At 72.1% G+C, this 54114-nt stretch carries 62 protein-coding genes and 1 other RNA gene (2 of these 63 running past the window's edge); 30 read left to right on the top strand and 33 right to left on the bottom strand.

Annotated features, from left to right (window positions below):
- A protein-coding gene (locus ABFT23_RS17980; protein ID WP_347897652.1) for a response regulator transcription factor crosses the window boundary here: on the bottom strand, window positions 1-225 show its start. It extends 513 nt beyond the left edge of the window; 225 of the gene's 738 nt are visible here — the first part of the coding sequence; the start codon lies at window positions 223-225; its stop codon lies beyond the left edge, outside the window.
- 619 nt (window positions 226-844) lie between these two features.
- On the opposite strand from ABFT23_RS17980, the gene ABFT23_RS17975 reads away from it, so the two are divergent.
- Both ABFT23_RS17975 and ABFT23_RS17970 read left to right on the top strand, forming a co-directional pair.
- On the top strand, window positions 845-1087 hold the full coding sequence (locus tag ABFT23_RS17975) for a DUF6458 family protein (protein ID WP_347897650.1): 243 nt from the start codon (window positions 845-847) through the stop codon (window positions 1085-1087).
- A 222-nt stretch (window positions 1088-1309) separates the two neighbouring features.
- On the top strand, window positions 1310-2200 hold the full coding sequence (locus ABFT23_RS17970; protein ID WP_347897648.1) for a serine/threonine-protein kinase: 891 nt from the start codon (window positions 1310-1312) through the stop codon (window positions 2198-2200).
- A gap of 4 nt (window positions 2201-2204) precedes the next feature.
- On the opposite strand, the gene ABFT23_RS17965 is transcribed toward ABFT23_RS17970, so the two are convergent.
- Complete coding sequence (locus tag ABFT23_RS17965) at window positions 2205-2789, bottom strand: RNA polymerase sigma factor (RefSeq protein ID WP_347897646.1); 585 nt, start codon at window positions 2787-2789, stop codon at window positions 2205-2207.
- Window positions 2790-2924: 135 nt separating this feature from the next.
- Between ABFT23_RS17965 and ABFT23_RS17960 the strand changes: the two genes are divergently transcribed.
- Together ABFT23_RS17960 and ABFT23_RS17955 are read left to right on the top strand one after the other, a co-directional pair.
- The gene (locus ABFT23_RS17960) at window positions 2925-3806 is read left to right on the top strand and encodes a hypothetical protein (protein WP_347897645.1); all 882 of its coding nucleotides are present in this window, start codon (window positions 2925-2927) and stop codon (window positions 3804-3806) included.
- Between the two features lie 48 nt (window positions 3807-3854).
- Window positions 3855-4031 carry a hypothetical protein gene (locus ABFT23_RS17955; RefSeq protein WP_347897643.1) on the top strand — a complete coding sequence of 59 codons (177 nt, stop codon included), beginning with the start codon at window positions 3855-3857 and terminating at the stop codon, window positions 4029-4031.
- A gap of 24 nt (window positions 4032-4055) precedes the next feature.
- Here ABFT23_RS17955 and ABFT23_RS17950 read toward each other — a convergent pair whose 3' ends face one another.
- The gene (locus ABFT23_RS17950) at window positions 4056-4931 is read right to left on the bottom strand and encodes an NmrA family NAD(P)-binding protein (protein WP_347897641.1); all 876 of its coding nucleotides are present in this window, start codon (window positions 4929-4931) and stop codon (window positions 4056-4058) included.
- Window positions 4932-5018: 87 nt separating this feature from the next.
- On the opposite strand from ABFT23_RS17950, the gene ABFT23_RS17945 reads away from it, so the two are divergent.
- On the top strand, window positions 5019-5759 hold the full coding sequence (locus ABFT23_RS17945; protein ID WP_347897639.1) for a TetR/AcrR family transcriptional regulator: 741 nt from the start codon (window positions 5019-5021) through the stop codon (window positions 5757-5759).
- A gap of 145 nt (window positions 5760-5904) precedes the next feature.
- Here the strand turns inward: ABFT23_RS17945 and ABFT23_RS17940 are convergent, their stop codons facing one another.
- From ABFT23_RS17940 to ABFT23_RS17920, 5 genes are all read right to left on the bottom strand, one after another.
- Entirely contained in the window at window positions 5905-6111 is a 207-nt protein-coding gene (locus ABFT23_RS17940; RefSeq protein WP_347897637.1) for a hypothetical protein, read from the bottom strand.
- Between the two features lie 37 nt (window positions 6112-6148).
- Complete coding sequence (locus ABFT23_RS17935; protein ID WP_347897635.1) at window positions 6149-6418, bottom strand: hypothetical protein; 270 nt, start codon at window positions 6416-6418, stop codon at window positions 6149-6151.
- Window positions 6419-6558: 140 nt separating this feature from the next.
- Window positions 6559-6846, bottom strand: coding sequence for a DUF1905 domain-containing protein (locus ABFT23_RS17930; protein WP_347897633.1), 288 nt, complete (start codon window positions 6844-6846; stop codon window positions 6559-6561).
- Window positions 6847-6930: 84 nt separating this feature from the next.
- Window positions 6931-7218 (bottom strand): hypothetical protein, encoded by a 288-nt coding sequence (locus ABFT23_RS17925; protein WP_347897631.1) that lies wholly within the window; start codon window positions 7216-7218, stop codon window positions 6931-6933.
- A gap of 132 nt (window positions 7219-7350) precedes the next feature.
- Entirely contained in the window at window positions 7351-8121 is a 771-nt protein-coding gene (locus ABFT23_RS17920) for a hypothetical protein (protein WP_347897629.1), read from the bottom strand.
- A gap of 194 nt (window positions 8122-8315) precedes the next feature.
- On the opposite strand from ABFT23_RS17920, the gene ABFT23_RS17915 reads away from it, so the two are divergent.
- Window positions 8316-8528: a hypothetical protein gene (locus tag ABFT23_RS17915; RefSeq protein WP_347897627.1), complete on the top strand. Its 213-nt coding sequence runs from the start codon at window positions 8316-8318 to the stop codon at window positions 8526-8528.
- 109 nt (window positions 8529-8637) lie between these two features.
- Here ABFT23_RS17915 and ABFT23_RS17910 read toward each other — a convergent pair whose 3' ends face one another.
- Together ABFT23_RS17910 and ABFT23_RS17905 are read right to left on the bottom strand one after the other, a co-directional pair.
- The gene (locus ABFT23_RS17910; protein ID WP_347897625.1) at window positions 8638-9225 is read right to left on the bottom strand and encodes a dihydrofolate reductase family protein; all 588 of its coding nucleotides are present in this window, start codon (window positions 9223-9225) and stop codon (window positions 8638-8640) included.
- Between the two features lie 91 nt (window positions 9226-9316).
- Entirely contained in the window at window positions 9317-9664 is a 348-nt protein-coding gene (locus ABFT23_RS17905; protein WP_347897624.1) for a VOC family protein, read from the bottom strand.
- Window positions 9665-9914: 250 nt separating this feature from the next.
- On the opposite strand from ABFT23_RS17905, the gene ABFT23_RS17900 reads away from it, so the two are divergent.
- Window positions 9915-10358 carry a ferritin-like domain-containing protein gene (locus ABFT23_RS17900; RefSeq protein WP_347897622.1) on the top strand — a complete coding sequence of 148 codons (444 nt, stop codon included), beginning with the start codon at window positions 9915-9917 and terminating at the stop codon, window positions 10356-10358.
- Here the strand turns inward: ABFT23_RS17900 and ABFT23_RS17895 are convergent.
- A complete protein-coding gene (locus ABFT23_RS17895; protein WP_347897620.1) occupies window positions 10355-11665 on the bottom strand; it encodes an MFS transporter in 1311 nt (436 codons plus the stop codon). The genes ABFT23_RS17900 and ABFT23_RS17895 overlap by 4 nt on opposite strands.
- 94 nt (window positions 11666-11759) lie before the next feature.
- Between ABFT23_RS17895 and ABFT23_RS17890 the strand changes: the two genes are divergently transcribed.
- From ABFT23_RS17890 to ABFT23_RS17865, 6 genes are all read left to right on the top strand, one after another.
- On the top strand, window positions 11760-12323 hold the full coding sequence (locus ABFT23_RS17890; RefSeq protein ID WP_347897618.1) for a TetR/AcrR family transcriptional regulator: 564 nt from the start codon (window positions 11760-11762) through the stop codon (window positions 12321-12323).
- Between the two features lie 986 nt (window positions 12324-13309).
- The gene (locus tag ABFT23_RS17885) at window positions 13310-14326 is read left to right on the top strand and encodes a class I SAM-dependent methyltransferase (protein WP_347897616.1); all 1017 of its coding nucleotides are present in this window, start codon (window positions 13310-13312) and stop codon (window positions 14324-14326) included.
- A 217-nt stretch (window positions 14327-14543) separates the two neighbouring features.
- Window positions 14544-14753: a hypothetical protein gene (locus ABFT23_RS17880; RefSeq protein ID WP_347897614.1), complete on the top strand. Its 210-nt coding sequence runs from the start codon at window positions 14544-14546 to the stop codon at window positions 14751-14753.
- 241 nt (window positions 14754-14994) lie between these two features.
- Window positions 14995-15564 (top strand): RNA polymerase sigma factor, encoded by a 570-nt coding sequence (locus ABFT23_RS17875; protein WP_347897613.1) that lies wholly within the window; start codon window positions 14995-14997, stop codon window positions 15562-15564.
- The gene (locus tag ABFT23_RS17870; protein WP_347897611.1) at window positions 15561-16115 is read left to right on the top strand and encodes a hypothetical protein; all 555 of its coding nucleotides are present in this window, start codon (window positions 15561-15563) and stop codon (window positions 16113-16115) included. The genes ABFT23_RS17875 and ABFT23_RS17870 overlap by 4 nt, the downstream gene beginning before the upstream one ends.
- A 544-nt stretch (window positions 16116-16659) precedes the next feature.
- A complete protein-coding gene (locus tag ABFT23_RS17865; RefSeq protein WP_347897609.1) occupies window positions 16660-17004 on the top strand; it encodes a DUF2283 domain-containing protein in 345 nt (114 codons plus the stop codon).
- Window positions 17005-17355: 351 nt separating this feature from the next.
- Here the strand turns inward: ABFT23_RS17865 and rnpB are convergent.
- From rnpB to map, 6 genes are all read right to left on the bottom strand, one after another.
- An RNA gene (gene rnpB, locus ABFT23_RS17860) (RNase P RNA component class A) lies at window positions 17356-17757 on the bottom strand.
- A gap of 58 nt (window positions 17758-17815) precedes the next feature.
- The gene (locus ABFT23_RS17855; protein ID WP_347897607.1) at window positions 17816-19072 is read right to left on the bottom strand and encodes a YibE/F family protein; all 1257 of its coding nucleotides are present in this window, start codon (window positions 19070-19072) and stop codon (window positions 17816-17818) included.
- Between the two features lie 55 nt (window positions 19073-19127).
- Window positions 19128-19973: a transglutaminase family protein gene (locus ABFT23_RS17850; protein ID WP_347897605.1), complete on the bottom strand. Its 846-nt coding sequence runs from the start codon at window positions 19971-19973 to the stop codon at window positions 19128-19130.
- A 2-nt stretch (window positions 19974-19975) separates the two neighbouring features.
- Window positions 19976-20908 (bottom strand): alpha-E domain-containing protein, encoded by a 933-nt coding sequence (locus ABFT23_RS17845; protein WP_347897603.1) that lies wholly within the window; start codon window positions 20906-20908, stop codon window positions 19976-19978.
- Window positions 20902-22554 carry a circularly permuted type 2 ATP-grasp protein gene (locus ABFT23_RS17840; RefSeq protein WP_347897602.1) on the bottom strand — a complete coding sequence of 551 codons (1653 nt, stop codon included), beginning with the start codon at window positions 22552-22554 and terminating at the stop codon, window positions 20902-20904. The genes ABFT23_RS17845 and ABFT23_RS17840 overlap by 7 nt, the downstream gene beginning before the upstream one ends.
- Before the next feature lie 50 nt (window positions 22555-22604).
- Window positions 22605-23453 carry a type I methionyl aminopeptidase gene (map, locus tag ABFT23_RS17835; protein WP_347897600.1) on the bottom strand — a complete coding sequence of 283 codons (849 nt, stop codon included), beginning with the start codon at window positions 23451-23453 and terminating at the stop codon, window positions 22605-22607.
- A gap of 35 nt (window positions 23454-23488) precedes the next feature.
- On the opposite strand from map, the gene ABFT23_RS17830 reads away from it, so the two are divergent.
- The gene (locus ABFT23_RS17830; RefSeq protein WP_347897598.1) at window positions 23489-23683 is read left to right on the top strand and encodes a hypothetical protein; all 195 of its coding nucleotides are present in this window, start codon (window positions 23489-23491) and stop codon (window positions 23681-23683) included.
- 1 nt (window position 23684) lies between these two features.
- Window positions 23685-23975, top strand: a complete 291-nt coding sequence (locus ABFT23_RS17825; protein ID WP_347897596.1) for a hypothetical protein — start codon at window positions 23685-23687, stop codon at window positions 23973-23975.
- Window positions 23976-23991: 16 nt separating this feature from the next.
- Here the strand turns inward: ABFT23_RS17825 and ABFT23_RS17820 are convergent, their stop codons facing one another.
- The 3 genes from ABFT23_RS17820 to ABFT23_RS17810 form a co-directional block, all read right to left on the bottom strand.
- The gene (locus ABFT23_RS17820) at window positions 23992-25170 is read right to left on the bottom strand and encodes a PQQ-dependent sugar dehydrogenase (protein WP_347897594.1); all 1179 of its coding nucleotides are present in this window, start codon (window positions 25168-25170) and stop codon (window positions 23992-23994) included.
- A 66-nt stretch (window positions 25171-25236) separates the two neighbouring features.
- Entirely contained in the window at window positions 25237-25851 is a 615-nt protein-coding gene (locus ABFT23_RS17815) for a response regulator transcription factor (RefSeq protein ID WP_347897593.1), read from the bottom strand.
- Complete coding sequence (locus ABFT23_RS17810; protein WP_347897592.1) at window positions 25848-26942, bottom strand: sensor histidine kinase; 1095 nt, start codon at window positions 26940-26942, stop codon at window positions 25848-25850. Before ABFT23_RS17810 ends, ABFT23_RS17815 begins: the two co-directional genes overlap by 4 nt.
- A gap of 76 nt (window positions 26943-27018) precedes the next feature.
- On the opposite strand from ABFT23_RS17810, the gene ABFT23_RS17805 reads away from it, so the two are divergent.
- Window positions 27019-27666, top strand: a complete 648-nt coding sequence (locus ABFT23_RS17805) for a dihydrofolate reductase family protein (protein WP_347897591.1) — start codon at window positions 27019-27021, stop codon at window positions 27664-27666.
- Window positions 27667-27684: 18 nt separating this feature from the next.
- On the opposite strand, the gene ABFT23_RS17800 is transcribed toward ABFT23_RS17805, so the two are convergent.
- The 3 genes from ABFT23_RS17800 to ABFT23_RS17790 all read right to left on the bottom strand — a co-directional run bounded on the left by ABFT23_RS17800 (window position 27685) and on the right by ABFT23_RS17790 (window position 30961).
- A complete protein-coding gene (locus ABFT23_RS17800; RefSeq protein WP_347897589.1) occupies window positions 27685-28470 on the bottom strand; it encodes an ABC transporter permease in 786 nt (261 codons plus the stop codon).
- A complete protein-coding gene (locus tag ABFT23_RS17795; protein WP_347897587.1) occupies window positions 28467-29411 on the bottom strand; it encodes an ABC transporter ATP-binding protein in 945 nt (314 codons plus the stop codon). The genes ABFT23_RS17800 and ABFT23_RS17795 overlap by 4 nt, the downstream gene beginning before the upstream one ends.
- Before the next feature lie 68 nt (window positions 29412-29479).
- Window positions 29480-30961, bottom strand: a complete 1482-nt coding sequence (locus tag ABFT23_RS17790; RefSeq protein WP_347897585.1) for a S10 family peptidase — start codon at window positions 30959-30961, stop codon at window positions 29480-29482.
- 112 nt (window positions 30962-31073) lie between these two features.
- On the opposite strand from ABFT23_RS17790, the gene ABFT23_RS17785 reads away from it, so the two are divergent.
- The gene (locus ABFT23_RS17785; protein WP_347897583.1) at window positions 31074-31517 is read left to right on the top strand and encodes a GreA/GreB family elongation factor; all 444 of its coding nucleotides are present in this window, start codon (window positions 31074-31076) and stop codon (window positions 31515-31517) included.
- A 175-nt stretch (window positions 31518-31692) separates the two neighbouring features.
- Here the strand turns inward: ABFT23_RS17785 and panB are convergent, their stop codons facing one another.
- On the bottom strand, window positions 31693-32568 hold the full coding sequence (gene panB / locus ABFT23_RS17780) for a 3-methyl-2-oxobutanoate hydroxymethyltransferase (protein WP_347897581.1): 876 nt from the start codon (window positions 32566-32568) through the stop codon (window positions 31693-31695).
- 163 nt (window positions 32569-32731) lie between these two features.
- On the opposite strand from panB, the gene ABFT23_RS17775 reads away from it, so the two are divergent.
- Window positions 32732-33439 carry a hypothetical protein gene (locus tag ABFT23_RS17775; RefSeq protein ID WP_347897579.1) on the top strand — a complete coding sequence of 236 codons (708 nt, stop codon included), beginning with the start codon at window positions 32732-32734 and terminating at the stop codon, window positions 33437-33439.
- On the opposite strand, the gene ABFT23_RS17770 is transcribed toward ABFT23_RS17775, so the two are convergent.
- The 3 genes from ABFT23_RS17770 to ABFT23_RS17760 form a co-directional block, all read right to left on the bottom strand.
- Window positions 33433-34575, bottom strand: coding sequence for an MFS transporter (locus tag ABFT23_RS17770; protein WP_347897577.1), 1143 nt, complete (start codon window positions 34573-34575; stop codon window positions 33433-33435). The genes ABFT23_RS17775 and ABFT23_RS17770 overlap by 7 nt on opposite strands.
- A gap of 119 nt (window positions 34576-34694) precedes the next feature.
- Window positions 34695-35105, bottom strand: coding sequence for a VOC family protein (locus ABFT23_RS17765; protein ID WP_347897575.1), 411 nt, complete (start codon window positions 35103-35105; stop codon window positions 34695-34697).
- 33 nt (window positions 35106-35138) lie between these two features.
- Window positions 35139-35627 carry a VOC family protein gene (locus ABFT23_RS17760; protein ID WP_347897573.1) on the bottom strand — a complete coding sequence of 163 codons (489 nt, stop codon included), beginning with the start codon at window positions 35625-35627 and terminating at the stop codon, window positions 35139-35141.
- Window positions 35628-35734: 107 nt separating this feature from the next.
- On the opposite strand from ABFT23_RS17760, the gene ABFT23_RS17755 reads away from it, so the two are divergent.
- The 3 genes from ABFT23_RS17755 to ABFT23_RS17745 all read left to right on the top strand — a co-directional run bounded on the left by ABFT23_RS17755 (window position 35735) and on the right by ABFT23_RS17745 (window position 38712).
- A complete protein-coding gene (locus tag ABFT23_RS17755) occupies window positions 35735-37780 on the top strand; it encodes an NAD(+) synthase (protein WP_347897571.1) in 2046 nt (681 codons plus the stop codon).
- Between the two features lie 121 nt (window positions 37781-37901).
- On the top strand, window positions 37902-38282 hold the full coding sequence (locus ABFT23_RS17750; RefSeq protein WP_347897569.1) for a hypothetical protein: 381 nt from the start codon (window positions 37902-37904) through the stop codon (window positions 38280-38282).
- A gap of 46 nt (window positions 38283-38328) precedes the next feature.
- Window positions 38329-38712 (top strand): hypothetical protein, encoded by a 384-nt coding sequence (locus ABFT23_RS17745; protein WP_347897568.1) that lies wholly within the window; start codon window positions 38329-38331, stop codon window positions 38710-38712.
- Between the two features lie 80 nt (window positions 38713-38792).
- Here the strand turns inward: ABFT23_RS17745 and ABFT23_RS17740 are convergent, their stop codons facing one another.
- Both ABFT23_RS17740 and ABFT23_RS17735 read right to left on the bottom strand, forming a co-directional pair.
- Window positions 38793-40097: a sensor histidine kinase gene (locus tag ABFT23_RS17740; RefSeq protein ID WP_347897566.1), complete on the bottom strand. Its 1305-nt coding sequence runs from the start codon at window positions 40095-40097 to the stop codon at window positions 38793-38795.
- 10 nt (window positions 40098-40107) lie between these two features.
- Complete coding sequence (locus ABFT23_RS17735; protein WP_347897564.1) at window positions 40108-40797, bottom strand: response regulator transcription factor; 690 nt, start codon at window positions 40795-40797, stop codon at window positions 40108-40110.
- A gap of 103 nt (window positions 40798-40900) precedes the next feature.
- Between ABFT23_RS17735 and ABFT23_RS17730 the strand changes: the two genes are divergently transcribed.
- The 5 genes from ABFT23_RS17730 (at window position 40901) to ABFT23_RS17710 (ending at window position 47055) form a co-directional block, all read left to right on the top strand.
- A complete protein-coding gene (locus tag ABFT23_RS17730) occupies window positions 40901-41341 on the top strand; it encodes a hypothetical protein (RefSeq protein WP_347897563.1) in 441 nt (146 codons plus the stop codon).
- Between the two features lie 83 nt (window positions 41342-41424).
- Window positions 41425-42762, top strand: a complete 1338-nt coding sequence (locus ABFT23_RS17725; protein ID WP_347897561.1) for a glutamine synthetase family protein — start codon at window positions 41425-41427, stop codon at window positions 42760-42762.
- 11 nt (window positions 42763-42773) lie between these two features.
- Window positions 42774-43499, top strand: coding sequence for a type 1 glutamine amidotransferase (locus tag ABFT23_RS17720; RefSeq protein WP_347897560.1), 726 nt, complete (start codon window positions 42774-42776; stop codon window positions 43497-43499).
- Entirely contained in the window at window positions 43499-46486 is a 2988-nt protein-coding gene (locus ABFT23_RS17715; RefSeq protein ID WP_347897558.1) for a bifunctional [glutamine synthetase] adenylyltransferase/[glutamine synthetase]-adenylyl-L-tyrosine phosphorylase, read from the top strand. The genes ABFT23_RS17720 and ABFT23_RS17715 overlap by 1 nt, the downstream gene beginning before the upstream one ends.
- 209 nt (window positions 46487-46695) lie before the next feature.
- On the top strand, window positions 46696-47055 hold the full coding sequence (locus ABFT23_RS17710) for an Hpt domain-containing protein (RefSeq protein WP_347897556.1): 360 nt from the start codon (window positions 46696-46698) through the stop codon (window positions 47053-47055).
- Between the two features lie 12 nt (window positions 47056-47067).
- Here ABFT23_RS17710 and ABFT23_RS17705 read toward each other — a convergent pair whose 3' ends face one another.
- The 3 genes from ABFT23_RS17705 to ABFT23_RS17695 all read right to left on the bottom strand — a co-directional run bounded on the left by ABFT23_RS17705 (window position 47068) and on the right by ABFT23_RS17695 (window position 50136).
- Window positions 47068-47829 (bottom strand): response regulator transcription factor, encoded by a 762-nt coding sequence (locus ABFT23_RS17705; protein ID WP_347897554.1) that lies wholly within the window; start codon window positions 47827-47829, stop codon window positions 47068-47070.
- 116 nt (window positions 47830-47945) lie between these two features.
- Entirely contained in the window at window positions 47946-49286 is a 1341-nt protein-coding gene (locus ABFT23_RS17700; RefSeq protein ID WP_347897552.1) for an LLM class flavin-dependent oxidoreductase, read from the bottom strand.
- An 88-nt stretch (window positions 49287-49374) separates the two neighbouring features.
- Window positions 49375-50136, bottom strand: a complete 762-nt coding sequence (locus tag ABFT23_RS17695; protein ID WP_347897550.1) for an SDR family NAD(P)-dependent oxidoreductase — start codon at window positions 50134-50136, stop codon at window positions 49375-49377.
- 97 nt (window positions 50137-50233) lie between these two features.
- Here ABFT23_RS17695 and ABFT23_RS17690 point away from each other — a divergent pair, with 97 nt between their 5' ends.
- Complete coding sequence (locus ABFT23_RS17690) at window positions 50234-51082, top strand: LysR family transcriptional regulator (protein WP_347897548.1); 849 nt, start codon at window positions 50234-50236, stop codon at window positions 51080-51082.
- Here the strand turns inward: ABFT23_RS17690 and ABFT23_RS17685 are convergent.
- The gene (locus ABFT23_RS17685) at window positions 51060-51722 is read right to left on the bottom strand and encodes an inositol monophosphatase family protein (protein WP_347897546.1); all 663 of its coding nucleotides are present in this window, start codon (window positions 51720-51722) and stop codon (window positions 51060-51062) included. The genes ABFT23_RS17690 and ABFT23_RS17685 overlap by 23 nt on opposite strands.
- Window positions 51723-51810: 88 nt before the next feature.
- Between ABFT23_RS17685 and ABFT23_RS17680 the strand changes: the two genes are divergently transcribed.
- From ABFT23_RS17680 to ABFT23_RS17670, 3 genes are all read left to right on the top strand, one after another.
- Window positions 51811-52440 (top strand): DUF6518 family protein, encoded by a 630-nt coding sequence (locus tag ABFT23_RS17680; protein WP_347897544.1) that lies wholly within the window; start codon window positions 51811-51813, stop codon window positions 52438-52440.
- Between the two features lie 122 nt (window positions 52441-52562).
- On the top strand, window positions 52563-53468 hold the full coding sequence (locus ABFT23_RS17675) for a hypothetical protein (protein ID WP_347897542.1): 906 nt from the start codon (window positions 52563-52565) through the stop codon (window positions 53466-53468).
- A gap of 44 nt (window positions 53469-53512) precedes the next feature.
- Window positions 53513-54114, top strand: the 5' end (the start) of a protein-coding gene (locus ABFT23_RS17670) for a sensor histidine kinase (RefSeq protein ID WP_347897540.1). The gene runs 775 nt beyond the window's last position; only the first 602 of its 1377 coding nucleotides appear in the window; the start codon lies at window positions 53513-53515; its stop codon lies beyond the right edge, outside the window.

Below are 54114 nucleotides of genomic sequence, written 5' to 3'. Positions count from 1 at the left end.
GTCGGCCCAGGTGTAGGGGATGCAGCGCGCACCGGACCGGCCCGCCCCGGTGACCACGGCCCGGTCGGCCGGGCTCATGCCGACCGGCTCGAAGAGCAGGACGTCGACCGGTGACGTCGCCATCTCGTCGACGCCGTGTCCGACGAAGTCGACCCGAGAGGCGAGTGGCGCCAGGATCGCGGCCAGGCCGGCCCGGGCGAGCTCCGAGTCGTCGAGCAGCGCCACGCGCGGTGCTCGAGCCGTCTCGGCGACCGGACCGCGCTGTCGGGGTGCGTCGGGTGGAGTGGATGAGACCACGACGGGCCTGCCTCCCTGGCCGGGACATACCGGTCGAGCCCATGGTGACCTACGCCGGCCCGATACCCCTACAGGTGACCCCGCGGGTTGGCCCGCGTCCCCGGTGGGCCAGGGTCCACAGGCCGTGCCGGACCTCGACGACGCGAGGTTGTCGGTGGCGACCCCTACGGTGGCAGATGCTGCCTACGCCGTCCGTGCGACGACGTCGGCACTACTCGCCGACGGTCTCGGCGAGACATGAGAGGGAGCAGGTCCTGGCCACGGTCCCGGGCCAGGACCTGCAGTCCTCGATCACCCCAGTACACGGAGTGGAAGCACCACCCGGGTCGTGGTGAGTCACTCGAAGACGTCACCACTGTGGGGTCTCGGCGTCGTCGTCGCCTCACCCCGGGGAGCGGCGCCTCGCCGGCCGGAGGTCAGTTCGCCCAAGGGGGTGGTCTTCGGCCGGTGGTGTAACGCCGGCCGGGTCTCGTCACATGACTCGATGGAGGACAGACCTCCGGCGCCTCGCGCCGTTACCGGCCTGCGGGTCGTGAGAGGAGTTGTCATGGGATACGGATTCGGAGCGTTCCTGGTCGTCGTGGGGCTGGTCCTGGCCCTGGCGGTCACGGACAGCGTGAACGGGATCGACCTGACGATGGTGGGGTGGATCATGGCCGCCGTGGGTGCGGTCCTGATCGTCATCACCGCCGTCACGTGGAACAGCGGGCGACGCTCGCGTGCCGTGCAGACGGTCACCCACCCGGACGGGTCGCAGACGGTGCGCGAGAACAGGACCGACAACGTCTGACCGGCAGCGGTCCGGCCGCCCGGCCGGTACCGCTGGCAAGCACCTACCCCCACGCACCTGGAGGCAACCCATGAACACACGCACCATCGCGATCATCGCGCTCGTCCTCGTCGTCATCGTCCTGGCGATTCTGCTCCTCTGAGTGGCCGGGAGACGGGGAGCACCGATGGTCGGCACGAACGACACCGCGCCCCGGTGCGAGTCGAGGGCGGGGGTGCTCCGGTGAGCACCGCGCACCCCCGCCTGTTCGGCGGTCGCTACGAGGTCGTCGCGACGCTCGGCCGCGGTGGGATGGCGTGCGTCTACCGAGCCCACGACCGGGTGCTGGAGCGGGACGTGGCCCTCAAGGTCGTGAGCGAGGCGACCGACGACGTCCGCGACCAGTTCGTCACCGAGGCCCGGCTGCTGGCGCGCCTGTCGCACGAGGCGATCGTGACGCCGTTCGACGCCGGCCTCGACGACACCCCGCCCTGGCTCGTCCTCGAGCTCGTCGAGGGACAACCGCTGTCCCGTGTCCTGGCCGCCGGCCCCGTCGGGCACGGGGTGCTGGCCGGTCTGTCGGCCCAGGTCGCGGCGGGCCTGGCCCACGCGCACGCCGCCGGCGTGGTGCACCAGGACGTCAAACCCAGCAACGTCATGGTCGCCGCGTCGGGGCGGGCCCGGTTGACCGACTTCGGGGTCGCCCGGCTCGTGGTCGACGACGAGCCGGTCGGCGACGACGAGCGCGTCGTCGGCACCGCTGCCTTCATGGCCCCCGAGCAGCTGCGGGGCGAGAAGGTGACCGGCGCCGCCGACGTCTACGCCCTCGGGCTGCTGCTGCTCGAGGCCCTGACCGGGACCCCGAGCTTCCCGGACAGCTCTATGGACGCCCGGCTCGTCAGGCTGCACCACGGCCCGCTCATCCCGGCGTCGCTGCCGCGCGGCTGGCCGGCGCTGCTGGCCGCGATGACCGCGCTGGCTCCGGGGAGCCGACCGAGCGCGGAGGGCGTCGCGTGCCGGCTGCGCGACCTCGCCCGAGACCACGCGGCGCACGACATGACCGAGCGCACCCAGACCATGCCCGTCGTCCGACGGGTGGTCTCGCCGGTCGACGGGCTCGGCGACGAGGCCTGACGGCCTAGGTCGCGCCGAGGGGATCGGCGGCCTCGGGCGCGCGGGCGTCGTCGAGCACCGCGCGCAGGCGCCCGAGCGCACGGTGGCGCGCGACGCGGACGGCGGTAGGCCTCATGCCGAGCGCCTTGGCGGTCGCGCCCACGTCGAGCCCGGCCACGTCGATGCACGCCACGACCTCGGCCTCCCGGGGGCTGAGGTGGCTCAGCAGCTCGGCGATCGCCTCGTCGTGCACGAGTCCGGTGTCGGACGGGTCCTCGGCGCGCTCGGTGAGGACGTCCAGCGTCGTCGTGTCGGTGGGCTGCGTCTGCCGACGGGCACCGGTGCGGTGCGCGTTCGAGGCGTGGTGACGAGCGATGGTGAAGAGCCAGCCGCCGAAGTCCTCGTCGGACCCGTCGAAGTCGGCCATCTTGGTGGCGGCCGTCAGCCAGGCCTCCGCGACGACGTCCTCGGGTGACGACGCCCAGTCGGACCTCGGCAACGCGCGGACCAGGCTGGTGATGCGCGCACTGTGGAGCAGGTAGAGCCCGTGCCAGCCGGACTCGTCCCCGCTGCGTGCGGCCGAGACGAGGTCGTCGGTTCTACGGGTCACCGTCGTGGCTTCCGGTCGGTCTCATCGGTCCGAGCGACGATGACGGGCGGGGGGCGTGGTCGTGCACTGCAGCGTAACGATGTCGACGGCTCGTGACATGTTGTGCACGTGGGGGAGTTTCGATCACGCTCCGAGGTGTCGCGCCTGATCCGCGCGACGCCGGCACCGACCGAGCCCGATCCCGAGCTCGTCGCACGCCTGGCCGCGCTCGCCGCGGCCTCGACCCCGACCGCTGCGGTCCGGCACCGCCGGCGCGCTGGCGCGGCCCTGGCCGGTCTCGCCCTGTCGGCCGTGGCCGTGGGTGGCGGTCTGGGGGTCGCCTACGCAGCGGGCGTCGTCGACCCGCCCTGGACGCCGTCGCCACCGGTTCCGGTCGAGTCGCCGTCCACGACGCCGGCGGTACCCACGCCGTCCACGCCGGGCGCCACGGACGCCGTCCCGGGGCCTGCGGCCGGGGGCGCCGCCGAGCCGAACACCAGGCCCCCGCGTGCCCAGCCCTCCCGTCCGGGCCGGGCCGACGACACGCACGCGGGACCGGAGCACGGCGAGGGTTCGGGACCCGAGCACGGCGAGGGCCCCGGGCCGAAGCACGACGAGGGTCCCGGGCCGAAGCACGGCGAGGGTCCCGGGCCGAAGCACGGCCAGGGCCCGGGCTCGGAGGACGGCCAGGGCCCGGGCTCGGGGGACGGCCAGGGCCCGGGCTCGGAGGACGGCCAGGGCCCGGGGTCCAACAACGGCCACGGTCCGGGGTCCAACAACGGCCACGGTCCGGGGTCCAACAACGGCCACGGTCCGGGGTCCGACAACGGCCACGGTCCGGGGTCCAACAACGGCCAGGGCCCGGGGTCCAACAACGGCCACGGTCCGGGGTCCAACAACGGCCAGGGCCCGGGGTCCGACAACGGCCACGGTCCGGGGTCCGACAACGGCCACGGTCCGGGGTCCAACAACGGCCACGGTCCGGGGTCCAACAACGGCCAGGGCCCGGGGTCGAGCAACGGCCACGGGGCCGGCTGAGCGACGGCCACAGGGAGCGCACACGCTCGGTGTGGGTACCGTGCGCGTATGGCATCCGACCCGCGCGAGTCCGACCAGCCGTCCGAGGGCGGCGATCCGGCGGCCCCGGAGACCACCGCGGAGCACGACGACGCGCTGGCCGACGAGATGTCGGAGGAGTCCTTCCCCGGCAGTGACCCGCCGTCGACCTGGGCCGGGCACGACACCCCGCCGCGAGAGCGGTGACTGCCGGCCGGCGCCCCTCCGGGGTCAGCCGGGGATGATCGGCGTCGTGACGATGTCGGCGATGGCGGCCCGGGTGCGGTGAGCCGGGCGGCCGAGGACCCGCTCCAGGGTCGGGTCGGTGACGGCGAACTCGCCTTCGCGGGCTGCGCGGAACATGCCCAGGGTGAACTCGGCCGCGGCCGGTGGCATGCCTCGCGCGACGGCGGACGCCGTCCACTCGTCGTCGGGGACGACGACCCGCTCGACGGCTCGGCCGAGAGCTGCGCTCGCGGCCTCGGCGACGTCGGCCAGGTCGAGGAGGTCGGGTGCGGTCAGCGGCGCCGTGACGCCGTCGAGGCGCGCGCCGTCGACCAGCGCGGCGGCGGCCACCTCCGCGAGGTCGTCGTGGTGGGTCCAGGAGAACGGCCCGTCCTCGGGCAGCTCGAGACGCCCGGCGGCGACGGCGGCGCCGAGGTAGTGCTCGAGCGTGCTGACGTAGAACCCGTTGCGCAGCGCTGTGAACGGCAGGTCGAGCCGCTGCAGGTGGTCCTCGGTCGCGGCGTGGGTGCGCTGCGGCAGGAACGACGAGGTCGGCGATGCTGCCTGGTGGCTCGTGTAGAGCACGCGCTCGGCGCCGGCCGCCCTCGCTGCGTCGATCGCGGCGAGGTTGGCTGCGACCGCGCCGTCGCCGCGGATGGCGGCCGAGACCACCAGCACCCGGCTCGCGCCCTCGAACGCGTGCCCGAGCGAGGTCGGGTCGAGGAAGTCTCCGGCCCGGACCCGGACGCCCCGGTCGGCGAGGTCTCGTGCCGCTGCCGGGTCGCGCACACTGACCCCGACGGTCTGCGCGGGGACGCGCTCCAGCACCTTCTGCACGATGCGCGAGCCGAGCCGTCCGGTTGCTCCGGTGATGACGAGCATGTGGTCCTCCTGGCTTGTTTCCGACGGTAACGCCATGACGGTATCCCTGATACTGCACTGATAGCAATCGACCGTTAGCATCGATCCATGACTGCTGACACCGACGCCGGCGGCACCCGCGAACGGATCGTCGACGCCGCCGCTCGCCTGCTGCGTGACGAGGGAGCCCGCGCCGTGACCACCAGGGCCGTGGCGCAGGCGGCCTCGGTCCAGGCGCCGACGATCTACCGCCTCTTCGGCGACAAGGACGGTCTGGTCGAGGCGGTCGCCGAGCACGTGATGGCGACCTACGTCTCCAGCAAGCAGAGGGCGGCGATGGACGCCGCCGACGCCGACCCGGTGACCGACCTGCGCGAGGGCTGGCGCCTGCACGTGGAGTTCGGCCTCGCCAACCCCGACCTCTACGCCCTGCTCACCAGCCGCGGTCGCGCCCAGCCGTCGGCGGCCACGCGGGCCGGCATCGAGGTGTTGCGCGCCCGGGTCCGCCGCCTCGCGGCTGCCGGGCTGCTCCGCGTCGACGAGGACCGCGCGCTCGGCCTGATCCACGCCGCCGGCACCGGCACGGTGCTCGCGCTGCTCGAGACCCCGCCCGCCGACCGCGACCTCGGTCTCGTCGAGGCGGCGTACGACGCCGTCGCCGCCGCGATCCTCGTGGGTCAGCCCGCCCGTCCCGAGAGCAACCCGCTGACGAGTGCCGTCGTGACCGCTGCCGCCGTCCTGCCCGAGCTGCCGGGGTTGAGCGAGGCGGAGCGAACTCTCATGGCCGAATGGCTCACCCGGTCCTTGGCGCACCTGCGAGACCCGGCCCGAGCCGGTCGCGGGACCTGACCGAGGCTAGCCAGGCGGGGGACAGGCGTCGCTACTGGGGCCAGCGGCCGGTCATGAGGAACGTGTCGACGCGTCGCCTGAACGTGGCCATGTCCTCGGCCTCGTCGTCCGCGGCCGGCACCTGGCCAGCGAGGAACCCCCGCACCTAGTAGCGGGTCGCCTCGGGGACGCCGTCCGGCAGCTCGTCCAGGCTGACCCTGAAGCTCACCTGCCGGGTCTCGCACCACGCAGGCAGGCGACCCCAGGACGTGTTCCCGGCCGCCGGGTACAGGAGGTCCCGAGCGCCGGGGTGGTGCACGCGGGGGAACCAGAGGTCGTCGTCCAGGTCGTCGCTCCGCTGGCCCAGTCGCACGGCTCGAGGGTAGGTGGGCGACCGGGCGGCCGCTCGGTCACGGTCGGTAGGCAGGGTCGTCGCCGTCGGCGTTCTTCACGCTCTGCCACGGTCGGTGGATCGTGTAGCGCGGGCCGCCGTTGCCCGGGTCGAGCACGCAGTCGTACCAAAGCAGATGACGCTCCTTCTTGACCAGCGTCTGCTGGAAGAAGCCCGGGGGAGTGAGCTCACAGGCGCTCGACTCCGAGTCCAGCGTGAGGAGCAGCTGGAGGACGCTGAAGAGCCCGACGCACGACAGGACGGCGATGACGACCGGGATCGGACGCACGCGTGTTCGCAACGCGCTCGAGCCGGCCCGGGTTCCCACCGGCGCACAGTGCCACATCGGCATCGTCGGCGGGACGGAACCGGCACGGTCCTCGACCGGCGCACCGCACTGGGCCTGGGAGGCAGCCCTGGTCGGCGTCGTCAGCTGCGGCGCGCCGTCAGGTGGACCGTCACCTCGTCACCGTCGGTCTTCCCGATCGCGCGTCGGATGGCAGCCGCGACAGGCAGCTTGTGGGTTCCGTCGCCGAGGGCCATGAACGAGCTCTCGAACGGTTCGCCGTCGATGGTGCCCGCGACCTTCACCAGGCCGCGGGTCCCGAAGATGCTGGCGGAGTCCTCCAGCTGCACGCACGTCCAGGTGTCGCCGACGCGCACCCGACCGAGCACCGCTGTGAACCAGATGTCGAGGGGTCCCGCTGTGGTGCCCATGCTTCCTCCGACGGGTGGGTGGCAGGCGTACGTCGAGGTGGACCCGGGGCGGTCCCGGTTGTCATCGCCCGTCGCGGAACGTCGTCAGGCTTGCCCGACCGGTCTGCGCCGGCCGAGGCGGTAGCCGAGGCACGTCGCCAGCACGACGAGACCCGAGCCGACGATCACCCATCCGATGAGTCGCGTGCGGGCCACGACCACCGCGGGACTGTCTCCCCAGGTCATCTGCCAGTCTGAGCCCTCGTCGAGAGGGGTGTAGGCGAACCAGCCCATCTCGGTCGGCTCGACGGAGGCGGTCCACGCCGCGACGGTGCCGCCGACGACGAGGGCGACCCCCAGGATCCACCAGAGATGACGAGCGCGCGAGGCCACGCGATCAGTATGGCCTGCACGGCAGCCGTGTCGGGTCAGAACGGGAGGCCTGTCCGGAGCACCGGACGTCTCGTCGCGCGAGCGCGGCGACGAGACGTCCGGCCCGTGGTAGGTCAGCGCGTGTGCGTCTGCTCAGTTGGCGGTGACGGTGCCGGTGAAGAGGCACACGTTGCCGGCGCCGTAGACGCCGTTGCCGCCGGCGAGCGTGCCGTTCTTGACGGCCGCGCCGGTCCATCCGCGCAACGTGGCGCCGTCGGTGCCGAAGGCGGTGAAGTCGCTGTCGTCCTCGGAGTCCATGGAGGCGTTGTTGGCGCTGGCGCTGTCCGCCTCGAGGATCGCGTCGGTCTCCGGGGTGCTGGTGTTGAGGAAGTCGGCAGCGGCGGGGCCCCCGTCGAGGGTGTCGTCGCGGGAGTCGAAGATCGCGCCGTTGGTCGAGGACTTGATGTAGACCTCGGAGTAGGTGGTCGGTCCGCTCGTGTCGGTGAAGCACTTGGCGTAGACCGTGAGGGTGCCCTTGCGGAACAGCACGACCGAGGGCGCGGCGGTCCGCGCGTCGGCTTCCGTCGGGCCGGACGTCGCGACGACCCGTTGCCGGGGGATGACGGTGTCGGTGGCCGCGCCGGGCTGCAGGTCGGCCCGGGTCACCGTGCCGTCCTTGATGTCGGCACCCGTGGTCGTGCCGTCCTTGATGTCGGCGCCCGTGATCGTGCCGTTCTTGACGTCCGCGCCCGTGAGGGCGTTGTTCTTGACGTCGAGGCTGGTGATCGTGCCGTTCTTGATGTCCTTGCTGGTGATGAGCTTGGCGGCGACCGAGGCTCCTCCGCTGGTGACGACGAGGCCCGCGACAAGGGCTGCGGCAGCTGCCGCGGTGAGGGGCGTGGCGGCGCGACGAGACGAGTTCATGGTGGCTCCCGGTGCTTGGCTGGTGCGGTGATCAGGTGCTCGTCAACCTAGGTCTCGCCCACACGCGATGGCATGGCCCGGATGAGCCATGTCGACAGGGTCTCGGTGTGGTCGGACCGTGGTCAGGTCGCGCCGGACCGGGTGTGTTCCGCGGTTCCCGCGTCCGGTCGCTGCGCACGCCCGATGATCGGCACATGTCGCCCAGCCATGACGTCGGACGCCCCCCTGTCAGGGCGGTGATCGTCGTGGTCGCCACGGTGGTGCTGGCCGGCGTCGCCTCCTCGCCGATGGTCGAGGTCGAGGTCGAGGTCGAGGTCGAGGTCGAGCATCTTCTCGCCGCCGACCACATCCGGGTCACGGACTTCCCTCTGTTCGTCGGGACGGCCGACAGCTCGTGTGACGAGTAGCGCGCACGGCGCTCTGCGGCTGGGCGGGCGTGCCCGGGGCGCGGTGTGGTCGGCGTGTCGGTCCTCTGGCCGCGTTGGGCGCTCCTCGGTGACGCGACGCCGTGCGGGCTCAGCCGTGCGTCACGCGGTAGCTGAGGACGACGGCTTCGGAGTCGTCGTACCGGCGTACGCCTGCGAGCTGCAGGTCGGTGGTCGGCACGCCGTCGAAGACGGGGGTGTCGCCGGCGATCAGCTTCGGCCCGATCATCAGGTGCAGCTCGTCGACGAGTCCGTGGGCGAGCAGGTCGGACCACATGGTGCGGCTGCCGAAGATGACCGTGTCGCCGTCGCCGGCACGTAGTTGCGCCACGACCCGGTGGGCCTGATCGCGGGCGACGATCGTGGTCTGCTCGCGCCACGGGCCGGCGTCGGCCGCGGTGAGCGAGTCGGAGACGACGATGACCGGGAGTCCTTCGCGCATGCGAGCAGCGATGCGTTGCTCGGCTGGTGAGGCGTCCGGGTTGTCGGGTACCTGGGGCCAGTAGCCGACCATCTGGCGGTAGGTGGTGGCGCCGTAGAGAACACGTGCGGCCCGGGAGATCTGTTCGGAGTTGTGCTCGTTGAAGCTCTCGTCGAGCGGCATCACCGAGATGTCGCCGCCGCTGCCTTCGGCGTAGCCGTCGACACTGACGGCGGTCGAGACGATGACCTGGCCCATGGGCGCTCCTGGGAAGAGATGTGTGGTTGCGTGGTCGTGCGGCTCTTGCGGGGGTGCTGACATGTCGGCGCGGTGGAGATTCGTCGGTCGTTCAGGGCTGGACGAGGGTGATGGAGTTCCCGTCGGGATCGAGCACCCGGGCCACCGCGGTGACGACCTCGCCATCGTCGACCTGCAGGTCGACACCGCGCCGTTGCACGGCCTCGGCTGCTGCGGAGAGGTCGTCGAACGTCAGGGTGACCAGGCCTCCGCCGGCGCGGGTGGCGTCGACCACCACCTGCAGCACGCCACCGCCGAGGTCCCACTGTGCGAGGCCGGGCATGGGCGAGTCCGAGGCAGGCGCGCCCAGGAGGCGCTCGTAGAAGTCACCAGCGGTGTCGAGGTCCCGCACCGGAACGGCAGCCAGCACGGCGGCCACGGACAGCTTGTCGTCAACCATGGGGATGTCGACCGGCTCGGCACGGGGAACTCATCGCGCGCCGTCCGGTCCGACGACGAAAGCGACCACGACGGCGACGGTGGTGATGGACGGGTACCGTCGGCCGCCTGAGATGCGGGTGTGGTCGCTCTGGGGACGCGGTGCCGGGGAGTGAGGCCGAGGTCGCTGACGGAAGGCGACCGAGCGGGTGAGCCTCATCGGTGACGACGCGATGGATGGTGCACAGACACCACGATCGAAGGAGCACGGAATGACGGACGACGCCAATGCGGCCAAGGAACTGGTCGAGACGCTGGTCGACGGGGAAAGGGGTTTCGCCGACTCGGCCGAGAAGCTCCGCGACAGCGACCACCCCGAGTGGGCCACGGTCCTGCACCGGCTCTCCGAGCAACGCAAGGACTTCCACCGCGAGATCGTCGCCCTCGGCCACGAGTACGGCGACGACGTCGACGACAGCGGAACGCTGGCCGCGAAGGTGCACCGCGGCTGGCTCTCCCTCAAGGACGCCCTCACCGGCGACAGCCCCGACGGGGTGCTGAAGGCGGTCCTGACCGGGGAGGACCACGCCGTCTCGGAGTACGACGACGCACTGGAGAAGGACCTGAGCGACGGCTTCCGCGAGGTCGTCACCCGCCAGCGCGCCGCTGTCGTCAGCGCACGCGACGAGGTGAAGGCGCTGCAGGCCGCCGGCTAGGACCGCGCATCCCTGCCGAGCGACGTCCCGCTCGCCCACGACACCCCGGGTCCGATGGACCCGGGGTGTCGTGGTGTCTGCTGCGTCGCAGGCTCTCGTGGGCGGAGAACGCCGACGCTGTCGAGCTGGTCACCGGGTCGCCGTCGCGTGCCCTCGGTGATCATGGCGGTGACCACGAGCGCGACGACGGCGATCCCGTAGACGACGATGGTCGCCTTCAACCCGAACTGCTCGGTGGCCAGCCCGGCCACCAGGGCCGGGACGCTGAAGGCGAGGTAGCTGACGATGTACATGGTCGCGAACACCTCTCCTCGCCGGTTCGCCGGAGCCGCCTCGCCCAGCTCGGACACGACCGAGCGGAACGATGCGCCGAACCCGTAGCCAGCGACCACCGACCCCACCAGATACGTCGCGAACCCACCGCCGAGCGTCGCGACGACCGTCACGATGACGCCGGCAGTCAGGGTCGCGTAGCCGACCCAGGCGCGCCATCGTGGCGCCACGCTTGCTGACGTGGTCGTGCCCAGCACCCCCGCGACGAAGAACGCGCCGAGCGCCAGCCCCACCACGAAGTGGTTCTGCGCGCCGAGCACGGTCACGACCACCGAGGAGCCGAGCGAGAGGTAGAGGCCGCTGAGCGCCCAGGTCGCCGTCATGGGCGGCAGTTGTGCGAGGAACACCGCTCGGGCCTCCGGCGGCAGTCCCAGGCTCGGGACCAGCGACCGCCACAGCCCGCCTGACGCCGTCGCCCGGGGGCGGGTGTGCTCGGGAACCAACCACACGAGCGCCGCGAGCACCACGTATGCGCCGCCGAAGAGCCAGAACACCAGCTGGCGCGGGTGGGGTGCGAACTGCACGAGAGCGCCGGCGGTGACGAGGCCGATGCCGATGCCCAGGGTCGGGACGGCGCTGCTGACGACCGAGCCGAGCTGCGAGCTCGGCGCGCTGTCCACGATCATCGCGGTCGTGGTGCTGGCTGCAGCGCCTACCGCGAGACCCTGGACGACTCGCGCGAGCATCAGGCCACCCACGTCGTCCGCGGTGGCGAAGAGCAGCATGCCGACGGCGAGGAGTACCAACGCGGCCGATGCCACCGGCCGGCGTCCGACGTGGTCCGAGATCGAGCCGATGGTCAACAAGGCGGCGAGCAGGGCGAACACGTAGACGGCGAAGACGAGCGTCAGCGTGAACGCCGAGAATCCCCAGAGGCGCTGGTAGACCGGGTAGAGGGGAGATGGTGCCGACGCGGCGGTCAGCGTGGCCGCGCCGGCGGCACCGGCGAGTGCGAACGGGAGTGTGCGAGCCATCGGTCCCCTTTAAAGCAATGATGTTTGCTTTGTGAACGGTACGGGCCCGCGGCTCCTTAAAGCAAACTTCGTGGCCCGAGGGTAGGCTGTGGCGATGGTCGACGCAGCCGAGTCACGCCGCCCCGGGGGACGGAGCACGCGCGTGCTGAACGCCGTCTACACCGCCGTCGGCGAGCTCGTCGGCGAAGGCGCGGAGCGAGTCAGCTTCCCGGTGATCGCCGAGAGGGCCGGGGTGAACCCGACCACCCTCTACCGCCGCTGGCCGGACGTCGGAAGCCTGCTCGAGGACGTCGCGGTCGCCGCCCTGACCCGCGAGGGGGAGTCCGCCCCCGACACCGGCTCCCTCCGGGGCGACCTCACCTCGTGGGCGGAGACGATCAGTCGCGACATCAGCCGCCCAGAGCGCGCTCGCTACCTGCGCGCCATGGTCGCGGCGCGTGTGCACCTGGTCGCGGCATGTCCGGTCAACGACGTCCGGCGCGAACAGGCGGCCGAGGTGGTGCAGCGGGCCAGCACCCGCGGCGAGCCAGCACCGACGGTGGAGCAGATCCTCGACCACGTCGTCGCACCGCTCTACCACCGCGTCGTGTTCGCGCTGGAGGTCGACGACGCCTTTGCCCGGCGCCTGGTCGCCGACGTGCTGGCGATGAGTGGCTGAACCGCGCCTCAGGCTGCCGCAGCGCCGGAGCCTGCCCGCGAGTCCCAGGACGTCGAGATGGCCGATGGTCGAGACTGACCTTGTCGTGCTGGTGGAGTCCGGTGCGGACGCCGGCACCTGTCGCGTCTCGCGGCGACCGCTGCGCGGATCGCGATCTTCACGACGTGAAACACCGTCGGTGGCCGTTGGTGGAGAAGCGGGTCCGATCTGCGGAAACGCAGGTATCGCGACGGTGCGGATGAGCTCGCTTGTTCTGCTGAGCTCGACGTGAGTCCGCGGAGCAGATCGCACGTCGTTCGAAGGGCCCGGGACTCCCGGGCCACTGCAGGGGCTCAGCTCCTCGGCACTGACGCCCCTGCCGGGAGGATCGCAGGTGCGCGACCGAACCGCGAGTCGGCGGCGACACAATGTCGTCCGTGAGCTCCGATGCGATCGCTTCTGCTGCCGGCACCTTCGTGCTGCTCCCTGGCCGGCACCACTGTGTGACCCGTTTCCAGGTGGACTACCTGCGAGGGCTGCTCGGGGGGACCGTGCCGTGTGACGACGGTGCCGCGGTCGGCGACGGCGCCCAGGTCGTGTGGGCCGTCACCTCGGCCTCGCACGCGCACACCCGGCGCAACCCGATCTCCGGGCCCCGACGGGTCGGGCTGATCGAACGCGTCAGCGCGGTCGAGGCGCTCCCCTCGCTGGTCGTCACGATCCCCGATGTGCCCGCGCACCCACGGTTCGCCCAGCTGGTCCTCACCACCGCAGCCACCGAGCTGGGTGTCGAGCTGACGGTGGAGAACACCGTCGTGGCGTGCTCCACGCCTGCGGTCGCTGCGGAGTACGCAGCCCTGGGCTACCGGATCGCGTCAGTCGAGGCAGCGCGCACGCCGAACGCCCCGCGACCGTGGGACGTGGTCGAGCGATGCGCGGCCGGTGACCCCACCTGGGAGGGGCTCGCGCACCCCGAGACCGTCTCCTACTGGCACCGCTACGGGTGCGTGGAGACGGTGCGCACGTTGTTCGCCGACCCGGTCGTCTCCGACGAGGGCGATCTGACCGGGACCCGCGACTACGACACCTACGCGGCATCGTTCGAGACCGCATCGGACCGCAAGTGGGAGATCGTCGGTCCGCACCTGCGCCCGGGACGGGTCCTCGACATCGGGTGCGCCACGGGCGGGCTGCTGGCCAAGGCGGCCGCGGACCCGGTGTTCTTCGAGTCCGACCTGTTCGGGGTGGACATCGCTCGGCCGCTGCTGGCCGAGGCCGAGCACAAGAAGCAGGCGGGGGTGTTCGCCAACCCGAACATCTGGTTCATCCGCGCCAACGTGCTGAGCACCGCTGTGATGCCCGACCGGTCGGTCGACTCGACGGTGACGGTCGCTCTGACCCACGAGATCAGCTCCTACGGTGCGGGACGGCAGGATGTCGACACGTTCGCCCGCAGGATCTACGCCCACACCCGACCTGGTGGCGTATGGGTGAACTCGGACGTGATGGGTCCCGCGGACCCTGATCGGCTGGTGCGGCTGCACCTTCGCACCGACAGCACCACGTTGACCGAGGCGCGCACCGACCTGGACGACCTCGACCCAGCACAGGTGAAGGACTTCCTCGAGGGGCTGGCGCCGGCGGGCCGGATGGTCCAGTTCGCCTTCGACTTCCCGCGCCTGTCGGGAGCGCCGTGGTGTGGCACGCCGGTGGGCGACGCCGCTGCCGGGGTGTGGGAGGTGTCGTTACGCACCGCGATGGAGTTCATGACTCGCAAGGACTACACCGACAACTGGCTCTCGGAGTGCCACGAGAGGTTCTGCGACCTGTCGTACGCCGACTGGGAGCGACTGCTCGGGCAGGCCGGGTTCACCCTCGACGGCGCGTCGGGCCCAGTGCGCAACGAGTGGCTCGTCGAGCACCGGTTCGACCCCGATGCTGAACTGTTCGACCTGGACGGACGTCGCGTTGCGTGGCCGGACACCCACGTCCTGACCATCGCTCGGCGTACCACCGCCGAGTAGCGGTCGACGCCGATGGTGCCTGCACGTGATGATGCTCTGTCGGGTCCGCCCAGCCCCTCAACACCATTCGCGTGTGGGTTCTAACCTGGGGCGGACAAGAACACCCCACCCATGCCCTCACGCGGGAGAGTCAGTGATTGCGACACGATCATCCCTCGCGCGACATCCCTTCGACGCTTGTTCAGCGGCTGCGTGGCTCGGCCTGATGGGGATCTCGGTGTACTTCGCGTACTTCGGCACGCTTCCACCTGGCTGCAACGGCTTCGAGAACTTCGGTATCGGACTGTCGAGCTCGATCTTCGGAGCGGCGGCTGTGCTGGCCGTGTGGATCCTGATCGGGGTGGGGTGGCTGTACCACCGCCGACGCGGATTGCTGCTGGCCGAGAAGGAGGCCGAACGCAGAGCAGCGCTAGGACTCAGGGACTGAGAAGCTGCAGCCTGAGTCCGAGCATCGACAACCTCGATCGGTGAGGCCGATCCTGCTCCTCAGCAGAGCCGCGCAGGTCGCGGCATGGTCGGGCGGAGCCCGGGGTGCGGCATGGTCGGGGGGCCCGCAGCGCGGCATGGTCGGGCGATGGGCCGAGGATGCGGCACGGTCGGCGGGGTAGGGCCGGCCATGTCGATGTGGGGCATGTAACGCTCCGGGTGCCTGCGACCACAATCGGGTCGTGAAGTCCGTTGACGGTGTCGCCGCGATCGGCCGTGACCCAGATGCTCTTGAGATGTTCTACCGCGAGCACATCGAGGCAGTGCAGAGGTTTGTGGCTAGGCGAGTGGAGAACCCCGAAGACGCCGCTGATCTCAGTGCCGAGGTGTTCATGGCTGCCATCGGCGCGAGCCGTACCTATCGGGGCGACGCCGCTGCGCCGCTCGCATGGCTCTATGGCATCGCTCGACGGGTGGTCGCCAATCATTGCCGGTCGAACGCTCGATCAGCGCGAGCGGTCCGCCGTATAGACGCTCGGGACCTGCTTGACGAGGACGCCGCGGATCGCATCATCGCTCGTATTGATAGCGAGCGCGCGGCCCGTGAGATCTACCGCTCGTTGGCGGCATTACCGGAGCGACAGCGTGCGGTAGTCGAACTGGTCGCAGTCGACGGACTATCCCTGATCGAGGCAGCGGCCGCATTAAGCATCTCGGCGGGTCATGCGCGCGTTACCTACCACCGAGCACGACAACGATTAGCCCAATCACTTCCACAACTGCTTCCCGACCCCATCGAGGTGACCTTGTGAGCGCTCCGCTCGACTCCTTCGAGACCGCTCTTCTCTCCCGACTCCGTGAGCAGGTGGATCAGCGCCCCGACGTGCGTCCTCGTACGCCACGCCTTCGCCTCGGTCTAGGTGCCGCAGTCGCCGTGGGGTCCGCAGCCGTGATGGTCGTGGTGCTCCCAGGACTCGGCAACACTGCGGCCTTTTCGGTGCAGCAAGGAAACACCGGCACTATCACCGTCGAAGTACAGCGACTCGAGGACGCCAGTGGGCTTGAGACCGAACTCGCGAGATTCGGAGTAGAGGCAGAAATCACCTACCTACCCGACAGGCAGGAGTGCGCACCCGGCAGATACGTACCCGTCAAGCGCCGGCTCTCTGGCATGAGTGTGTCGATGGGCTCGACGCGGTTGATCGTGACTCTGCCACCCGACACCATCCGCAGCGGAGAGACTTTCGTGATGGCTGTGTCAGGAGCAGGCGACGGCTCGGGAGGGTTCGCCGGCTGGACTGAATTCGACGTGACTGCGGGCCCCGTACGGCCGTGCGCTGTCTTGTCTAGATTCCTGAACTGAGGTGACGCGACAACTAAGTTCCGTCGTGCCCCAGCAGCGCAGCGGGACCGGGCAAGTCGCGGCATGGTCGGGCGGAGCCTAGGGCGCTGGCCCCAGCGCCTCCACGGCCACCACGATGTCCCAACCGACAAGTCCGAGCGGAGGATCACGCTGCCACCAGGACAGACAAGTCCCTGGTTGGAATCCGATAGCCCGAGCCTTGACAAACTCCATTCCGGCTCAGGCAACATTGAGAAATGGACGTGGCTGGGCGCCGACAACGGTTCTTCGGGGGCGATTTTGTGGCATTCGAGCCCTCAATACCTTCCGAGGACTGGACGGATATCCTGAGAGGCCACCCTGGGATTGTCCAAGGACTAGCCGACCCGCCCGCCGTCGGCGTGTGGTGGGCGCTCCCCGGTGGCGGCTTTCGTTCCTTTGACGAGATCTATGACCAGGATTGGCTCGTACCGCTAGATGAGTGTGAGTTCTCCGCTCGCGTGGCCCTAGTTGAGGCGCAGTTGTCGGTGTCTTCGCTGACGGGCGGAGGGAACACCTACATCGATTGGTCGTTTCCCCGCTGGCCAAACGTGAACCACTGAAACGCGAGCTCGGACTGGAGCGGGCGGTGCCCGGGGTGCGGCATGGTCAGGCGGAACTCATCCAGAATGTGACCGTGCGAATCACTTATGACTCCGTGGCCAACGCGGCATATGTATATCTGACTGACTCCATCGCACCGGGTCAGGTCGCGACGACCCAAGACGCTGACATCCGCTTGGATATGGCGTCAATCAACGTCGACTTCGATGCGGACGGTCGAGTGCTCGGCATCGAGGTGCTGGGCGCGGACCGCATCCTGCGCCCAGAGACCGTCGAAGCTGCTGAGAACATCACCGGGGGCGGCTGACGCCCGGCTCTCGGCATGGTCGGGCGCATCGCCCGGCGGCCCTGCTGGGGTGTCAGGCGAAGCAAGTGCGTTGTTGCCGTCGACTTGTCTGAGGGCTCGACCGCAAGTTAGCGGTTGATCCGAGAACCAACGTCGGTGCTCCGGTCAACTTCCACCGGCACGCTCGCTCCGGCGCGAGCAGGGGCGCGGTCGTCGCGGAGCGCAAAGCCCGCTGACCAGGTACAGCCGCCTCGGGCCGGGCTCGGACGACCGGACCGAGAGGCGATCGACAGCATCGCGGCAGGCTCACTGAGTTCGATCTGGAATCCCCGGACGGGTCAGCGAGCACGTTCCGTAGGCCGGCGGCCAGTGCGAACGGGCCGGCCTGTAGGCCGGGTTCTGTCCTCCTCCCTCGCGGGAGGTGGGGCGACCATCCATCTACGACCGCCGTTGCCGACGGCCTCCAGCAACCTACCCGTGCACTCGGGCGAGCAGCCCTCTCACCTGGCCTCGCGGCCGGACGGCGTGCACTGTCTGGTCTTGCTCCGGGTGGGGTTTGCCTAGCCGCACCGGTCGCCCGGCACGCTGGTGGTCTCTTGCTCCACCGTTTCACCCTTACCTCCCCGGTGGTGCTGCCTCGCGGCGGGGGAGGCGGTCTGTTCTCTGTGGCACTGTCCCGCGGGTTGCCCCGGGTGGGCGTTACCCACCACCCTGCTCTGCGGAGCCCGGACCTTCCTCGGGGAGTCTCCTCCACGCGGTCGCCCGGCCGGCCCGTTCGCAGGAGCCACGATAGCGGCGTCCGCTGTCCGGTGACGAAGCCGCGTCGCGCGAGCTACGCGGGTTCGAGGTCGTCGTCATCGACGGCCCGCGGCAGGGTCGCCACGGCGATCAGCGTCGTCAACGGGACGGCGAGCACGAGCCCGATGCTGGTCGCGAGGGTGCGCACGACCTCCTGGGTGATCTCCTCGGTGGCGAGCAGCGTGCCGGTGGGCAGCTCGTAGAGCCGGAGCACGAGCAGCACCGTGAGCGCGGTGCCCGCGTAGGCGAACACGATCGTGTAGATGGTCGAGGCGATGTGGTCGCGACCGATGCGCATGCCGCTCGAGAAGACCTTGGCACGCGACATGCGCGGTGAGGCGGCGCGCAGCTCCCACACGGCCGAGGCCTGGGTGATGGTCACGTCGTTGAGCACGCCGAGACCGGCGACGATGATCGCGCAGGAGAACAGGCCCGGGAACGACAGGTCGGTGGCGACGGCGCTGAGCGCGCGTGAGCCCTCGTCGGCCACGCCGGTGAGGCGGGTGGCGCCGACGGCGACGACGCCGAGCACGGTGGTGACGGCGATGCCGGCCATCGTGCCCGCCAGCGCTGCGCTGGTGCGCAACGAGAAGCCGTGCGTCGTGTAGAGGACGACGTACATGATCGCCGCCGAGCCCACCGCGCCGATCAGCACCGCCGACTCGCCCGAGAGCAGCGCGGGCAGCATGAACCACCCCAGCACGCCGACGGCGAACGTCAGGCCCAACAGGGCCATGAGCCCGCGGAAGCGGGCGACGGCCAGCACCACCACGACGAAGACGATCGCCAGGATCGCCAGGGGGGCGGTGCGCACGATGCCGAAGTAGTTGAGGGTGGCTGGCTGGCCGTCCGCCTGGGGCGGGGTGCGGATGAGCTTGACCCGGTCGCCCTCGGCCAACGACGAGCCGAGCACGTCGCGCGGCACGGCGACCAGGAGCTCGGTGCCCTCGTCGTCACCTTCGGCGACGCGCACCTCGATCTGCCCGCACCCCTGCGCCGGTCGGGCGTCGGCACACGGCTCCTGGACGGCGAGCACCTCGGCCTGGGGGAACGTCACCCCGGGTGCCGCGAACTGCAGGTCGTCGGCGAGGTCGTCGACACGGGAGCCGTCGGGCCACAGCAGCACGACGCCGGCCAGCACCGCGACCAGGATCGCGACAAGGGAGCCGACCAGGGCCGACCTCGGGCCGCGGCCGACGTCGACGTGCACGTCGCCGTGTCCGTGCCCGTGCCCGTGCCCAGCGCCGGGGGTCGGGACGTCGTCGCGTCGTCGTGCGTGCGATCCGGCCACCGCGTCATCCTCCCACGAGTAGTGGGAACCGTTCTCAGCCCGGTCGGGAACGGCGTCAGGCCAGGCGGGTGATGTCGACGGTGACGGTCATGCGCGAGGTGGCGGCGCCGGAGTAGATGCCGCTGATCGGCTTGACGTCGTCGTAGTCACGTCCCCGGGCCAGGACGACGTAGCGGTCGTCGGGGGTGGCGTCGTGGCACGGGTCGTGGGCCTGCCAGCCGTCGTCCCACCACTCGACCCACGCGTGCGAGGCACCGGTGACCGTGGTGCCGACCACGGGGTCGCGGTCGGGGTGCACGTAGCCGGAGACGTAGCGGGCCGGGATGCCGATCGTGCGCAGGCCGCCGACGACGAGGTGGGCGAGGTCCTGGCAGACGCCGGCGCGTTGTCGCCAGGCGGTGGCGCCGGTGCCCTTGACCGTGGTGGAGCCCGGGGAGAACTCGACCTCGTCGTGCACCATCGCGCACAGGTCGCGCGCGGCCTCGCCCGGCAGCTCGTGATCGGCGGCCACCTGCTTCGCGCGCTGGGCGAAGTCGGGCGTCGGCTCGACGAGGTCGGAGGCGGTGAGCATCTCGGTCCAGCGGTCGGCGACCTCGCGGGCCGCCACCTGCTCCCAGGTCTGGACGGCGGGCCGGGCCGGCGGTCGGTCGACCTGCACGGTGGACGTCGCGGCGACCGTCATCGCCTCGTGGGGATCGACGACCTCGAAGGCCGTGACGGCCGAGCCGAAGTAGTCGCGGTAGTCGAAGGTCCACGGCTTCGGGCTCACCTCGAGCCGGCTGTGGACGACGATCTGCTCGGTCGTGGTGACCGGGGTCAGGCGCGCCTGGTTGTAGGAGGCGACGGCCTTGCCGTCGTACTCGAAGGTCGTGGTGTGGACGACTCGCAGCTGCATGGACATCGTCACGCTCCTCCCATCCCGTGCCAGGCCAGGGCCTCGGCCCCGGCGAAGAACCTCTTGGTGACGGCCTCGGTGGCCATCGCGCAGGTGCGCTGCAGCCGCTCCATCTCGGTGGGCAGGTCGGCGACGACGTCGGAGAGCGAGCGGTACTCCAGCTCGGCGCGGGTGCGGCCCAGCAGGCGTTGCGCGTCGTTCTGGATGCCGGCGCGCTGCCCGCCCGACTCGAGGTTGTCGAGACACTGCTCGGCCCGGTTGAGCGAGAAGACGACCGATCGCGGGAACAGCCGGTCGAGCAGCAGGAACTCCGCCGCGGCCCGCTCGGTGGAGAGCCCGCGGTAGGTGCGCAGGAACGCCTCGTAGGCGCCGCAGGCGCGCAACGTGCTCGTCCACTGGTCGGTGGTGCCACTGGTGACCGACGCCGTCGCGACCAGTCGTGAGGTCATGTCGGCCCGCTCGATGCAGCGGCCCAGCATGAGGAACTGCCAGCCCTCGTCGCGGGTCATGGTCGCGTCGGCGGTGCCGTTGACCAGGGCGGCGCGCTCGCGCACCCACTGGAAGACGCCCGGCGTGCGGCGCGTGGCGAATCGGCCGGACACGATGTCTCGGTTGGTGGTGTTGATGACCTCCCACAGCGGCACCGAGAGCGTCTCGCGGGCCCGGCGGGCGCTCTCGCGGGCGGCGCCGATGGCCGCCGCGATCGAGACGGGGGAGCGCGGGTCGTAGGCCAGCGTCTGCAGCACGTACCCGAGGTCGACGTGCTCGGGCGCGTCGTCGACGCCCATGATCGACAGCAGTCCGTGACAGGTCTCGTCGACGTCGAGGGTGGCGTCCTCGAGCAGCAGCGAGGTCTGCACGTCGAGGATGCGTGCGGTGTCCTCGGCGCGCTCGACGTAGCGGCCGATCCAGAACATCGACTCGGCGATGCGGCTCAGCACGGGCGGTCACCTCCCGGGGTCTCGAGGCTCGTTCGTCGCCCCTCGACCACCGGTGGCCCGAGCTGTTGCTGTTGCTCGGCCTGCTCGTGCATCGCGGTGATCGCCGGCCCGGGGGTCTCGGCCGGTGCGGCGTCGCGCGAGGTCTCGACGACCTCGACCGGGGCCGGCTCCTCGACCGGCGCGGTCTCGGCGCCCAGCTCGGCATGGCTCACCGACGGTCCGGCCAGCACCCAGGTGTCCTTGGAGCCGCCGCCGCGGGAGGAGTTGACGATCAGCTCGCCCTTGGCGAGCGCGACCCGGGTCAGGCCACCGGGCAGCACCCACACCCGGTTGCCGTCGTTGACGGCGAAGGGTCGCAGGTCGACGTGGCGCGGGCCGAGCTCGCCGTCGACGAACGTCGGCACCGTGGAGAGCTGGACGACGGGCTGGGCGATCCAGTCGCGGGGCGAGTCGAGGATCTTGCCGCGCAGCTCGTCGAGCTCGGCCCGCGTGGCGCGCGGCCCGATCACGATGCCCTTGCCGCCCGAGCCGTCGACGGGCTTGAGGACGAGCTCGTCGAGCCGGTCGAGCACCTCCTCGCGCGCGCCGGCGTCGCCCACGCGCCAGGTGTCGACGTTCTTGATCACCGGCTCCTCGGAGAGGTAGTAGCGGATGATGTCGGGCAGGTAGGTGTAGACCAGCTTGTCGTCGGCGACGCCGTTGCCCACCGCGTTGGCGAGCACGACGTTGCCGGCGCGGGCGGCGTCAATGAGGCCCGGGACGCCGAGCATCGAGTCGGCCCGGAAGTGCACGGGGTCGAGGAACTCGTCGTCGACGCGGCGGTAGATCACGTGCACCGGCGCCAGGCCCTGCGTCGTCCGCATCATCACGCGCCCGCGCCGGCACTCGAGGTCGCGGCCCTCGACCAGCTCGACGCCCATGGTGCGCGCCAGCAGCGCGTGCTCGAAGTAGGCGCCGTTGTAGACGCCGGGCGTGAGCACCACGACGGTCGGGTCGGTGACACCCGCCGGGGCCGCGGCGCGCAGCGCGGCCAGCAGCCGCTGCGGGTAGCCGGCGACCGGGCGGATGCGGTGGGCCGCGGTCGTCTCGGGCAGGGCCGAGCTGATCGCGCGGCGGTTGGTCATCACGTACGACACCCCGGACGGCACCCGCACGTTGTCCTCGAGCACCCGGAACTCACCGGCGTTGTCGCGGATGAGGTCGATGCCCGACACGTGCACCCGGACGCCGTTGGGCGGGCGGACGTTGGCCGCGGCCCGGTGGTAGTGGCTCGAGGTGGTGATCACGCGGCGGGGGATGACGCCGTCGTCGAAGACCTGGCCGGCGTCGTAGATGTCGGCCAGGAACATCTCCAGCGCCTTGACCCGCTGCTGGACGCCGGAGTCGAGCGTGGTCCACGTGTCCTGCTCGATCACCCGCGGCAGGATGTCGAGCGGGAACGCGCGCTCCTCGCCGCCGATGTCGAAGGTGACGCCCTGGTCGAGGTAGCCGGCCTGCAGCGCCTCGACCCGGGTGACGATCTCGGGTTGGGTGAGCGTCGCGAGCGTCTCGCGCAGGCGCAGGTAGGGCGAGCGCAGCGTGTCGCCGTCGAACATCTCGTCGTACGCCGGTCCGCTGGTCTCGTAGCCCTCGAACATCGCGTTCATGCCTCCCGACCCTAGTGGGAGACCGATGTCACGCGATGGCACGACGCGGCTCAGGCGACGGTCAGCACCTCGGCGCCGGACGCCGTGACGACCAGGGTGTGCTCGAACTGGGCCGACGGGCGACCGTCGGCGGTGACGACGGTCCAGCCGTCGTCCCACATCTCGATCTCGCGGGTGCCGAGGTTGAGCATCGGCTCGATGGTGAAGGTCATGCCGACCTCGATGAGCTCGTCGTGGTCTGGTGAGTCGTAGTGCGGGACGACCAGACCGTTGTGGAAGGACGAGCAGATGCCGTGTCCGGTGAACTCCTCGACGACGCCGTAGCCGTGCCGCTTGGCGTAGGACTCGATGACGCGGCCGATCACGTTCATCCGGCGCCCGGGCCGGACCGCCCTGATCGCCCGGTCGAGCGCCTCGCGGGTGTGCTCGACGAGCAGCCGGGTGGGCTCGTCGACGTCGCCGGCGAGGAACGTGGCGTTGGTGTCGCCGTGGACGCCGTCGAGGAAAGCGGTCACGTCGATGTTGACGATGTCGCCGTCGTCGACCACGCGGCTGTCGGGGATGCCGTGGCACACGACCTCGTTGACGCTCGAGCACAGCGACTTCGGGAACCCGCGGTAGCCGAGGGTGGAGGGGTAGGCGCCGTGGTCGCAGAGGAACTCGTGACCGAGACGGTCGAGCTCGTCGGTGGTGACGCCGGGGACGACGGCCGCACCGACCAGCTCGCGGGCCTGTGCGGCCAGGCGCCCGGCGGCGCGCATGCGCTCGATCGTGTCGGCGTCCTGCACGAGGGGGCCGTCGTAGGGCGTGGGCGCGTCGCGGTCGACGTACTCGGGCCGTCGGATCTCGCGGGGGACCGGGCGACGGGGGGACACGGTGCCGGCAACGATCGGGGTCACGGTCGGCAAGCGTAGTAGCGGCGTAGTGTCGGCCCATGGCCGATCAGCCGGAGTACTGGTACTGCATCAAGCACTCGCGCGTCGAGACCCGCGACGGGTGCCCCAACAAGGACCGGCTCGGCCCCTACGCCTCCGAGGCCGAGGCCGCGCGGGCGATCGAGACCGCGCACGAGAAGAGCGAGGCCTGGGACCACGATCCCCGGTGGAACGACGACGAGCTCGAGGACTGAGTTGGCGTTCGAGCGACGGCGGGTCGCGAAGGCGCCCGCCGCGACCGACTTCTGGCCGTTCGGCGGCATGTGCCTCATGGCCGCCACGTTCTTCCTGTACGCCGCCAGCGCGACGATCGCCCCGTGGTGGGCGGTGACGCTCCTGATGCTGCTCTGGGTGGGGCTGTTCGCGCTCGCCTGCTCGTGGTTCACCTCGCACCCGAGGCGCATCACCGTCGTGGCGCTGGGGGCGACGGCCGTGTGGTTCGCGGTGCTGGTGGCCGGGGCCGCGGGCCTCGGATGGGAGGCCTGACGGCTGGCACTGCGGGTCAGCGCGGGGTGACCAGCAGGACCTTGCCCTGGCCGCCGTCGGCGTCGGTGGTGACCAGCACGTTGCCGTTGCGCAGCTGGGTGACGGCGCGCAGCCGGCCGTAGGTGCCGCGCAGCTCGGCGGGCGTCGTCACCGAGCGCAGGCCGCCCTGCGGACCGAACGTCATGACCAGGAGCCGCTCGCCGGCCAGCGTGGCGACGAACAGCGCGCCGTTGGCACGGCCCCACTTCGCGCCGTTGACGAACGCGGCCCCCGACGTGGCGACGGTGGGCGTGCCGGAGCGCCAGGAGGCGTTGCGCTGGCGACCGGGCAGCGACTGGTCGGTCATCGGCACCGACTCGTCGTAACCGGGCACCGGGTTCCAGCCGTAGTCGCCACCGCGGCGCAGCAGGTTGACCTCGTCGTCGCGGTAGGAGCCGTGCTCGACCGACCACACCGTGCCGTCGCGCCGCTGGGCCAGGCCCTGCACGTTGCGGTGGCCGTAGGTGAACACGTAGCGCTTGTTGCGGTTCGCGGCCTTGCGGAAGGGGTTGCGCTTCCAGGGCTTGCCGCTGAACCGGTCGAGACGCAGGGTCTTGCCGCCGAGCGAGGTGAGGTCGCGCGGGTTGGTGCCCACGGCGGCGTCGCCGGTGCCGACGACGAGCGCCCCGCTGCGGCCGATGAGCAGCCGGCAGCCGCCGTGGCGACCGCTGGTGGTGGGCAGCCCGCGCAGGAGCGTCCGCTTGAAGGTGGCGCGGCGCTCGCCGCGGTCGAGGGTCCAGGCGTTGACGCGGACGTCGTGGCCGCCGCCGTCCTTCTGCCAGCCGCTGCAGGTGTAGAACCGCCGGTTCTTCGTGAACGCCGGGTCGACGGCCAGTCCCATCAACCCGGTCTCGCCCGACGTCCAGATGCGGTTGCGGGGGAACGCGATCGCGCGCTTGGTCCCGCTCCTCGTCGCCAGCGTGAGGCGGGCCGGGTCGCGCTCGGTGATCAGCAGCGAGCCGCTCGGCAGCTCCTTGACGTCCCACGGGTGGTTGAGCCCGGCGACCCGCGTGCTCACGCTCAGGGCCGGCACCCGCCGCTCGGACGCCGCCACGGTGGGCCGGGGCGCGTCGTCGGCGGCACCGGTGGATGGCGCCACCGAGAGGAGCGGAGCGACGAGGGCGAGCATGACCGAGGTGACGAGGACGCGTCGCATGCGGGCCACGGTACGCCGGATCGTCGCCACCGCGAGTCACCCGCGGGGCCGCCCGCCGGAGTACCGCTACAACCAGCCGTTCTCGTCGGCGACCCGTACCGCCTCGCCCCGGTTGGCGGCCCCGGTCTTGCCGATGGCCGCGGAGAGGTGGTTGCGCACGGTGCCCTCCGACAGCGACAGCCGCGCGGCGAGGACGGCGACCGTGGCACCGTCGCGCGCCGCGCGGAGCACGTCGGACTCGCGCGCCGTCAGCGGCGAGTCGCCGGTGGCGAGCGAGTCGGTGGCCAGCGCCGGGTCGACGACGCGCAGGCCGGCGTGGACGCGGCGGACGGCGTCGGCGAGCTGGGCGGCGGGGGTGTCCTTGACGACGAAGCCCGACGCGCCGGCCCGCAGGGCGCGGCGCAGGTAGCCGGGCCGACCGAACGTCGTCACGATCAGCACCCGGGTGCCGGGGGAGACCCGGCGCACCTCGGCGGTCGCCTCGATGCCGTCGAGTCCGGGCATCTCCACGTCGAGCAGGGCGACGTCGGGCCGGTGCTCGAGGGCCGCGGTGACGGCGTCGGTGCCCGTGCCGACCTCGGCCACGACGACCAGGTCGGGCTCGAGCTGCAGCAGCGCGGAGAGCGCGCCGCGCACGAGGGCCTGGTCGTCGGCGAGCAGAAGACGGATCGGGTCGCTCATGGGTGGTGCACCACCCGGAGCGAGAACCCGGGCGCCAGGTCGCGGACGACGAGGGTGGCCCCGACGGCGGCGGCGCGCTCGCGCAGGCCCTGCAGGCCGGACCCCGGCCCGGTGGCCGAGCCGCAGCCGTCGTCGCGGACCTCGGCGCTGGTCGCGTCGAGCACCACCACGCACCGCGAGGCGCCCGAGTGCCGGACGACGTTGGTGACGCCCTCGCGCACGGTCCACGCGAACAGCTCGCGCAGGTCGGAGGGCACGTCGTCGGTCGAGTTCGGCAGGTCGGCCGCGATGCCGGCGGCCTCGAGGGCCGACCGCGCCTTCGCCAGCTCGCCCGGCAGCGTCAGCTCGCGGTAGCCCTCGACGGCGCGCCGGACGTCGGCGAGCGCGTCGCGGCTCAGCCGCTCGAGGTCGGCGACCTCCTGCCGCGCGCGGTCGTGGTCGACGTCCATCAGCCGGCCGGCCAGCTCGGCCTTGACGGTGATGACGGTGAGCGAGTGCCCGAGGATGTCGTGCAGGTCGCGGGCGAACCGGCTGCGCTCGCTGTCGACGGCGAGCCGGGCGTTCTCCTCGTGGGCGCGCAGGAGCTCGATGTTGCGGCTCAGCACGGTCCGCAGCCCGAACACCGCGACCGAGGCGGCCAGCAGGCCGAACGCGGTGCCGACCTGGCTGCCCCAGCCCTCGACCGCGCCGAGTCCGATGGTGACGACGACCAGCGCGACGATGACCGGCCCGGCGACCCGTAGGGGGAAGACCATCACCAGCGCCACGCCGACGTAGACGACCGAGGTCAGGCCGGACTCGCCGAGCACGGCGATCATCACCCCGCCGAGGACGACGAGCGCGACGACGTAGGCGGCCGACCACCGCAGCGGCGGCGCCTCGACGAGCCGGGCCCGGTCGGCGCGGGCGCGCACCCACAAGGTCATGTAGACCGCGGCGAAGGCGAGCGTGGCGACCAGACCGGTCCAGCGCTGGAGCTGGTCGTCGCGCGTCCACGCGTCGTGGAGCGGGGTGACGAGGAAGAACAGCCAGATCGCGGCGAAGAACGGTCCCAGACGACCGACGGGCGTCGGGGACGGCGGGCTGGTCACCGTCGCACCGTAACCGGGGCGCGCCCGGTCATGCCGCGACCGATGAGTCCGCGCGCCGCGCGTGGTCGAATGCCACGTGACCCAGCTCCTCCGCGTCCAGAACTTCACCGTGAGCAACGACGGCTTCGGCGCCGGCGACGGCCAGAGCCTCGAGACCCCGTTCGGCCATGCCGACCCCAGGGAGCTCATGGGGTGGGCCGTCAGCACCGCGAGCTTCCCGAACCGCACCGGGCCGGGCGGCTCCCGGGGCCTCGAGGACTACTTCACCCGCGACTTCGCCCACGGCATCGGCGCCGAGATCATGGGCGCCCACAAGTTCAGCCCGTACCGGGGCCCGTGGGCCGATCACGAGTGGCGGGGCTGGTGGGGCGACGTCCCGCCGTTCCACACGCCCGTCTTCGTGATGACCCACCACCTGCGCCCGTCGTTCGCGCTGGCCGACACGACCTTCCACTTCACCGACGACCAGCCGGCCGTGGTGCTCGAGCGGGCCCGGGCCGCGGCCGGCGGCCAGGACGTCCGACTCGGCGGCGGCGCGACGATCATCCGCTCGTTCCTCGACGCCGACCTCGTCGACACCCTCCACGTCGCCGTGCACCCGGGCGAGCTCGGCTCGGGTGCCCGGCTGTGGGAGAGCCCGGACGAGCTCGCCGACCGCTTCCACCTCGAGGTCGTCACCGGGCCGACCAGCGGCGTGCGGCACCACCTGTTCTGGCGGCGCTGAGCCGAGCACCCCGGCGCCTCACACCCGGGCGGTGTCCTTGCTCATCCGCCAGGCCGCACCTGCGACGAAGACGCCGAGCCAGACGACGGCGTTGACGACGGCGAACCAGGGCAGCTCGTGCGTCAGCGGCGAGCGCGCGATCTCCGAGACGCCGTACATCGGCGTCCAGTAGGCGATGTGGCGCACGACGTCGCTGTACTGGTCGAGCGGGATGAACAGCCCGCCGAGGAACGACAGGACGGCGAGGCCGGGCCCGAGCACCTGCATGACGTTCTCGCTCGGCAGCAGGTAGCCGGCGAAGATGCCGAGCGCCGAGAACGTGGTCGTGCAGAGCAGGGTGATCACGGCGCACTCGATCCAGGTGGCCACCGACATCTCGGCCGTGCCCTGCACCGCACCGACCACGTTGACCACGGTGACGGCGAACGCGCCCATCGCCAGCGCCACGATGGCCTTGACCGCGATGTAGGCGACGGGATGGAGCGGCGTCAGCCGCAGCTGGCGCGACCAGCCGAGCGCCCGTTCGACGGCGACGTTGGCGCCGGCGGCCGCCGAGATCAGGGCGCCGCCGTACAGCGCCATCGAGATGAGGATGTAGGCCGACACGTTGCCGTCGCCGACCCGCTCGGCACCGTCGTTGCCCGAGCCGAAGACGAAGAACAGGATCGCGGGGAAGAACAGCGCGAAGAAGATGGTGCGCTTGTTGCGCAGCATCCGCTTGAGCTCGATGCCGAGCAGGGTGCGGTTGAAGCCGCCGGCGCGGGGCACGCGCCGGGCCTCGATGGTGGGCGACGTGACGCTCATGCTGCGTGGTCCTCTCCGGTCAGGCTGATGAAGGCCTCCTCGAGGCCCTGGGCGGTGATCTCCAGGTCGTGCGCGTCGGTCGTGGTGAGCAGGTGCCGGGCGACGGCGTCGCTGTCGCGGGTGTGGACGACGACGACGTCGCCACGCACCTCCACGCCCTCGACGCCGGCGATGCGGCTCAGCGCGTCGGCGTGGTCACCGGCCGACGTCACCGTCGCGCGGACCGTGCGACCGGAGGCCAGCGACTTGATCTCGGCGCCGGTGCCGTCGGCGACGACCTGGCCGTGGCGGACCAGCACGATCCGGTCGGCGTACTGGTCGGCCTCCTCGAGGTAGTGCGTGGCGAACATGATGGTGCGGCCCTGCCGGGCGTCGGCGCGGATCGTCGACCAGAACCGACGGCGGCCCTCGACGTCCATGCCGGTCGTCGGCTCGTCGAGCAGGAGCAGGGCGGGGTCGGGCAGCAGCGCCATCGCGAACCGGAGCCGTTGCTGCTCACCGCCCGAGCACGCGCCGACCTTGCGGCCGGCCAGCTCGGTGATGCCGGCGTCGGCGAGCACGTCGTCGACCGGTCGGGTGTCGGCGAACAGGCTGGCGGTGTAGGCGACGGTCTCGCGGACGGTGAGGTCCTTGACCAGCCCGCCGCTCTGCATCACCGCCGACACCAGGCCTCGCGCGATCGCCTCGCGCGGCTCGAGCCCGAGCACCCGCACCTCGCCCGACGTCGGCCGGCTGAGCCCGAGCACCATGTCGATGCTGGTGGTCTTGCCGGCACCGTTGGGGCCGAGGAACGCGACGACCTCGCCCTGGTGGATCTCGAGGTCGAGACCGCGCACGGCCTCGACGGACCCGAAGGTCTTGGTGACGCCGTCCAGGCTGATGGCGGGGACGGCGGGGGTCGACGGCGTCCGCGAGACGCTCCCGAGCTGGCTGGTGGTCATGGCCCCAGCCTGTGGCGGACGCCGCCGTCGACCCTCGTCGCTTGGTCACGACGCGACCGTGACTTTTGTCAGGGGGTGCAGCGGCGCACGAAGTCGGCGAGGTCCTTGCTCTGCTGCACGCGGGTGGGCTCGTGGACGTACATCATGTGGCCGGCCTCGTAGTAGGCGTGCTCGATGTTGGCGCGCAGCTCGTCGGGCAGGTTGAGGTGGGCGATGACGTCCTCGGCGGCGTGGTGGGGCGTCGCGCCGTCGTAGTAGCCGTAGGCCACGTGCACCTTCAGGTGCGGGTTGGTGCGCATCGCCCGCTCGAGCTGCGGGCTCACGTCGATCGGACGGCCCTCGAAGTCCTTGAACGACCACGGGTGCACGCGCGAGCTGATCTGCTCGTAGGGCAGGTCGTTCTCGTAGCGCAGCTCGCTGCGCACGTAGTGGTTGTAGGCGGCCGAGTAGGGCCCGGCGATCGCGTCCATCGACGGGTCGGCGTCCATGCTCTCGGCGATCGCGCTGGCCGCCGGTCCGGAGAACCGGCCGTCGAGCCGGCCGGCGGTCTGCCGACGGTCGCGCAGCAGCTCACCGAAGAAGCGCCAGTGCTCGATGCGGAGGTCGGCGCGGTCGACGTAGTCCTCGCTCAGGCCGGTGAGCGCGGCGACGCGGCTGACGGCGGCCGCGCGCTCCTTCGGCGTCAGGCGCGACCCCCGCGCCAGGACGGCGCGGTAGTCGTCGACGTAGGCCTCGGCCGCGGCGACGGCCTTCTTCAGCGACGTGCGGCCGAGCTTGCCGTGGTAGCTGGCGATGGCGGCGTAGGTGGGCAGGTAGAGCGCGTGGGCGCGGTCGTTGCGCTGGTTCTCGAAGTCGATCGACGACAGGTCGAGCACGCTCGAGATGAGCGCGACGCCGTTGACGTACATGCCGTAGCGCGTCTGGAGCCTCTCGGCCAGCGCGGCGGCGCGCAGCGTGCCGTAGGACTCGCCGAGCAGCAGCTTGGGGGAGAGCCACCGCCCGTGGCGCGACGTCCAGAGCCGGATCAGCTCGGCGATCGAGTCGATGTCGCCCTGGTAGCCGTGGAACGGCTCGGGCTTCGTGCCCTTGACCGCACGGGAGTAGCCGGTGGAGACGGGGTCGATGAGCACGAGGTCGCTGACCGCGAGCAGGCTCTCGGCGTTGTCGGCCAGCCCGTACGGCGGGGGCAGCAGTGCGCCGGCGTCGCCCATGACGACACGGCGCGGGCCGAGCAGGCCCAGGTGGAGCCACACGCTCGAGCTGCCCGGGCCGCCGTTGAAGGCGAACGTGACCGGGCGGTCGGGCTCGCCGTCGACGACGTAGGAGGTGATCGAGATCTCGGCCTTGGCCTGGTGGCCCTGGAAGACGCCGTCGTCGTAGACCTCCTCGCGCAGCACGACCCGGCCGGTCGTGGCGGTGTAGTCGAGCGTGCGGCGACCGGCCTTCAGACGGTGCTGGGTGGTGACGAGGTCGTCGGTCGGCTCGGCCGGCCGAGCCTCGACGAGGCTCGTGGTGGACGTGGTGGACGTCGGCTGCTTCTCGTCGGTCATGAACATCACCCTAAGGACGCTCGCGGGAACAACCAGACGCCTGGCAGGGTTGGCGCACCGACCCCGAGACTTCCCCTCGCCGCCCACCTCGCATTTCCTGAAGGACCCACCGATGACCGTGACCAGCACCGACCCGCACGCCGTCCTGCACGAGCGCCTGGCGGCCCTCAAGGCCGAGCTCGAGCAGGCTCAGGCCGAGAACCGCGCCGAGGCCGCGGGCGACGTCGTCGACCGCGCGACCAACGTCGAGGCCAGCATCCGCAAGTCCATCCTCGAGGAGCGCATCGTCGCGCTCGAGCTCGAGATCGCCGACCTCGCCCACGACGAGCACGTCGACGGTGTCGTCTCCGTGGGCGACACGGTCACCCTCGACCTCGGCGACGGCGACGAGACCTTCGTCGTCGGCTCGGTCGAGCACGCCGTCGCCGGCGTCGAGACCGTCACCCCGAGCAGCGCGCTCGGCCAGGCGATCCTGGGTGCCGCGGTCGGCACCACGGTCACCTACTCGCCCCGCAAGGGCGTCAAGCTCGAGGCCAAGATCGTCTCCACGGCCTGACCTGACTCACGACAGCGGCCGGTCCCCTCGGGGGCCGGCCGCTGTCGCTTTCGGGTCAACGAAGAGAGGACGGCTCAAGGAGCTGGGCCGGACGCCGGATCGAACGCGACCACGGATCGGAGACAACCGCCGCGAAGCGGAGCTGGCAGCTGGGCGCGGCTCGCGGAGCGAGCAGTCAGAAGCTGTGCTCGGGTCCGGGGAACGTGCCGGCCTTGACGTCGGCGTCGTAGTCGCGGGCGGCTTGCAGCAGCACGGCGTGCAGGTCGGCGTACTGCTTGACGAAGCGGGCCATCCTGCCCTGGCGCAGGCCGAAGGCGTCCTGCCAGACCAGCACCTGGCCGTCGCAGGCGGCGCCGGCGCCGATGCCGATCGTCGGGATGGTGAGCTGGTCGGTGACCTGGGCGGCGGTGTCGGCGCCGACCATCTCCATGACGACGGCGAAGGCGCCCGCCGCCTCGACGGCGAGGGCGTCGTCGAGCACCCGGGCGCCGGCGTCGCCGCGGCCCTGGACCCGGTAGCCGCCGAGGGCGTGCTCGCTCTGCGGGGTGAACCCGATGTGCGCCATCACGGGGATGCCGCCCTGCGTGAGCTTCTCGATCTGGGGCGCCATCTCGACGCCGCCCTCGAGCTTGACGCAGTGGGCGCCGCCCTCCTTCATGAAGCGGGCGGCGGTCAGGTAGGCCTGCTCGGGCGAGGCCTGGTAGCTGCCGAAGGGCAGGTCGCCGACGACGAGCGCGCGACGCACGGACCGACTGACCGCGCGGGTCAGCGGGATCAGCTCGTCGACCGTCACCGGCAGGGAGGTCTCGTTGCCGAAGACGTTGTTGCTCGCGCTGTCGCCGACGAGCAGGACCTCGATGCCGGCCTCGTCGAAGGTCGCGGCGGCGTACTGCTCGTAGGCGGTGAGCATCGAGAACTTCTCGCCGCGTTCCTTCATCTCGCGCAGGTGGTGGGTGCGGACCCGCCGCAGCGGCGGGGCGGCAGCGCTGCCGGTCGTCGCGGGCTGGGTGGGACCGGTGCCGTACGGCGCGGTCTCCTCGGGGGTGCTCATCGGTGAGTCTCCGATCGGGTGGGTCTCGCAGCCTCCTGATGAGGTCCACGGACTGGGTCCAGGCTAGGTGGGTCGCACGGGGGTCGCAGTGTGCCGTCGCTCACGTACGTCTCGGGCGCGCGGCGCAGTTTGCGGGCGTGGGTCGTCGGGTAGGCAGGTGCCGATGTCCTCCATGCCGCCGCCCCCGCCGCCCCCGTCGTTCCCGCCGCCGTCCTCGCCGCCGCCGGGCCAGCCCGGCCAGCCGGGCCAGCCCGGCCAGCCCGGCCAGCCGGTCGAGGTCCGGATGAGCCCGGAGAAGATGCGCAACCTCGGGCTGCGGTTCGCGCTCGGTCTCGCCGTCGTCCTCGGCCTCGTCCTGGTGCCCAACCGGCGCACCGAGGACTGGAGCTCGCTCGGCAAGATCGGGTTGGTGGCGCTCGTCGTCGTCCTGATCGTCGTCGTCGCGGCCCTCCTGCCGGTGCGCTTCGTCGTCGACCAGCGCGGGCTGACCGTCCGCCGCCTGGCCGGCTTCACCCGCACGGTGGAGTGGGCGCGGCTGGGCTCCGGGGTGTACGTCGACGACTTCCAGGCCGCCGGGCAGGGCGGCGTGCAGAGCTCGAGCCGGGTCTTCCTGCGTGACCCGTCCGGGGCGAAGATCCTCGCGCTCAGCTCGCAGTCGGCCGGCCGCGACGAGCTGCTCCGCCTCGTCGCCGCTCTGGGCCAGCAGCGCTTCGAGCACGTGCCGGGTCCGATCAACGGCAAGCAGCTCGGGGCGCGATACCCGGGCCTGGTGTCGGTGTTCGAGCGCCGTCCGGTGCTGATCGGCCTCGTGGCTGCGCTGGTCATCGTCGCGCTGGTGGTCGTCGGCGTCCTGCTCTTCGCCGACTACTGAGTCGCGCGCGGTCGGCCGGCCACAGAGACCGTGGCGAGGCTCAGCGCCATGACGGCGAGCGCGACCAGCAGCGCCGGGATGTCGCCGCCGATCGCTCCCAGCACGTAGGGGAGGGCGAAGCCGAGGTAGGTGATCGCGTAGAACACCGCCACCGTCGCGCCTCGCTCGGCCGGGTCGGCGCGGCGCTCGGTCTCCCGGAGCCCGGAGACGAGCACGCACCCGTAGCCCGCGCCGAGCAGGGGCGCGCCCAGCAGCACGAACCACCGGACGTCGGTCGCGAGCGCGAGCACCCCGATCGAGCCGCCGCCCAGGGCCACGACGAGCCCGACCTGGCCGGCCAGGAGCGGACGGCGCTCGTCGAGCCGGCGGGCCGCGCCCTGGACCAGCACGCCACAGCCCAGCGTCACGCCGGCCAGCACCCCGGCGAACGCGAGTGCGCCAGGCTGCTCGCCCTCGAGCTCGCCGGGCAGGTAGGCGATCGAGAGTGCGGCGCAGCCGAACACCCACGGCGCCGACGGGGCGACGACGCCCAGGAACCGGCGTCCGCGGGTGACGGCCGGGAGGTGCAGGAGCGAGCGGGGCACGACCCGGTCGGGGCGTGGGCCGCCGACCGGCCACAGCAGGACGATCGCGAGCGCGCCGATGACCACGTGCGGCAGGTACGGCGTCTCGAGCGGTCGTGGCGCCCACTGCGCGGTGAGCCCCGCGGCGAGCGGGCCGGCGCCGAAGCCCGCCGACAGCGCGATCGCGGCACGCCGTGGCCCGGACCCCGAGTCGGACACCTCCGCGACCCACGCGGTCGCGGCGCTGAACACCACGCCGGAGCAGGCCCCCGCGAGCAACCGCGCGACGGCGAGCCCCGTCGTCGAGTCGTGCTCGAGGACCAGCAGGACGCTCGCGAGCGGCGACAATGCCACGAACGGCAGCACCACGGCACGCCGTCCCCACCGGTCGGAGGCGGCCCCGCCCACGAGGAGAGCCGGCACGAGCCCCGCGGCGTAGACGCCGAACAGGAAGGCCCGTGTCTGCACCGACATGTCGAGCTCGTCGCGGTAGGCGATGAGGATCGGGGTGAACTGGTTGGCGCCCCAGCCGACGGTGAACATCGCGAACGCGACTCGTTGCCAGGACCGCACCCGCCTGACGCTAGCGGTCTGGCGCGGGCGAGGGGGCGGTGTGTGAGCCACCGAACGGGGCGTCTGGAGGGGCTGGAACGGTGGCTCACCTACCGCCCCGACGGGCGGGAGGCGACGGCTCAGGCCGTGCCGGAGTTGAACATCCAGGTGATGCCGAACCGGTCGGTGACCTGGCCGAAGTGGTCGCCCCAGGGCGCCTTCTCGAACGGCAGGTCGACGGTGCCGCCGGTGGCCAGGCCCTCGAACCAGCCGCGGATCTGCTCGACGTCGTCGCCGCTGAGGCTGACGGTGCCGTTGGTGACCTCGCCCGGGTGGGTGCTGGGGACGTCGGAGCCCATGAGGCAGATGCCGTCGGAGACGACGAGCTGGGCGTGCATGACGTTGCCCTGCTCCTCCTCGGGCACGCCCATGCCGCCGAACTCGGCGAAGGTGTTGCTGCTCAGCTCTCCGCCGAGGACGGAGTGGTAGAAGGCCATCGCGTCGGCGGCCTGGCCGCGCCAGTTGAGGTAGGGGTTGAGTCGAGCGGACATCGGTGCTCCTGAGGGTTGGGGTGGTGGGGTGGGTCAGCGGACGGCGAGCGCGGCGGCGTCAGCGGCGGACTCGAGGTCGGCGACGACGATGCGGCGCATGCCCAGCATGGCCGCGGTGGCGGCCCTCGCGCGAGCGGGGACGGGGTCGGAGACCAGTTCGTAGAGGCGCTGCGGCACGACCTGCCACGAGACGCCGAAGCGGTCCTTGAGCCACCCGCACGCCGACTCCTCACCGCCGTCGCAGAGCGAGTCCCAGTAGTAGTCGACCTCGGACTGGTCACGGCAGCTGATGCTGAACGAGATGGCTTCGGTGAACCGGAACTCGGGCCCGCCGTTGATGCCGCGGAACGTCGTCCCGTCGAGCACGAAGTCGCCGGCCATCACCGCGCCCGGCGTGCCGTCGGGGGAGTCGGGATAGCGGGCCAGGTGGCCGAGCGAGGAGTTCGGGAAGATGCCGGTGTAGAAGGACGCCGCCTCCTCCAGCTGGTCGTCGAACCACAGGCACGGGCTGATCGTGGTCATCGCGGTCTCCTGGTCTCGGTCGCTCGGTCGGTCACGTGCGTCGGAGGGTCAGACCACCGGGCCCGGGCTAACTCATCGCCCCGGCGACTGCTCCCTAGAGTGGTGCCGTGGACTTCTACTCCGCCTACGCCCACGGGTTCGCGCGGGTCGCGGCCTGCACGCTGCCGGTCGCCATCGCCGACCCGGCGACCAACGCGGCTCGCACCGTCGAGCAGGCGCAGGCGTGCCACGACGAGGGGGTGGCGGTCGCGCTGTTCCCCGAGCTCGGGCTGACCGGCTACGCCGTCGACGACCTGTTCCTGCAGGACACCCTGCTCGACGCCGTCGTCGCCGCTGTCGACGAGATCGTGACGGCGAGCATCACCCTGCGCCCGGTGATCGTGGTCGGGGCGCCGTTGCGGCACGCCGGCCGGGTCTACAACTGTGCCCTCGTGGTGCAGGGCGGGCGCTTGCTCGGCGTCGCACCGAAGGCGCACCTGCCGACCTACCGGGAGTTCTACGAGCGTCGCTGGTTCGCCGCGGGTGACGACCTCGGCAACGGCGACGACATCACCGTCGGACAGCATGTCGCGCCGTTCGGTACCGACCTTCTCTTCCAGGCCGACGACGTCCCCGACCTCACCTTCCACGTGGAGATCTGCGAGGACATGTGGGTGCCCGTGCCGCCCAGCGCGACGGCGGCCCTGCACGGTGCGCACCTGCTGCTCAACCTCTCCGGCAGCCCGATCACCATCGCCCGCGCCGAGGACCGACGACTGCTCGCCCGCAGCGCCAGCGCCCGCTGCCAGGCCGCCTACGTCTACGCCGCGGCCGGGCAGGGCGAGTCGAGCACCGACCTGTCCTGGGACGGGCAGACCATGATCTACGAGTGCGGCGACCTCCTGGCCGAGGGCGACCGGTTCCCGGAGGAGGCGCGCCGCACCATCGCCGACGTCGACCTCGACCGCATCCGCCAGGAGCGCATGCGGGTCGGCACGTTCGACGACAACCGCCGTCAGCACGGCGACGGCCTCACGACCATCGAGTTCACCCTCGACCCGCCGCCCGGCGACATCGGTCTGCGGCGCGGCGTCCGGCGCTACCCGTTCGTGCCCGACGACCCCTCGCGCCTGGCCCAGGACTGCTACGAGGCCTACAACATCCAGGTCTCCGGGCTCGAGCAGCGGCTGCGGTCGATGTCGACCGACACGTGGCAGCCGAAGGTCGTCATCGGCGTCAGCGGTGGCCTCGACTCCACGCACGCGCTGATCGTCGCGGCCAAGGCGATGGACCGGCTGGGTCGCCCGCGCACCGACGTCCTCGCGTTCACCATGCCGGGCTTCGCGACCGGCGAGACGACGAAGGGCCTGGCCACCCGCCTCTCCGAGAGCCTCGGCGTCACGTTCCAGACCCTCGACATCACCGCGGCGGCCACGCAGATGCTCGCCGACCTCGACCACCCGTTCTTCGACGGCGAGCCGGTCTACGACATCACCTTCGAGAACGTGCAGGCCGGGCTGCGCACCGACTACCTGTTCCGCCTCGCCAACCACCGGGGCGGGCTCGTGCTCGGCACCGGCGACCTGTCCGAGCTCGCGCTCGGCTGGTGCACCTACGGCGTCGGCGACCAGATGTCGCACTACAACGTCAACGGCGGCGTGCCGAAGACGCTCATCCAGCACCTCATCCGCTGGACGATCGAGACCGACCAGTACGACGCCACGACCGACGCCGTGCTCGCCGAGATCCTCGACCAGGAGATCACCCCCGAGCTGATCCCGGCACAGGCCGACGTCGCGCCGCAGCGCACCGAGGACTCCACCGGGCCCTACCCCCTGGTCGACTTCGCGCTCTACCACGTCCTGCGTCGCGGCTACCGGCCCAGCAAGATCGCCTTCCTGGCCTGGCACGCCTGGCACGACGTCGAGTCGGGCGCGTGGCCCGAGCAGCTGCCCGCCGACCGTCGCGGCGAGTTCGACCTGCCCACGATCAAGCACTGGCTCGGCGTCTTCGTGCGCCGGTTCTTCGCCAACCAGTTCAAGCGCTCGGCCCTGCCCAACGGGCCGAAGGTCACCCCCGGTGGCACGATGTCGCCCCGCGGCGACTGGCGCATGCCGTCCGACGCGTCACCGACGGCGTGGCTGGCCGAGCTCGCGAACGTGCCCGACGCGTGACGCTCTTAACGCGGCCTTAGCCCACTGCTGGTTCGGGCTTAGGCGCTCCTCGCGCATCGTCTCCGTCATCACCCCGCACCGGGGCACACGGAGCACGTAGACGAGTGGAGGAGCACCGCACATGAAGAAGAGGATCGCGATCGCCGGGGCCGTCGGAGCGGTGGTCGTCGTCGGCGGTGGCGCGGCCGCCTGGATGGCGTTCGGCGACGACGCCGAGACCACCGAGCGCGGCACCTGCGCCGGGACGGCGTACACGCTGACCGTCGAGCCGGAGGACGGCGGCCTCGAGCTCGACTACGAGCTGCAGTCGGCCGGACCCGGCGAGGTCTGGCAGGTGCTCGTCACCCAGGGCGACACCGTCGTCCTCGAGGGCGAGCGCACCACCGACGAGGACGGCGAGCTCGACCTCGACGCCTTCGTCGACGAGGACGGCGCCTCGACGTTCGAGGTCGTCGCCACGCCCGAGAACGGCGAGGCCTGCACGGCCAACGCCGCCCGCTGACCACCCCCACCCACCGCAGCTCATCACCATTCACCAGGAGACATCCATGAAGCGCACCACCGCCCTGACCGCAGCCGCCGCCCTCGTCGCCGGCCCCGCCGCCGTCCTGCTCGCACCGTCGGCCGCCCACGCCGACGTCGACCGTTCCGGTCGCTGCGGCGGCGGCACCTACGAGCTGTCCGTCGACCGCGAGGACGGCGGGTACGAGGCCTCGGTCGACCTCGACCGGGTCAAGCCCGGCACCACCTGGCGCGTCGTCGTGCGCCACGAGGGCCGCGTCATCGCCAACGTCGTGCGCACCGCCGATCGCGAGGGCGACGTCGAGGTCGAGCGGTTCGTGCGCAACACGCCCGGCACCGAGACCTTCCGCTTCACCGCCAAGCGGGTCGGCACCAAGGTCGCCTGCGGTGCGAGGGTCACCGTCGCCTGATCCCCACCCACCGCGCCGACCGGCCGGGACCCGCTGCTCGCGGGTCCCGGCCGTTCGTCGTCCCCGCGCGCCAGCGTCGGTCAGCCGAGCCCGAGCACGACCTCGATGCGCGCGCCGCCGAGGGCGACGGAGCGGCCGAGGGCGAGTGAGCCGCCCGACTCGGTGGCGGTGCGGTCGGCGATGGCCAGCCCGAGCCCGGTCGAGCCGCCGCCGGACGCGCCGCGGTCGGCCACGGCGACGGCGTCCCGGAGGCCGGGGCCGGCGTCCTCGACGACGAGCACCAGGCCGCCCTGGCCCGGGGTGACCGAGACCGTGATCGCGGCGTCGTCGGGGGTGTGGGAGAAGACGTTGTCGAGCAGGACGTCGACCAGGGCCTCGAGCTCGTCGGCCCCGGCGCGCACGCCGACCGGGCCCTTGTCGGTGACCTGCACCGAGAACGATCGGCCCTGTTCCTCGGCGAGCGGCTCCCAGTAGCGAACCCGCGCCGCGAGCACCGCCACGCCGTCGGCAACGCCGGTCAGCCCGGCCCGCTCGGCCCGTCGCGCGTCGCGGACGACGGCGTCGACGGTCGCGCGCAGGTCGTCGAGGTCGGCGGCCAGGCGCGCCCGGTCGCCGGGGTCGGCGATCGCGTCGATGCGCAGGCGCAGCGCGGTCATCGGCGTGCGGAGGCGGTGGGAGAGGTCGGCGATGCCGGCGCGCTCGCGGGCGAGGAGGTCCTCGACGCGGTCGACCAGACGGTGGAGGGCGACGCCGAGGTCCTGCACCTCGGTGGGGCCGGCGGCCGGCGGCGGCTCGGGCGAGACGTCGCGGCCGAGGCGCGTGGCGTAGTCCGCCAGGTCGCGCAGGGGCGAGACGAACGAGCGGCCGAGGCGGTCGGCCAGCAGCAGGGCGCCGAGCAGCAGCGCCACACCGAGCGCGAGCAGGATCGCCCAGCTGCGCACGAGCTCGCGCTCGAGCCCGGGGGTCGGTACGAAGACGCGCACCACCGGGCTCTGGGCGGGCGCGGCGGTCGAGCGCCCGAGCGAGACCGGCACCAGGATGGCGGTGCCGCCGTCGACGTCGTCGACCCGCGCGGTGTTGCTGTTGCGGGCCTCGATGATGCGCGCCCGCTCGTCGTCGCTGGGTGCCGGGCCGATGACGTCGCCGTCGGGCATCACCACGGTGGTCTGGTTGCCGTCGTCGCCGTTGATGCGGTCGACGTACTGCGAGATCTGGCCCTTGTCGTTGGTCGACACCACGCTCTCGGTGGCCTGCACCTCGACCGCCGCGCGCGCCAGCCGGTCCTCGAGCACGTAGCTGCGCAGCAGCACGGCCATCGGCACCAGCATGGCGAGCAGCACCATCGTCGTGGCCGCCGCGACGGTGAGGGTCAGGCTGCGGCGCACGTCGTCGTCCTCACGCGGCCGGGTCGCTCAGCCGGACGCCGACCCCGCGCACGGTGTGCAGCCACCGGGGCTCGGACGCCGACTCGCCGAGCTTGCGGCGCAGCCACGACAGGTGCACGTCGACGGTCTTGTCGGAGCCGCCCCACGGCTGCTGCCACACCTCGACCAGCAGGTCGCGCTTGGCGACCACCTCGCCCGGCCGGTCGGCCAGGTAGCGCAGCAGGTCGAACTCCTTGGGGCTCAGGTCGAGCCGTTCGCCGGCCAGCGACGCCGTCCGCCCGGCCACGTCGATCGCCAGCTCGCCCAGCTCGATCGTGCGTCGTCCGGACGACGCCGCGCCCGTCGTGCGGCGCATCACCGCACGGATGCGCGCCTCGAGCTGGGCGGTCGTGTACGGCTTGACGACGTAGTCGTCGGCGCCGGCGTCGAGGCAGCCGACGAGCGACGGGTCGTCGTCGCGCGCACTGGCCACGATCACCGGGACGTCGCTGACCGCACGCAGCATCGACAGCACCTGCGTGCCGTCGACGTCGGGCAGGCCGAGGTCGAGGATGACCAGGTCGGGCCGCGCGTCGACGGCCATCTGCAACCCCTGCATGCCGGTCGCCGCCGACGAGACGGCGTAGCCGCGCTCGTCGAGCGAGCGCATCAGCAGCGGCCTGATGCGGGCGTCGTCCTCGATGATCAGCACCTGCACCACGCGCCCGAACCTACTGGTCGCGGCCCGCCCGACCGAGCACCTTGGCCGCGCCTTAACCCTCGCTTGAGCGAAGGGTGGGTCGACGTCCGGCAGGATCGGGACCGTGACCCGGACCGTCGCCTACCTGGCCGCCTGGCTCGCCGCCGCGGTGGCCGCGGTCGGCGTCGGGCTGCTCGCGGTCACCGGAGTCGGTGCGAGCGTGCGGGACCGTGGGCCGATCACCGGCCAGGAGCAGTACGTGCAGGAGGCGCTCGAGGACGCCGAGGGGCGCGCCGAGGCCGACCCCGCGGCCGACCGGGTGACCGAGACCTTCGACGGCGACTTCGGCTCCGTCGTCGTCACCTGCCAGGGCGCGGTGGCCTTCGGCGACGCCGCCCGTGCGGCCCCGGGCTGGCGTCGGGTCAGCCTCGAGCGCGGCCCCGACGACGACATCGACGCCGTGTTCGCCTCCGGCACCCGCTCGATCGAGATCGAGGTCTACTGCAACGCCGGCCGACCCCGCATCGGCGACCTCGAGGACAAGACCCTCGGCGAGGAGGACTGACGGTCAGCGGGCGTCGGCGTGGTGAGGTGACGATGTCTCGGTCCACCGTGCAGCGAGCCGCCGTGGCCCCCTAGGCTCGCCCCATGGGTAAGCAAGAGGACTTCGTTCTCCGCGCGCTCGAGGAGCGCGACGTCCGGTTCGTGCGGCTGTGGTTCACCGACGTCCTGGGGTTCTTGAAGTCGGTGGCGGTGGCCCCGGCCGAGCTCGAGGGCGCCTTCGACGAGGGCATCGGCTTCGACGGTTCGGCGATCGAGGGCTTCGCCCGTCGCTACGAGTCCGACATGCTGGCCAAGCCCGACCCGCAGACCTTCCAGATCCTGCCGTGGCGCACCGACGGGCCCGCCACCGCGCGGATGTTCTGCGACATCGTGATGCCCGACGGCGCCGCGTCGTTCTCCGACCCGCGGTTCGTGCTCAAGCGCACGCTGGCCAAGGCGGCCGAGAAGGGGTTCACGTTCTACACCCACCCCGAGATCGAGTTCTACCTGTTCAAGGACACCCCGCAGGCGGGCGCCGACCCCGTGCCGGTCGACCGCAGCGGCTACTTCGACCACACGGCGCAGTCGCAGGGTGCCGACTTCCGTCGCGAGGCCATCACGATGCTCGAGGCGATGGGCATCTCGGTGGAGTTCAGCCACCACGAGGCCGGTCCTGGCCAGCAGGAGATCGACCTGCGCTACGCCGACGCGCTGTCGACGGCCGACAACATCATGACCTTCCGCACCGTCATCCGCGAGGTCGCGCTCAACCAGGGCATCTGGGCCAGCTTCATGCCCAAGCCCTTCACCACCCACCCCGGATCGGGCATGCACACCCACGTCAGCCTGTTCGAGGGCGACCAGAACGCCTTCTACGAGGCCGGCGCGGAGTACCAGCTCAGCCAGACCGGACGCCGGTTCATCGCCGGCGTGCTGCACCACGCCCCCGAGATCAGCGTCGTCACGAACCAGTGGGTCAACTCCTACAAGCGCCTGCTGTTCGGCGGCGAGGCGCCGTCGTACATCACCTGGGGCCACAACAACCGCTCCGCGATGGTGCGGGTGCCGATGTACAAGCCGAACAAGGGCGCCTCCACCCGCGTCGAGCTGCGCACCATCGACCCCGCCTGCAACCCCTACCTCGCCTACGCGGCCGTGCTCGCGGCCGGCATGAAGGGCATCGAGGACGAGCTCGAGCTGCCGCGCGAGTCCGAGGACGACGTGTGGTCGCTCACCGAGCGCGAGCGCAAGAGCCTCGGCATCGAGCCGTTGCCGCGCACCCTCAACGAGGCGATCACCATCGCCGAGCAGTCCGAGCTGCTCGCCGAGACCCTCGGCGAGAACGTCTTCGACTTCTTCCTGCGCAACAAGCGCGCCGAGTGGGAGGACTACCGCGGGCAGGTCTCGGCGTTCGAGCGTGACCAGATGCTGCCGGTGATCTGAGCCTGCGACCCATGACCGTCCGCGTGCTCACGGTCGAGCACCAGACCAGCTGTCCACCCGCCCTGCTGGGCGAGTGGCTGGTCGAGGCCGGCTGTGAGCTCGACGTCCGTCGTCCCTACGCCGACGACGGGCTCGCGGGTTTCGCGGGCCTCGCGGGCCTCGCGGGTGTCGACGGCTACGACGCCGTGCTCGTGCTCGGCGGCACCATGGACGCCTTCGACGCCGACGTGCCCTGGCTCGCGCCCACCCGCGGACTCATCGCCCGCGCGGCCGAGCACGACGTCCCGGTGCTCGGCGTCTGCCTCGGCCACCAGCTCGCCGCCCTGGCGCTCGGCGGCGAGGTGGCTCGCAACCCGCGTGGGCGCACGGCGGGCCTGTGCCCTCTCGGCCGCGCCGACGCCTTCGCCGCCGACCCGCTGCTCGCCGGCGTCACCGGGCCCGCGATCTTCTCCAACCAGGACGTCGTGACCCGGCTGCCCGACGGGGCGGTCGAGCTCGCCCGGGCCGCCACCGGTGAGCTGCAGGCGGCTCGTCTGGCCCCGCGGGTCTGGGGCCTGCAGTGGCATCCCGAGGCCACCGGCGACATCGTCGCGACCTGGGCCCGCATGCACCCCGATGCCGAGGCCGGCGCGGGCGGACCCGAGGCCCTGAAGGCCGAGGTCGACGCCGCGCGCGAGGCCCTCGACGCCGACGGCCGCGCGCTCGTCGAGGTGTTCGTGCGCGAGGCGACCCGCTGATGCCTCGCCTGTCGACCAGCAAGGGCAGCCTCATCCGGTGGGGCTTCCAGGACACCGACCGCGCCCTGCACCACCTCGGGGAGCTCGACGACGCCGCCGAGCCGCTGGTCGCCCTGCTCGGTCGTACCGCCGACCCCGACGAGGCCCTCGCCTGCCTCGTGCGGCTCGCCGAGTCCGCCGAGGCGGTCGACCCGCAGGAGCGCGCCGACCTCATGGGCGCCGTGGCCGACGACGAGGGCACGGCCATGCGGCTGCTGAGCGTGCTCGGCGCCAGCGAGGCGCTGGCCCACCACCTCGCGAGGCACCCCCGCCACTGGCGCGAGCTCACCGACCCCACGCTCGGCTCCACGCGTCCGCCCGCCTACGTCGTCCGGGCGGGCCTGCTCGCCGCCGTCGGCGCCGACCCCGACGACGCCGCGCCGGTCGCCACGCTGCCCGACCGCGAGGCCGTCGACGCCCTCCGGGTCGAGTACCGCCGCGTGCTGCTGCGCCTCGCCGCGCGCGACCTCGCCCACGACCTCGGCCTCGACGACGCCGCCGCCGAGCTCTCCGACCTCGCCGGCGCCACGCTCGACGCCGCGCTCGCCGTCGCCCGCCAGCGGCTGGGCGAGGAGGCGGGCCGCGCCCGGCTCGCCGTCATCGCGATGGGCAAGTGCGGCGGGCACGAGCTCAACTACGTCTCCGACGTCGACGTGATCTTCGTGCACGAGCCGGCCGGCGACGCCGCCGACGACCAGGCGCTGCGTGCGGCCACGAAGCTGGCCAGCCACCTCATGCGGGTCTGCTCCGACCACACCGGCGAAGGCACGATCTGGCCCGTCGACGCCAACCTGCGTCCCGAGGGCCGGCAGGGCCCGCTGACCCGCACCCTCGGCAGCCACCAGGGCTACTACGAGAAGTGGGCCAAGCCCTGGGAGTTCCAGGCCCTGCTCAAGGCCCGACCGGTCGCCGGCGACCTCGAGCTCGGTGAGGCGTTCACCAGCATGGTCGAGCCGATGGTGTGGAGCGTCGCCGACCGCGACGGGTTCGTCGCCGAGGTGCAGGCCATGCGCCGACGCGTCGTCGACCACATCCCGGCCAAGGAGGCCGAGCGACAGCTCAAGCTCGGTTCGGGCGGCTTGCGCGACGTCGAGTTCGCCGTCCAGCTGCTGCAGCTCGTGCACGGCTGGGCCGACCACGAGATCCGCGCACCCACGACGCTGAGCGCCCTGCACCAGCTGACCGAGCGCGGCTACGTCGGGCTCGAGGACGGCGAGGCGCTGCACGAGGCCTACGCGTTCCTGCGCACCCTCGAGCACCGCATCCAGCTGCACCAGCTGCGTCGCACCCACGTCGTGCCGTCCGACCCGGCGTCGCTGCGGCGCCTCGGTCGCAGCCTCGGCTGGACCAAGGAGCCCGAGGTCACGCTGACCAAGGAGTGGGAGCACCACCGTCGCGAGGTGCGGCGCCTGCACGAGAAGCTCTTCTACCGGCCGCTGCTGACCGCCGTGGCCCGCGTGCACAGCGGCGAGGTGCGGCTGTCGTCCGCGGCCGCCGGCGCCCGGCTCGCCGCCCTCGGCTACGCCGACCCACAGGCCGCGCTGCGCAACCTCGAGGCGCTCACCGCCGGCGTCTCGCGCACCGCCACGCTGCAGAAGGCGCTGCTGCCGGCCATGCTGAGCTGGTTCGCCGAGGGCGCCGACCCCGACGCCGGTCTCTTCGGGTTCCGGCGGCTCAGCGAGGCGCTCGGCAGCACCCCGTGGTACCTGCGCACCCTGCGCGACGAGGGCGCGGTCGCCGAGCGGCTCGCCCACCTGCTCTCCACCTCGCGCTACGTCACGGGTCTGCTCGAGCGCGAACCGGCCGGCGTCCGCATGCTCGCCGAGGACCTCCTGCCGCGCAGCGCCGACGCGATGCTCGAGGAGATGCGCTCGCGCTCCGAGCGTCAGGACGACGTCGACAAGGCCGTCCGGGCCGCACGCGCCGTCCGACGTCGCGAGCTGCTGCGCGTCGGTGCCGGCGACGTGCTCGGCCTCACCGACGTCGCCGACGTCGGCGCCGCCCTGTCGCGCATCACCGACGCGACGCTCGAGGCGACGCTCGAGGCCGCCGGGCGCGCCGTCCGGCTGCAGCGCAAGCTCGACGAGGCGCCGACGCGCCTGGCGATCGTCGCGATGGGCCGCTACGGCGGCTTCGAGCTCTCCTACGGCAGCGACGCCGACGTGCTCTTCGTGCACGTGCCGGTCGAGGGCGCCGAGGCCCAGGTGGCGTCGTCCTACGCGACCGCGGTGGCCAACGAGGTACGCCGCCTGCTCGCGCTGCCGGGGGCAGACCCGGCCCTGCTCGTCGACGCCGACCTGCGGCCCGAGGGCAAGCAGGGTGCGCTCGTGCGCACCCTCGACTCCTACGCCGCCTACTACGCCAAGTGGTCGGCGGTCTGGGAGGCGCAGGCGCTCCTGCGCGCCGACGCCGTCGTCGGCGACCAGGGCGTGCGCGAGGCCTTCACCGAGCTCATCGACCCGCTGCGCTACCCCGCGGGCGGGCTGTCCGACGACGGCGTGATCGAGGTCCGCCGGATCAAGGCCCGCGTCGACAAGGAGCGGCTGCCGCGCGGTGCCGACCCGAAGCTGCACCTCAAGCTGGGTCGTGGCGGGCTCGCCGACATCGAGTGGACGGTGCAGCTGCTCCAGATGCGCCACGCCGGCGAGGTCGAGGCCCTGCGCACGCCACGCACCCTCACCGCGCTCGAGGCAGCGCGCGACGCCGGTCTGGTCGCCGACGACGACGCCGCCCGGCTCGCCGAGGCGTGGCGCGCGGTCAGCCGCATGCGCAACGCGATCACGCTCGCGCGCGGCAAGGCGGGCGACGAGCTGCCCCGGGACGCGCGCGAGCGCGCCGCCGTGTCGAGCATCCTCGGCTACGACCCGGGCGCGACCGAGGAGATGGTCGACGACCACCTGCGGGTCACCCGGATCGCGCACGGCGTGGTCGAGAAGCTCTTCTGGTGAGCGAGCGCCGACGCAAGAGGCACGAGCCGTGGCCCTCTGGGGGGACCGGCCACGGCTCGTGCCGGTCCCACTATGGCACACCGGTACCCCTAGGGGTATTTTCGGTACGCCGCTCCACCGACTTGCGAGTTCCTTGAGGTTAACCAGACCGGTCCGTGATCTGCGGCTGCGACAGTGGTCGTGATGACGTACACGAGGGGGGCCCGTCGATGACCGTGTTCGACCCCAGCACGCTGCACCAGCTGGTCGACGACGTGCACGACCGTCCCTTCGTGCTCGAGCTGGTCGCCACGTTCCGGCGCATGCTCGCCCAGCGCGTCGACCGGGTGGTCGCCGCCGTCAACGGGGCCGACCCCGACGAGGCCATGGACGCCGTCCTGAGCCTCAAGGTCTCCTCGACCATGACCGGTGCCTCCGAGCTCGCCGAGGCGGCCACCTGCATCGAGGCCAGCCTGCGCACCTACGACCTGCCGCGAGCCCGCTCGAGTGCCCTGCTGCTGCCCGCCGCCGCCGAGCGCGCCGGCGCCGCCATCGACAGCTACCTGTCCCGCTCCGCCAGTCCTGCGTGACGCGCGGAGCCGTCAGTCGAGCGACTCCATGCGGTAGCCCACGCCCCGCACGGTGCGGATGAACTTGGGCTTGCCCTGCGCCTCGCCGAGCTTGCGGCGCAGGTTGCCGATGTGGACCTCGACGAGGTGCGTGTCGCTCGCCCAGTCGGTGCCCCAGACCGAGCGCAGCAGCGCCTCGCGGGTCCAGACCCGGGCGGGGGTGCGCATGAGCTCGGTGAGGAGGTCGAACTCGGTGCGGGTCAGCGCCAGCTCGTCGGCGGTCTTGAACGCCCGACGCCCGTCGACGTCGACGCGCAGGGGTCCGTGCTCGAGCACCTCGTGGTCGGGGACGGCGGCCACGGCGGGCGCGACGGCCGACGCCGAGGCCGGGGCGGGACCCGCCGCGCCGACACCGCGCCGGGGACGACGGAACAGGGCGTTGATGCGTGCCTTGAGCTCGCGGACGCTGAACGGCTTGGACAGGAAGTCGTCGGCGCCGGTCTCGAGGCCCAGCAGCCGGTCGATCTCGTCGTCGCGGGCGGTGATCATGACGACGTAGGCGTCGGTGAGCTCGCGGATGCGGCGGCAGGTCTCGATGCCGTCGATGCCGGGCAGGCCGAGGTCGAGGGTCACGAGGTCGGGGTCGAACTCCCGGACCTGGTCGACGCCGTCGAACCCCGTCTCGGCCGAACGCACGTCGAAACCCTGCGTGGTGAGGGTGAACTCGATGAGGGAACGGATGTCCTCGTCGTCCTCCACGACCACGGCCCGGCGCTCTCCATGCGTCTGTGACACGAGGGGGAGTCTGCCAGAAAGCGGGCCCGAGTCGAGCGCTCCCCGCGCGGGTCGCCCGCGCGGGCGAGGCGCGCGGGCGACCGTGACGTGCGGTGGCGGGCGTGGTCCCGGGCCGCTCAGACCCCTGCGGTGGCAGGGACGTCGGCGAGGCCGAGGTGCTCGCGGAGCGTCGTCCCGGTGTACCGCTCGCGGAACAGTCCACGGCGGCGCAGCTCGGGCACGACGAGGTCGACGAAGTCGTTGAACGTGCCCGGCGACTGGGCGCACGAGAGCATCCAGCCGTCGGCCTCGCCGTTGACGAAGCCCTCCTCGACCTGGTCGGCGACCTGGCTCGCCGTCCCGACGAACTGCGGGAGCATCACGCCCTGGGCGTAGAGCTTGCCGACGTCGCGCAGGCTCAGGCTGTCGCGGTCGGAGAGGCGCTTGGCGAGGTCGAAGAGGCCCTGCGAGCCGCCGACCGTGACCTGGTCGACGGGGGCGTCGAGGTCGTACTGGCTGAAGTCGTGGTCGGTGTGCACCGAGAGGGTCATGAGGCCCGAGATCGGGTCGGCGAGCTCGTTGTGGAAGGCCTGCTTCTCGCGGGCGATCGACTCGGTCTCGGCCACGAACGGCACGAAGGCGGGCAGGATCTTGACGTGGTCGGGGTTGCGGCCGGCGTCGGAGGCGCGGCTCTTGACGTCGTCGTAGTAGACCTTGCGGCCCTCGGGCGTCGGGTCGATCTCGAAGATCGCCTCGGCCCAACGGGCGGCGAAGTCCTTGCCCTTGCCCGACGAGCCGGCCTGGATGAAGACCGGCCGGCCCTGCGGCGAGTGCGGCGTGGGCAGCGGGCCGCGGGTCTTGTAGAACAGCCCGTCGTGGTCGGCGGCGTGCACCTTGGCCGGGTCGGCGAAGACGCCGTTCTCCTGGTCGAGCACGAGCGCGTCGGGCTCCCAGCTCTCCCAGAGCCGGACGGCGGCCTCGACGAACTCCTGGGCGCGGTCGTAGCGCAGGTCGTGGTCGAGCGCCTGCTCGAGGCCGAAGTTGCGGGCCTCGCTGGTGCTGAGCGACGTGACGATGTTCCAGGCCACGCGGCCCTTGCTGAGGTGGTCGAGCGTGGAGAAGGTCCGGGCCAGCTCGAACGGGTGGAAGTAGGTCGTGCTCTTGGTGATGGCCACGCCGAGGTGCTGGGTCACGGCGGCGATGCTCGTCGCGACCAGGCTCGGGTCGAGCGTCGCGCTGGCCTGCGTGCCGCGTCGCAGCGCCTCGTCGGGGCCGCCGCCGTAGTTGGTGGGCACGGCGAGCAGGTCGGCGAAGAACACGAAGTCGAACGTGCCGCGCTCGAGGATGCGGCCGACGCGGTGGTAGTACTCCGGCGTCAGGAAGGCCCCGGCGTCGGTGGCGGGGTGGCGCCAGGCGGCGTGCGAGTGGGTGACCTGGCTGGCGATCATGAAGCCGCCCAGGTGGAGCTGTCGGGTCATGGCAGGGTCCTCGGGATCAATGGGCAAGTAAGAACACTGACACAGTACAGATTTGCTCCACCCGGGCGGTAGCGGGCCACCAGGGGGGTCACCAGGGGATGACGCCGGCGTCCTCGTAGTAGCCGCCGGTGCCGCCGTCGTCGGGCAGGGTGGCGAGCTTCAGGAAGATCGCCGCGCCCTGCTCGGGCGTGCGGACGCCCTGGTGACCGTTGAGGTCCGTGGCCACGTAGCCGGGGCAGCCGAGGTTGACCAGCACGGGGGTGTCGGCCAGCTCCTTGGCGTACTGCACGGTGATCGCGTTGAGGAACGACTTCGACGGCGAGTACGCCGCCGAGAGCGGGCCGGCGGCGCCGCCCGGTGTCGTCTGGTGGTGGAACGAGCCGACGGTGCTGGAGAGGTTGACGATCCGGGGCGACGCCGACCGGCGCAGCATCGGCAGCATCGCGTTGGTGACCCGGACGACGCCGATCACGTTCGTCTCGACGACGGTGCGGATGGCGTCGGGGGAGACGGTGGTCGGGTCCTGCGGCATGCCGCCGGTGATGGCGGCGTTGTTGACCAGGACGTCGAGACCGCCCTGTTCCTCGAGCAACGCCGCGGCCGCGGCGACGCTGGCCTCGTCGGTGACGTCGAGCGGCACGCCGAACACGTCCAGCCCCTCGGCGCGCAGCTTGTCGACGGCGGCCTCGCGGCGGCCGGTGTCGCGGGCGCCGACGCCGACGCGGAAGCCGAGGCGGGCCAGCCCGGCGGCGATCTCATGGCCGATGCCCTTGTTGGCGCCGGTGACCAGCGCGGTCTTGGTGGTGTTGTCGGTGGTCTCGGTGGTCTCGGTGGTGGTGTTCTCGGTCATGTCCCGATCGTGGGCTCGCGGGCTGTCGCCGATCCAAGACCGCTTCGGTGCGACGTCATACCTGCCGGGTATCACCCCCGGTCGTACGGTGGGAGGCGTGGAGACCCGAGAGCTGCGCTACGTCGTCGCGGTGGCCGAGGAGCGGCACTTCGGCCGCGCCGCCGAGCGCCTCGGCATCGCCCAGCCGCCGCTGTCGCGCGCGATCGCGCAGGTCGAGCGACGTCTCGGCGCCGAGCTGTTCGTGCGCACGCCGCGCGGGGTCGAGCTGACCGACGCCGGCGCCGTCCTGCTGGTCGAGGGCCGCGCCGCGCTCGACGCCGTCGCGGCCGCCGAGCGACGCACCCGCCGCGCCGCCGGGGTCGACGGGGCGCCTTCCCTCGTGCTGGTCTCGAAGGCCGGCGCCTCGAGCGAGGTCGTGGCCAAGCTGCTCGACGCCTACGCTGCCGAGCCGGGTGCGGTCGACGTCGACGTCGTGCTGTGCGGCCCGGCGCAGCAGGAGCCGATGCTGCGCGACGGTCGGGCCGATGTCGCGATCCTGCACCAGCCCTTCGACGACACCGCCGGCTTCGACCTCGAGGTGCTCGTCACCGACACCGCGCAGGTGTGCGTGCTGCCCGCCGGCCACCCCTACGCCGCCCGCAAGAGCCTCACGGTGGCCGAGGTCGCCGAGATCCCCGGCCTGCCGTTGCCGCGCTGGCCGCGCCGCGACGGCAGCTTCCCGTCCGGGCGCGGCGTCGAGGTCCGCGACCACACCCAGCTGCTGCAGATGGTCGCGCTCGGCCGGGCCGTGGTGGTGCTGCCCGACTCCGTGCGCACCGATCTCCACGAGGGCCACGCCACCGTGCCGGTCGTCGACGCGCCGACCGTGACCACCGTGCTCGCCTGGCCGCCGCACAGCCGCTCGCTCGCCGTCGCCGGCCTGGTCAGGACGGCGTCGCGGCTCTAGCGGCCAGCACCCGCGGCGTCGACGTCGGCCGGTAGGAGGCACGTCCGCCGGCCTCGGTGACCAGCAGCGAGCCGGGGGCGTGGTCCCACGGCTTGGTCTTGAACCACACACCCCAGCCGGCCTCGCCGGTGGCGATGCGCGGGTAGTCGATGCCGCAGCACGTGCCGGTGTAGCGCCGCGACCGCACACCGTCGGCGGTCGTCAGCCGGACGCCGTCGCGCCACGCCCCGGCGCCACGCTCGGCCACGTAGGCCGTGCGGTGCTGCGGCTGCCAGGTCCAGCTGCGCACGACCTCGCCGCGGCGCACCTCGGCGACCATGACCGCGTGGTCGGGGGAGCCGTTGACGAAGTTGCGGGTGCCGTCGACCGGGTCGACGGTGAACGCGAGCGGCGCCGACGTCCACCCGCGCAGCAGCGACGGGTCGGCCGACACGGCCTCCTCGCCGACGACGACGGCGCCGGGGTGGGCCGCGCGGAGGCGGGCGGTGATGAGCGCCTCGGCCTCGCGGTCGGCGACCGTGACGAGGTCGCCGGGACGGCGCTTGCTCGACACCTCGTCGCGCCCGAGCCGGCCGAAGCGGGGCGTGATGACCTCGGCGGCGACGTCCTGCAGGAGGGTCAGCACGGCGTCGGGGTCCACGGCGAGAACTCAACCACGGCACCTGGGGACAACCGGTCAGTACCTGAGGCTGATCCGGTCGAGCGTCGGCCCGGGCGAGGCTGTGGGCATGACCTCGTACCAGTCGCCCGTGCAGCTCGACCGCGCCCGCGCCGCCGCAGAGCGGCCCCTCCTCGTCGCGGCACTGGCCGGCGTCGCGCTCGGGTTCGGCGACCTGATCCTGCAGCTCACGCTGCCCTACCCGGTGGCCGACCTCGCCAACAGCTCCGCGGTCTGGGCCGTCGCCGCCTTCCTGCTCGCCCGCGCGCTGACCACCGACGCCGCGACCTCGACCGTCGCCGGCGCGGTGATGTTGGTGGTCGCCGTCGAGGCCTACTACGTGCTCGCGATCGTGCTCGACATGGCCGGCTTGTTCTCGCTGGTCGCCCCGACGACGATCGCCTGGTTGATCATGGGCGTCGTCGCCGGGACGGGCGCCGGGATCGCGGCCACCTGGAGCCGCGACAGCGGCAGCTGGCACGCGGCCGCGGCCTGGGGCGCCGCCGCGGCGTTGCTGTTCGCCGAGGCCTGGCAGCGCATCTCGTGGGACGGCACCGCGTGGCTCACCGGCCTGCTCGGCGTCGCGGTCCTCGCCGCCTGCGCCCGCCGCCCGCTGCTGCTGGCCCGCGCTGGCCTGGTCGCGGTCGCCGTGACGCCGGTCTGCTACGTGCTGTTCCGCTTCACCGGCTTCGGCGTCTGAGCGGGTACTAGTACCGGACTGTCCACTCGTCCATCTGGCGACTCGTACCTCGCCACCGGTCTCCTTGACCTCGCCGCACCGGGAGGGAGCGGCGCACGCACTCGAGACTGGAGCACCACCCCATGAGCACCCACACCCACCGCGGGCGACGCCTGCTGCTCGCCGCCACCGCGCTGTTCGTGGCTTTCGGCGCCACCACCGGCCCGGCCCTCGCCAAGGGCGGCGGCGACGACAAGGGCGGCGACGACAAGGCCGGCGGCGGGACGACGTCCGCCGCCTCGGACTTCAAGGTCACCGTCAACGGGACGACCTACGACCCGGCCCCCGGCAAGGACGTCAGGGTCAAGGACCTCCGCGTCACCGGCAAGGTCGTCGTCAAGGGCGTCAACGTCACGTTCACCATCGACCCGACCACGCTCGGCGTCTACGACTACACGCTCACCGGTGCGCCGTCGTCCGAGCGGATGGTCACCAGCCCGACGGTCGTGTTCGCCTCGAAGGTGCCGCAGCTGAGCGCCGCCCAGCTGGCGTCCCCGGTGCTGCGCGAGCTGCAGGTGCGCGACGGCGACGTGGTCGCGATCTTCGCCACCAGCGCCGGCAAGCTCAAGGTGCAGGCCAAGGACGCCCCGCAGGGCGGCATCTTCCAGATGGAGCCGGAGTTCGGCTCGAACGTGACGATCAAGCACACGCTCGGCCCGACGCTCTTCTACTTCGTGAACCCCTACACCAACAAGATCAACTTCGGGGACGGCGTCGACGCCGTCACGTCGGCGCAGAGCGCCACCGGCTACCACCAGATGCTGCTCGGCAAGGACAGCCCGCAGGTCGCCACCAAGCTCGAGCAGACCGGCACGACCACGACGTGGTCGGTCGCCTCGGGCGGCCGCATGGGCGGCGTCCTCGGCGAGGACGCGATCGAGCTCAGCCAGGGTGCGACCAGCTGCGTGAAGGACTGCCAGGCGCAGAACCGCATCCGCGGCTCGGTGCCCGTGCCGCCTGACCCGTCGAACCCCACCCCGCTGCCCTGAGCGTCCTGCCCACGGCGGTCGGCACCATCCCCGATGATGGGCACGTGCCCCCCGACCCCCGCTGGCGTGAGCTCGCGGTCCCGCACCGGGCGATCGGTTCCGATCGCCCGGTACGGGCGCGTCGTCTCCTGGTCCGCATCACAGCGCTGTCGGTGCTGGTGCTCGTCGCGGTCGTCGTCGTCGGCGGCTGGGCCGCGCGGCGCGAGGCCGAGGACGAGAGCGTGACGGCAGCCGCCGACCGTACCGAGATCCTCGCCGACGCCGTCGTGCAACCGGCCCTCCAGGACGGCGTCCTCGACGGCGACCCGGCGGCGCTCGTCGCGCTCGACGACGTCGTCCGGCAGCACGTGCTCGGCGACGACGTCGCGCGCGTCAAGGTCTGGAGCCGCGACGGGCGCATCGTCTACTCCGACGAGCAGCGACTCGTCGGGCAGCAGTTCGCCCTCGACGACGAGGAGCTCGAGGCGTTCGACGAGCACTTCACGGGGGCCGAGGTCACCGACCTCGACGAGCCCGAGAACGTCTACGAGCGCGACCAGGGCAAGCTGCTCGAGGTCTACCACCCGGTCGTCACTCCCGATGGCACCGAGCTGCTCTTCGAGACCTACGGTCCCTACGACCGCGTCACCGAGCGCCGCAGCGAGAT

The sequence above is a fragment of the Nocardioides secundeburneus genome (assembly GCF_039939255.1).
GTDB lineage: Bacteria > Actinomycetota > Actinomycetes > Propionibacteriales > Nocardioidaceae > Nocardioides.
This window is presented reverse-complemented; position numbering and strand designations above follow the sequence as displayed.

What these genes read in the sequence shown, in the direction of transcription:
- ABFT23_RS17820 (WP_347897594.1), bottom strand. Translation starts at nt 25,170, where the DNA reads ATGCGACGCGTCCTCGTCACCTCGGTCATGCTCGCCCTCGTCGCTCCG.
- ABFT23_RS17680 (WP_347897544.1), top strand. Translation starts at nt 51,811, where the DNA reads ATGACCTCGTACCAGTCGCCCGTGCAGCTCGACCGCGCCCGCGCCGCC.
- ABFT23_RS17750 (WP_347897569.1), top strand. Translation starts at nt 37,902, where the DNA reads ATGAAGAAGAGGATCGCGATCGCCGGGGCCGTCGGAGCGGTGGTCGTC.
- ABFT23_RS17850 (WP_347897605.1), bottom strand. Translation starts at nt 19,973, where the DNA reads ATGTCCATGCAGCTGCGAGTCGTCCACACCACGACCTTCGAGTACGAC.
- panB (WP_347897581.1), bottom strand. Translation starts at nt 32,568, where the DNA reads ATGAGCACCCCCGAGGAGACCGCGCCGTACGGCACCGGTCCCACCCAG.
- ABFT23_RS17760 (WP_347897573.1), bottom strand. Translation starts at nt 35,627, where the DNA reads ATGACCACGATCAGCCCGTGCCTGTGGTTCGACGACCAGCTGGAGGAG.
- ABFT23_RS17765 (WP_347897575.1), bottom strand. Translation starts at nt 35,105, where the DNA reads ATGTCCGCTCGACTCAACCCCTACCTCAACTGGCGCGGCCAGGCCGCC.
- ABFT23_RS17975 (WP_347897650.1), top strand. Translation starts at nt 845, where the DNA reads ATGGGATACGGATTCGGAGCGTTCCTGGTCGTCGTGGGGCTGGTCCTG.
- ABFT23_RS17840 (WP_347897602.1), bottom strand. Translation starts at nt 22,554, where the DNA reads ATGAACGCGATGTTCGAGGGCTACGAGACCAGCGGACCGGCGTACGAC.
- ABFT23_RS17950 (WP_347897641.1), bottom strand. Translation starts at nt 4,931, where the DNA reads ATGCTCGTCATCACCGGAGCAACCGGACGGCTCGGCTCGCGCATCGTG.
- ABFT23_RS17920 (WP_347897629.1), bottom strand. Translation starts at nt 8,121, where the DNA reads ATGAACTCGTCTCGTCGCGCCGCCACGCCCCTCACCGCGGCAGCTGCC.
- ABFT23_RS17955 (WP_347897643.1), top strand. Translation starts at nt 3,855, where the DNA reads ATGGCATCCGACCCGCGCGAGTCCGACCAGCCGTCCGAGGGCGGCGAT.
- ABFT23_RS17900 (WP_347897622.1), top strand. Translation starts at nt 9,915, where the DNA reads ATGACGGACGACGCCAATGCGGCCAAGGAACTGGTCGAGACGCTGGTC.
- ABFT23_RS17790 (WP_347897585.1), bottom strand. Translation starts at nt 30,961, where the DNA reads ATGACCGACGAGAAGCAGCCGACGTCCACCACGTCCACCACGAGCCTC.
- ABFT23_RS17720 (WP_347897560.1), top strand. Translation starts at nt 42,774, where the DNA reads ATGACCGTCCGCGTGCTCACGGTCGAGCACCAGACCAGCTGTCCACCC.
- ABFT23_RS17815 (WP_347897593.1), bottom strand. Translation starts at nt 25,851, where the DNA reads ATGAGCGACCCGATCCGTCTTCTGCTCGCCGACGACCAGGCCCTCGTG.
- ABFT23_RS17905 (WP_347897624.1), bottom strand. Translation starts at nt 9,664, where the DNA reads ATGGTTGACGACAAGCTGTCCGTGGCCGCCGTGCTGGCTGCCGTTCCG.
- ABFT23_RS17715 (WP_347897558.1), top strand. Translation starts at nt 43,499, where the DNA reads ATGCCTCGCCTGTCGACCAGCAAGGGCAGCCTCATCCGGTGGGGCTTC.
- ABFT23_RS17710 (WP_347897556.1), top strand. Translation starts at nt 46,696, where the DNA reads ATGACCGTGTTCGACCCCAGCACGCTGCACCAGCTGGTCGACGACGTG.
- ABFT23_RS17895 (WP_347897620.1), bottom strand. Translation starts at nt 11,665, where the DNA reads ATGGCTCGCACACTCCCGTTCGCACTCGCCGGTGCCGCCGGCGCGGCC.
- ABFT23_RS17775 (WP_347897579.1), top strand. Translation starts at nt 32,732, where the DNA reads ATGTCCTCCATGCCGCCGCCCCCGCCGCCCCCGTCGTTCCCGCCGCCG.
- ABFT23_RS17915 (WP_347897627.1), top strand. Translation starts at nt 8,316, where the DNA reads ATGTCGCCCAGCCATGACGTCGGACGCCCCCCTGTCAGGGCGGTGATC.
- ABFT23_RS17785 (WP_347897583.1), top strand. Translation starts at nt 31,074, where the DNA reads ATGACCGTGACCAGCACCGACCCGCACGCCGTCCTGCACGAGCGCCTG.
- ABFT23_RS17930 (WP_347897633.1), bottom strand. Translation starts at nt 6,846, where the DNA reads ATGGGCACCACAGCGGGACCCCTCGACATCTGGTTCACAGCGGTGCTC.
- ABFT23_RS17700 (WP_347897552.1), bottom strand. Translation starts at nt 49,286, where the DNA reads ATGACCCGACAGCTCCACCTGGGCGGCTTCATGATCGCCAGCCAGGTC.
- ABFT23_RS17725 (WP_347897561.1), top strand. Translation starts at nt 41,425, where the DNA reads ATGGGTAAGCAAGAGGACTTCGTTCTCCGCGCGCTCGAGGAGCGCGAC.
- ABFT23_RS17945 (WP_347897639.1), top strand. Translation starts at nt 5,019, where the DNA reads ATGACTGCTGACACCGACGCCGGCGGCACCCGCGAACGGATCGTCGAC.
- ABFT23_RS17800 (WP_347897589.1), bottom strand. Translation starts at nt 28,470, where the DNA reads ATGAGCGTCACGTCGCCCACCATCGAGGCCCGGCGCGTGCCCCGCGCC.
- ABFT23_RS17675 (WP_347897542.1), top strand. Translation starts at nt 52,563, where the DNA reads ATGAGCACCCACACCCACCGCGGGCGACGCCTGCTGCTCGCCGCCACC.
- ABFT23_RS17795 (WP_347897587.1), bottom strand. Translation starts at nt 29,411, where the DNA reads ATGACCACCAGCCAGCTCGGGAGCGTCTCGCGGACGCCGTCGACCCCC.
- ABFT23_RS17745 (WP_347897568.1), top strand. Translation starts at nt 38,329, where the DNA reads ATGAAGCGCACCACCGCCCTGACCGCAGCCGCCGCCCTCGTCGCCGGC.
- ABFT23_RS17890 (WP_347897618.1), top strand. Translation starts at nt 11,760, where the DNA reads ATGGTCGACGCAGCCGAGTCACGCCGCCCCGGGGGACGGAGCACGCGC.
- ABFT23_RS17695 (WP_347897550.1), bottom strand. Translation starts at nt 50,136, where the DNA reads ATGACCGAGAACACCACCACCGAGACCACCGAGACCACCGACAACACC.
- ABFT23_RS17910 (WP_347897625.1), bottom strand. Translation starts at nt 9,225, where the DNA reads ATGGGCCAGGTCATCGTCTCGACCGCCGTCAGTGTCGACGGCTACGCC.
- ABFT23_RS17830 (WP_347897598.1), top strand. Translation starts at nt 23,489, where the DNA reads ATGGCCGATCAGCCGGAGTACTGGTACTGCATCAAGCACTCGCGCGTC.